The organism is Cognatiyoonia koreensis (genome assembly GCF_900109295.1).
In the GTDB taxonomy this organism is placed as follows: Bacteria; Pseudomonadota; Alphaproteobacteria; order Rhodobacterales; family Rhodobacteraceae; genus Cognatiyoonia; species Cognatiyoonia koreensis.
The window spans coordinates 224,330-280,831 of the sequence record NZ_FOIZ01000002.1; the positions used below are offsets into that span (position 1 = coordinate 224,330).

Genomic DNA, 56,502 nt, shown 5'->3' on the forward strand with positions numbered 1-56,502 from the left:
CACGCCTTCCCAGACACCGCCGATGAGTTTCGTTTTGGTCAGTTGCAGTCCAGCCATGTCCTGTCCTTACAATTCTGCTCTTGGATAGCGACAGAAGGTGATGTCTCTGATCATGATTTGGTTCATTTCTGGCCCCTCGAAAATGAGATCGACCCACATCTTCTCGACCCGCTTTTCATTGAGATCGGAGTAGGCAAGATCGAACTCAACGACGATTTCATCCTTGTCGACCGGGAGTTCGAGCACGATTTGTTCGGTATTCGGTCCATGCTTGATATTCAGTCTGGCAAAAACCTCGATTGCTTTTTCAGTTTCAAGGATCGTGCGCAACTGGATCAGGTGGCGTCGTTGCAAACCGTCGACCGCCTTCTTGGGCATTTCCAGAACAAGCGACAGGAAACTGCCGTCAAAGCGGAAAACGTCCATCTGCAGCCCAAAAGGCGCGAGGTCTTCTTCACGCAGGTTGCGCACTTGCCGCAATGTCAGTTCCGAGATCTTGCAATCATGATAAAGCACCACCTCTTCACCAAGCGGCGTCTTGCTGGCAGCCGCCGCCAAGCCGCGTTGCCCGAGCGGGCCACGCCACAACTGAGGACGCCACGACCACAGCGTTCCGCCAGGTCGCGAAAACGCGTTTGACCCAATCCGTGGCAAAGCCAGACGGCTGTCAGCGACATGGATCAGGTGTTCAAGTTTACCGCGCAACTGTCGTGCATGCTGTCGCTGCAAGCGGAGCGTTTCAAGCTCTGCATCATTGGCTTGCCGCGCGGCTTTGGACCAGCGTGCGATCTCGCGCCGGTGCAATAGCCGATCTAACATTCCAAACTTGCTGGACGCCATCTGTGCGTTCCATTTCCGAAAGACGTGGGGCAGATTTCCTATATCTGACAAATTGTTGCGGAAAAGGAAACAGTTCTAGAGGAAGATTGGCAATTATGCAGCGTTTGCGTTCATCATCGCTGCCACGACCTCGTTCAACAGGCCTTTTCCGGCCTCCGCAGCCAGCGGCGCGACCTGCAAACCCCGTGCAGAAATCGTCACGAGGCGGCCGTTGATATCAACGAACGCGCGCCATTCACGGTTCTGCGTACCAGGCACCGGTGTGCCTTCTTTGTCCTCGAAATAGACCGTTACCTTGTTAGCGGATGATCCGGTTTCAATGATTTCGACCGTCGCAGGGTCACCAGAGCGGCTTAGCAATGCGGCCCCTGCCGGTGTCTCAAGCAAACCTGCAAAAGCCGGTTCTGAACCGGTGATAGCTGCCGTGCCGATCCGACCCGCCTGAACGGTGATGACTGCAGGGCGTGATACGTTCACGGCACCCGACAGACCAAGGGTCGCGCAGGGTGCAAGGATTGCAAACCCCCGCACAAGACGACTGTCGTTGATATCGACGCAATATCCCTCCGGTCCTTGGACGCCCACGGCACCACCCAGCAAGGCCGCCCGTTTTACTGGCGCGGCCTGCCCGCCAAAGTCCAGCCCATCGCAACCGGCCAAGGCCATAGCAAGTGCAATTGAAAACACCAAACGCCCCATGAATTCAAAGGTCCATGTAGATGTGGCTTTCGTTTTTCGCACCGGGATGCGTCGTCGCGCCATAGCGCGTCGCACCGACAAGCTGCGCGTATTTCCAAAGCGCACCGGATGAATAGATCGTCGCCTTCGGGCCCTTCCAAGCTTCTTTGCGCTTTGCAAACTCTTCGTCGGACAGATCGACAGACAACTCGCCCGTCACGGCATTCATTGTGATCATGTCCCCATTCTCGATCAGCGCGATTGGACCGCAGTGTGCGGCCTCCGGTCCGACATGGCCCACACAGAAACCACGGGTTGCACCCGAGAAACGACCATCCGTGATGAGCGCGACTTTCTTACCCATGCCTTGCCCCGACAAAGCTGCGGTCGTGGCCAGCATTTCGCGCATACCGGGGCCGCCTGCGGGGCCTTCGTTGCGGATAACGATCACTTCGCCCTCTTCGTATTCGCGCGCCTTTACCGCCGCAAAGGCGTCTTCTTCACATTCGAATACGCGGGCGGGTCCAGTGAATTGCTGTTCCTGCGTCGCCATCCCGGCAACTTTTACGATGGCGCCTTCCGGTGCCAGATTACCCTTCAGGCCGACGACCCCACCAGTTGGCGTAAGCGGCGCATCGACAGGATAAATGACGCGGCCATCAGCCTCACCTGTGATCATGTCCAGCTTTTCGCCCATGGAGCGACCAGATGCAGTCATGCAATCCTCATGGATCAGGCCTGCCTTGCGCAATTCCTTCATTACAACAGGAACGCCGCCAGCTTCGTAAAGGTCTTTGGCCACATATTGACCGCCGGGTTTGAGATCAACGAAGTAAGGCGTATCGCGGAAGATTTCACAGACGTCGAACAGATCAAAATCGATCCCCGCTTCGTGCGCGATGGCGGGCAGGTGCAGACCGGCATTGGTGGATCCACCTGTGCAGGCCACGACACGCGCCGCATTTTCAAGCGACTTGCGGGTGACGATATCGCGGGCGCGGATATTCTTTTCCAATAGGTTCATCACCGCCTCGCCAGACGCGACACCATACTGGTCTCGGGACTCATACGGTGCAGGTGCGCCTGAAGAATTCATCAAAGCCAAACCGACAGCTTCGGACACACAGGCCATCGTGTTGGCCGTGAACTGACCACCACATGCACCCGCAGACGGGCATGCGACCCGCTCTAGGATTGCAAGTTCTTCATCTGACATATTGCCGGCCTGATGCTGACCGACGGCTTCAAATACATCTTGCACCGTCACGTCCTTGCCATGAAGGCGGCCCGGAAGGATCGACCCCCCATAGATGAAGACGGACGGTGTGTTCAGCCGCACCATGGCCATCATCATGCCCGGAAGGGATTTGTCGCAGCCCGCGAGCCCGACAATCGCGTCATAGCAGTGACCGCGCATCGTCAATTCAACGGTATCTGCAATCGCCTCGCGCGATGCGAGCGAGGAGCGCATACCTTCGTGACCCATCGCGATACCATCGGTAACAGTGATCGTTGTGAATTCACGGGGGGTTCCAAGGCCTTTTTTGACACCAAGCTTCACAGCCTGCGCCTGGCGGTTCAGCGAGATATTACAGGGTGCCGCCTCGTTCCAGCAGGTGGCGACACCGACCCACGGCTGGTCGATTGCCACTTCGTCCAGACCCATCGCATAAAAATAAGACCGGTGTGGCGCGCGTGATGGCCCTTCGGTGACGTGGCGGCTGGGAAGTTTCGACTTGTCTGCTTTGCCTTTGAGCATGGCGTGTCCCCTCTGAAATCTGTTGGATCGGGTCTAAATTGGCAAACGGGCCGACACAAGACGGAACTGACGGGCTTGCAGCGCGTCACGGCCCATGACAGCAAAGCGCCCATGATCATGCGCACAGAAAATTTTGAACGCTTTATCGCGCCGGCACATCCAAGTGCCGCCATTTGGCGACTGATCCTTGGAATTATCGTGATCGGGATCATCTATTTTATCATTGTATTCGCGACCGGGCTTGCTGCAATAGCAGCAGAACCAACGGGCGATCCCGACACAGCGATCAGGTCGTTGATGAGCGGCAATTCACGTCTGACCATGACACTGATCCTGCTGAGCTTTTCCGGTGCGGTTCTTGGTGTGATGATCGCGACAGTGCTGGTGCACCAACGCAGTCCAATCGGGCTTTTTGGACCGATCCGCCCGATGATACGGCATTTTGTGATCGCCGTTGGTGTGTTCGGTGCCCTGCAAGCCTGCATTCTCGGCATCTGGTCGTATTTCTACGATGGCATTGCCGTCAACTCTTTGACATCGGTTGTTGCCTTCCTGCCTGTGGCCGCAGGGCTGATCGCGCTTCAAACCGGTGCCGAAGAACTTCTATTTCGGGGCTATCTTTTGCAGCAACTCGGGGCACGGTTCAAAAGCTGGATCATCTGGTTCGCCCTGCCGGCCATGGCTTTTGGCCTGCTGCACTACAATCCGCAAATGATGGGGGATTTGACTTGGTTTGCAATTGCCGCAATCACCGTGACCGGTTTGCTATGGACAGATCTGACGCGCGTGACCGGAAATATCGGTGCCGCGTGGGGTTGGCATTTTGCCAATAACTTCATGTTGATGAACTTCCTTGGCAATAAGGGGGAATTGAACGGATTTGTCTGGATGACGACCCCGTATTCCGTCAAGGAACTGCCGCCATCGCTTTTTCTGATTGATATCGGGATTGCCGTGCTAACCTGGGCCATACTCAGGCGTGTTTTGCGCGACTGATTGCAATTCGACCGAAGCCGTCATATTTCGGTTTCGCAACGTTCAAAGGCGGCAATAATGAACTGGATCACCAACTACGTTCGTCCCACGATCAATTCGCTGTTCTCGCGTCGTGAAGTGCCGGACAATCTTTGGACGAAATGCGACGAATGCGGCACCATGCTGTTTCACCGCGAATTGGCCGACAATCTGAACGTCTGCACCAACTGCGACCATCACATGCCGATCAGAGCGCGCGAGCGGCTGTCTGCCCTTTTTGATGGCGGCGTCTTCGTCGAGGTGGCCGTGCCCGAACCGGTTGCTGACCCGCTCCACTTCAAAGATCAGAAGAAGTATACTGATCGGATCAAGGAAGCCCGCAAGAAGACAGGAGAGAAGGACGCGATGCTTGTCGCGGAAGGCTCGATCGGTCGCACCGGGATTGTTGCCGCCGTGCAGGATTTTTCCTTCATGGGTGGTTCGATGTCGATGTATGTCGGGAATGCAATTATCGCAGCGGCAGAGCGTGCGATTGCCCTCAAGCGTCCGTTGGTGCTGTTTTCCGCTGCTGGTGGGGCGCGGATGCAGGAAGGCATTCTTGGCCTGATGCAGATGCCACGCACAACAATCGCAATACAGATGCTGAAAGAGGCAGGCCTGCCCTACATCGTCGTATTGACCCATCCGACGACAGGCGGCGTGACCGCGTCTTATGCCATGCTAGGTGATGTACAGATTGCAGAACCGAATGCGCTGATCGGCTTCGCCGGTGCTCGCGTGATCGAGCAAACCATTGGTGAAAAACTGCCCGAAGGCTTTCAGCGTGCAGAATACTTGCTTGACCACGGAATGCTGGACCGCGTGACCAAGCGCACAGACATCAAGGAAGAGCTCGTCACGATTATCCGCATGCTGATGAACCAGCCACCAGCGGTCAAAGGCGACCTGCCCCCACCCGTCAAACCCGATAACGCCGTGGACAAGGCAGCCGCCGAGTGATCATCCTTGCGGCGCTGATCGGTGTCTGCTGTGGTCTTGGGCTGATCTGGGTGATGTATCGCGAAGGTATGTTCGCTGAACGATCAGGTGCGGCGATCCTTCTGGCCGCAATCGCGTCATTCTATCCCGTGTTCGCTGCAGCCGAGGGTGACGTTGGTGAAATCGCCGTCCACATCTTGATTTTCGCGGGTTTTGTTGCACTCTCATTTCGCGCCTATCGGCGGGGCCTCTTGCTTTTGGCTGGCGGCCTGATTGCGCACGGTCTTTTCGATGTCATGATCGGCCTCATCGGCGCACCTGGCCCCGATTGGTGGCCTGCGTTCTGCGCGGGCGTCGATATCGCGGCCGGTGTCCTTTTGTTGCAGTTGATCCAGACAGGCAAAGTACGCGATGAAATCTGACCAGATACTTGAACGGATGATGGCACTTCACCCCAAGGTCATCGACCTGACATTGGACAGGGTTTGGTCCTTGCTTGAAAAGGTTGGCAATCCACAAGACAAGCTGCCTCAGGTCATCCATATCGCGGGCACGAACGGCAAAGGATCTACCCAAGCGATGATCCGCGCTGGTTTGGAGGCAGGCGGCGCGAAAGTACACGCCTACACGTCGCCACATCTTGCCCGTTTTCACGAACGCATCCGTCTTGCCGGAGAGCTCATTTCAGAAGAAGCCCTGACCGAGGTGTTGGACGTCTGCTATGCAGCCAATGGGCCCGATTCAATCACCTATTTCGAGATCACCACAGTTGCCGCGCTCGTCGCATTTGCACACACGCAGGCGGACTATACGCTGCTGGAGGTGGGATTGGGCGGTCGACTGGACGCGACCAACGTTGTCGCCGATCCCAAGCTGACGATCATCACACCGGTTGACATGGATCACGAAGCATTTCTTGGTGACACGCTTGAAAAAATCGCCTTTGAAAAGGCGGGAATTCTGAAACGGGGAGTCACTTGTGTCGTGGGCCCGCAGCACGATGCCGCCCTCGAGGTGATAGAAGCGCAAGCCGCGCGCGTCGGCGCACCCCTTCTTGTTGCAGGGCAGCACTGGCATGTGACGCAGGAACGTGGCCGCCTCGTGTATCAGGATGAGACGGGACTGCTCGACCTGCCACTTCCGACCCTGCGCGGGCCGCATCAGATCATGAACGCGGGCGGCGCATTGGCAGCGCTCCGCTTTCTTGCCGCTGACGAAACGGCATGCGAGGCGGCAGTTACAAAAGCATATTGGCCAGCCCGCATGGAGAAGCTGCAAAGCGGGGCATTGTTCGACATGGCCCACCCTGCAGAGCTCTGGCTGGACGGCGGTCATAATCCTGCCGCCGGTCGGATGTTGGCTGCCACGCTCTCAGCGCAGTCTGACCGACCGACGCATCTGATTTGCGGCATGCTGAACACGAAGGACGTAGGCGGCTATCTCGCCCCACTGGCGGCAGTCGCGAATACACTGACCGCTGTTTCAATCCCCGGTGAAAAGAACACGATAAGTGCCGCGGACACCGCTTCCGCTGCGAGCGATGTGGGCCTGCCCGCCACTGTCGCGGAAAGTGTGGAGGACGCCATTTGCGCGATCACTGCTCAAGACCCAAGAGCCCGTATTGTGATCTGCGGATCGCTTTATCTGGCTGGCCATGTCATCCGCCTAAACGAAGCAACCTAGAGACACGATGCAGACGCTTTCTTTTCCCGCAGTTTTTGCCCTTCTTGCTGTCATGGCACAGCCTAGCGTAGCAGCCGACCTGAATTTCTGTTGGGTCGGTGGCGGGGGGTATACGTTGACCGGAACGATGAAAATACCGGACTCCAAGATGACAAAAACGCTCATCACCGAGGATGATGTCGCCGCCTTCGAGATCATAGGTTATTTGAACGGAAAACGGATTGGCTCCTGGAACATAGACGCGCGTACTGCAGACCAGACATGGCACTTGCGGTTCGATCCGGTCAGCATGACCTTCCTCACGGGTGGATGGTTCGCGTCAACCAATTCGCAAGGCTGGAACGCCGATGGGAGTGTAGACAACTGTGGCGCACCCGGTTTCGGCTTTAATTCAGGAAGCTACGCACAGGACATCTGCCTGAATGGTGCTTATATCCGAGGAAGCAGTATCCCGCCCGAAACACCCATTTTCGCCACGACGGCCAAGGTGATGCCAGACTGCAATCAGACAATTCCGATGGGAAAGCGTCATAAGACGAATCGCATGCTTGACGGCGAATCAGTGCTTCCTTAGGTTCCGGTCTAACCGCAATCGCAGATCAACATGCGCGTGAGGGACAGACTTGGCAGGGCGAGGGGGCAGGCAGTAGGCCTGTCTCTTTGTTTTTGAGACAGACTTAGAAAATTTCATGGTTTTTCGAATCACCCTTTGACCCTCGCGAATCACTTATCTAGATATAGCGCCAACGAGGCGGGTCTCGCTGCATATTGACCTCCTCGCAATATATTGACGCAATGATTGGGGGATATCATGGTGCGTGTTGTCATCGGGCTGTTTATCGGTGCTGTCGCACTCTGCGGCTATATTATCATTCAGCAGGAAAAACGTCCGATTGCGTCCAATACCCTGTTCGCAACACAGACCGACGTCGCCCGTGCGACGTCCCAGCCGCTTTTGGCCGAAGGGATCAGTGGGACCGAAGCTCTGCAGGTTGCACCACTGGAGGTGCCTACCAACCCGACCCCGACACCTGCCCCAATTGAACCATCTGTCGCGGCGCCAGAAGTACTACCGACCATTCAGACGGACGAGTCCACCGTCGCGATGGTGACGGCCAACATTCTAGCCGGTTTGGGGGTCAAGGTGGATGTCAGCGATCTTGCAGATCAACGCGACATGGAAACCAGCGACGTGCTGGCCAGCATCGGTGTGATTGCTAATGCACGCCCGTTCGAACCTGCACCGCGGTCGCCTCTGGAAATCATGGTTGTTGAATCGCTGCAGCTTGGCCTGTCCGATGCCGCCATCGACCGGCGCGTGAACGACGCCGCCTTGCTGCAACATCTTACGGTTCCCGAAATTCTTGTGACACCGCAAGGCAGCGTCGATACCGCCGCTTTGTTGAAATCCATCGTGACCACCGCGCAGACTGTCGCCAGTGGCAAGGCACCCGAAGTTCCCCAGGTCGCCACTGGTGATGGCACAGGCGTCGAAGTTCGCGTCGTTCAGCGCGCAACGGCGACACAGGAATACCGGTTCTACACTGTCGCGGGTGGTGACAGCCTTGGGGGGATCTCTGCCAAATTTTATGGCGATGTGAACAAATACACGATCATCTTCGAAGCCAATCGCGGCATTCTTTCAAGTCCAGACCAAATCCGCGTCGGCCAGCGTCTGACCATTCCCGACTTGCCTGAAGTCTAGCCACCCCAATCATCCGCCTGCATTTCGCGCAGGCGGCTGGCTGTCCTTTCGAATTCAAACGTGCCTTCGCCTTCGACGTAAAGCATTTCTGGCGGTGCAGCGGCGCTGCAGATCAATTGGACCTTTGCCTCGTACAGGGCATCAATCAGGGTGACGAACCGCTTCGCTTCGTTGAAATTCTGCCGGCCAAGTTGCGGAATATCTTCCAGCACCAGAACCCGCACCGCGTCGGCAAGCGCGAGGTAATCTGCGGCCCCCAGCGGTTTGCCGCAGACATCAAAGAACTTTGCCCGAGCGACACCGTTGTGGAATTGCGGAAAAACGACTTCGCGCCCTTTGACGCGCAACGTCAGCGGGGCGCAGTTGCCATGCGCCAGATCGTGCCAAACATCATCAATTGCGGCCCGTGATTCAGCGTTGATCGGTGTAAAATAGCGTTTGGTTCCAGACAGGCGGCCTTGCCGATAATCTTGTTCGCTGGTCAGGTGATGCACTACCAACTGGTCCTTGATCAACGCGATGAAGGGCAGAAACAAATCACGGTTCAGCCCGTCTTTATAAAGGTCGTCAGGCACGCGGTTCGACGTTGTAACAATAACGACACCAGCGGCAAAAAGCGCCTCGAAAAGGCGCCCGACTATCATTGCATCAGTGATATCCGTGATCTGCATTTCGTCGAAGGCAAGAAAGCGGATGTCCTTGACCAGCTTTGCCGCAACCGGGGCAATAGCATCATCGACATTGCGCTTGCGGGCTTCGTTCATTTCTGCGTGGACCCACTGCATGAATGCATGAAAATGCCAGCGCTGTTTTGGCACGTCGACATGACTGTAGAGCATATCCATCAACATGGATTTGCCGCGTCCGACCCCACCCCACATGTAGAGTCCTTTGATGGGTGGCGGAGCCTTCTGGAACAATCCGCGTTTGACGGGGCGTTCCAGTTCCGACTTTACACGGTCCAGTTCGCCCATAACGCCAAGCTGTGCCGGGTCTTCTGTCAGTTTTCCTGCTGCGACGGCATCTTTGTAGGCTTCTAGAACGGTCATGGTCACTCTCGGGATCGGTTGTGCATGAGTATGCAGACCACCCGATTTTGGCAACACGATGGACCATAGCGTTGACACGCCTGCGGCGGAAATGACAACTGGCGCAATGACTCAATCCACGCGCCTCATGTCCCCTGTCCTGATTGCAGGGTGTCTCATCATCATGACTGGTTTCGCAATTCGCGCATCGTTCGGAGTCTTCCAGATTCCGATCGCCGAGGATTTCGGCTGGCTGCGGTCTGATTTCAGTCTGGCCATTGCGATCCAGAACCTCGCCTGGGGCATTGGACAGCCACTGTTTGGTGCTGCGGCTGAAAAAATCGGTGATCGCAAGGCAATCATTATGGGTGCGCTTTTCTACGCGGCAGGCCTTTTGTTGTCAGCTGGCGCAACGACCCCCTTGGCGCACCAGTTTTACGAAGTCCTTGTCGGTTTAGGAATCGCGGGCACTGGCTTTGGTGTCATTCTTGCTGTCGTCGGCCGTGCCGCATCGGATGAAAACAGATCGATGGCCCTTGCCATCGCAACTGCAGCGGGATCCGCAGGGCAGGTTTTTGGCGCACCCCTGGCTGAATTCTTACTTGGTTTCATGACGTGGCAAATGGTATTTGTCACATTTGCCGGCATGATCCTTGCCGTGCTGTTCGTGCTGCCAATGATGCGTACCCAAACGGTCGCGTCAAAGGCCGAATTGGAAGAAAGCATGGGCACCATCCTGATCCGCGCATTCAAGGATCCCTCCTATACGCTGATCTTTCTCGGCTTCTTCTCTTGCGGCTATCAACTTTCATTCGTCACGGCCCACTTCCCCGCCTTCATTGCCGAAGTTTGCGGACCGATTTTGCCCGGCAGTACCTTGTCAAACCTTGGCATCACGACCACCAGCGCATTGGGCGCCGTCGCAATCTCACTGATTGGGTTGGCTAATATCGGTGGGACACTGCTGGCCGGCTGGGCTGGCAAGCGGTACTCCAAGAAATACCTGCTGGCTGGGATTTATGCCGGGCGCACCATAATTGGCGCAGCTTTTATCATGACCCCGATGACCCCTGAAACAGTGATCCTGTTTTCCGTGTCGATGGGAGCCTTGTGGCTAGCGACTGTACCGCTGACATCTGGGCTTGTCGCGCATCTCTACGGGCTGCGTTACATGGGGACGCTTTATGGGATTGTCTTCTTCTCCCACCAGCTTGGCTCGTTTCTCGGCGTCTGGCTTGGCGGACGGATGTATGACATCTACGGCAGCTACACTGCAGTCTGGTGGGTCGGCGTCGGAGTCGGAGCCTTCAGTGCGATCGTTCACCTGCCCATTCGGGAACGGCGACAGCCACAAGTGGCTTAATCAACCTCAATCAGGATCGCGCGTAGTTTTTCAATTACTGCGGTCGCATGGGTATAGGGCATGCCGTGCCCGGCCCCGGGTATCGTTTCCTGACGCGCATTCCGGTTCCATTGCGCTATGGTGCCCAGCGCCGAGATAGGTATGACATCATCGGCTTCGCCCCAGATTGCGATGACCGGCACATCTGCGCGGCCGATTGTCTGATGAGCCTCCTTTTGCGTTTCTGCCAACATGCCACGACGGCTGGACAGGACAGCAGGCAGAAAGCCGCGCCGCCCCAGTTGATCACGTTGCGCGCGCTTCACCCCATCGACTTCCGAAGCTTCGGCTTCGGCACTGATCGCGCGGCGCATGCGCGCTGCGCCAATCAGGTTATGCACCCAATCGCCGATGACCGGATAGCGCCTGCAAAAGCGTGAAAACCCGCTTTCGTTCATGTCCGCCCCAGCAGTCGCAAGCAATATCAGGCGTTTCACGCGATGGGACTGCGTTTCCGTAAATGCTGTCGCAATAGACCCGCCCATTGAATAGCCAAGCAGTGTCAGATCCTCATTCAGGTTCTGGTGTTCCAATAGGTCGTCGAGTTGCTGAAGTAAGAAATCGCGGTTTTGTTCGCCACCCGGCGCATCCGACAACCCACGACCGTAAAGATCATAGGTGAGGACGCGATAACCCATCGCCCCAAGTCCGCCAGCGATCACATCGAATACGATGGAGGGGGTCGTCAGCCCGTGGATTGCGACAAGTACCGGACCGCGCACGGGGCCGTGCCAGCGATAATAGGTGATGCCTTGTGACAATTCGGCGAATTTGCCGGGCGCGCCCTTGCGCTCTGCCTTGCCGATTGGATGACGTTGCCGTTCGAGCATGATCGACAGGATGACAAGTGCGGCGACGATGCCGATCAGAATCCAAACGATACCCATTACGCGTCCTTCCAGATGACGGGGAACCAGTCTTCGCGCAGGCGCTGACCTTGGGTCATATCGTGCCCCGGAAACGGTGGCGATGTTCGCCCAGGGCGTGCGACATAGCGCGCATCATCACCGACCCAGCGCAATGAAAGAGCACGCCTGCGACTGGTTGATGAATTGCCTCGCGCACCGTGCGCCGTCCGGAAATCGAACAGCACGGCATCGCCAGGTTCCATCGCCCATTCCCTGATCTGGTTTGCGTCAGGATCCGCATCTGGGTCCGGCACAGGGGTCCAATCGGCCTCGGCCTGATAAAAGTCGCTGTCATCAGCCCAACTGACAGGCCGCACGAGTTTGTCCCAACGATGTGAGCCTGCGATAAAGCGCAACGATGCTTCGCGAACCGGATCGAGCGGCAACCACATGCTGACGGTCTGTTTGCCTTCAACGAAATAGTAAGGCGAATCCTGATGCCAGGGGGTCGGCTTTGGCGTACCGGGTTCCTTTACAAGGACATGATCGTGAAAGAATTGCGCTGTCCGGCTTTGCATTGCCGCTGCTGCAAGGGCCGCGGCCGGACTGTTTCGAACCACATCCTCGAATGCTGCAATGCGGGTCCAGTTGCAATAGTCATCAAAAAAGCGCCCTTCCGATACGGCGTTTTCAGACGCGTATTCGCCCGGTTGCGCCATATTCTCGGCGACGCCAGTCACCATCCTATCAACCCAGTCAACGAATACGCCACGAACGACAACCACACCGTCGCGTTGAAAGGCGTCGATTTCGTCTGGGCTCATCATTTACTGTTCCATGCCTCCAGAATGTAGCGGCTTGTCATTAGATCAAGGTGTGCGCCCCCACCGTTCTTAAACAGTGTAATTTCGTCATCATTTTGGCGTTCGAACTGCGAAAGCGCGTAATAATCTGCAATAATGTCGCTTTTTTTGATTATACCTTCAGCAATTGGAGTCTTGAGTTCTCCGATGTGGTCTGCGGTCGTGTGCAAGTTATCAACAAATATCCGTGCGCGGCGCAGCGCCGTATCATCGGTTTCGCGCATATCAGGTCGGTAGGCCCCAATCAGGTCGATATGCTGACCAGGCTGCAGCCATTCGCCTTTGATCAAGGGGTCAGTCGACATTGTGGCCGAGGTCACAATGTCCGCCGATTTGACGGCCTGTTCCAGATCATTGCCAATCAGCACGTCGGGATAGTCCTTTTTGAAGGCCTTGGCCCCATCCGATGAACGGTTCCAGACTGTGAATGTCGCATCAGGGAACGCCGCGCCATAGGCTTGTCGCAGTGACCGCCCGACGGTTCCCGCCCCGACGATCAGGATGTTCTTGCTATTTTTCCGGGCCAGTCGGCGTGCGGCAAGCAGGCTGTCGCCTGCGGTTTTCCATTTTGTCACAAGATGAAAATCAAGGATCGCTTCAAGTGCTCCGTCAGCATCCGAAAACAGATTCACCACACCGCCGATCATCGGCTTTCCTGCTTCACGATTTTTCGGAAAGACGGTCGCGCATTTGACGGCGATACCCATTCCCTTGATCCATGCACTCCGGTTCAAAAGGGTGTTGTCGTCGCGGTAAAGGAAAACATCTTCCACCGTTGCCGGGGGTGCCGCATGGCCGGCAGCCAATGCATCTGTCAGCCCCAGCCAATCCAACCGCGCTTCTCCTTCGGTAAATGGAATCATCACAGTCATTGGGCTGCATCCTCTGTCAGAAGCCCCTCTTCGACCAGTCGCAGGGCAAAGCCTGCGGGTCCCTCAAAAAGATGCGTCTGCCAGCCACGAGCAGAGGCGGCATCGATATTGTCTTGGCGGTCGTCCGTGAACAAAAGCTGAGAGGGGAGAAGCCCGCAATCTTCTTCCACCATTTCGTAAATGCGGCTTTCCGGTTTGATGACGCCCATATGTCCCGAGACGTAGCGCCGGTCGAAAACCTTCAGGAAGGGATAGACAGGCTCTGCGATCTCGAACGTTTGCTTTCCGAAGTTCGTGAGCGCGAACACCGGCACACCAGTAGATTTAAGCGCATCCAGAAGTCGAACGGAATGATCAATGGCCGGTGTCGCCAGATCTAGCCAATTGTCATGCCACATGCGCACTTCCGCGGCCCATTCGGGGTTTGCTGCGGCCTCGGCGTAAACAACATCTTGAAAATGCGCCCCGCGATCGACCTTGTCGTTCATGGCGTGCAGATCAATGGCCGCGAACATGGCCTTGCGCCGCGTTGGTCCGATCACGCGGTCGTAATAGCGTTCGGGCTGCCATTCTATCAGAACGTTCCCGATATCGAAGATAACTGCTTTGGTCATGGAAGGACCCTAGCGAGAAGGATTTGCAGGTGCCAGAGCGACATGCCAGGCTTCTGCGTGGTTCTTAACCGGCAGCAGCTTTGCGCACCATGCGTTCCAATCCATCAAGGAACCTTGCGCGGTCTGCTTTGCTGAAAGGTTTCCCGCCACCTTGTCGGAATGGGTCTGCCGCACGCATGTCAGTCATGAGGTCACGTGTGGCCAGAACGTTCCCGATATTGGCCGATGTCAGCGCCTCGCCGTTGTGCTTGATAACCAGCGCCCCATTTTCGATGCACCTCGCCGCGAGCGGTATATCACCCGTGACGACGACATCGCCAATCGTCGCGCGATCTGCGATCCACATGTCCGCTATGTCCGGCCCGTCCGGCACGACCACAGTTTCAACGAACGGGTTCTGCGAAGGACGTATCCCGCCATTGCTAACGACAAACATCTTCAGCTTATGCCGCGTTCCGACGCGTTCAATCTCGGCCTTGACCGGGCAAGCATCGGCATCGACATAGATCATGCGTAAAGCGCCTCTGCATGGAAGGCGACGTGGTCTTCCATGAATGTCGAGATGAAGAAATAGCTGTGATCATAGCCCTTTTGCAGGCGCAACTGTCCTTCCTGCCGCTGCGCTGCCATCGCGGCTGCAAACGCCTCTGTTCCCAGAAGGTCACCAAATTGATCGTCAGTCCCCGTATCGATGAGGATCGGGCCACTGAACCCGTTGCCTTGCATGAGTAGCGTCGCGTCATGCGGGCCCCAGCTTTGTTCATCGCCCCAATAGGCTGCAAACTGTTTGCGCCCCCAATCACTTTGTGTCGGATTGCAGATCGGCGCAAAGGCCGACACCGACCGGAACCGCCCTTCCAGCGCCATCGCCATCGTCAGCGCGCCGTGTCCGCCCATCGAATGGCCGGTAATCGCCTGCCGTTCCATGTTGATTGCAAAATTCGCACCGATGATCTTTGGCAGTTCTTCGGCGACATAAGTCCACATTTTGAAATGCTTGGCCCAGGGATCCTCTATCGCGTCGATATAGAAACCCGCCCCCTGGCCAAGATCGTAGGCCTCGTCATCCGGAACGTCCTTGCCCCTTGGCGATGTGTCGGGAAAGACAAGTGCGATGCCATGTTCTGCCGCCCAGACCTGCGCGCCGGCCTTTGTCATAGCGTTCTCATGGGTGCACGTCAGGCCCGATAGAAACCACAAGACCGGAACCGGTGCGAATTCGGCTTCTTCGGGCAGAAAGACCGCAAAGGTCATATCGCAATTGCAGGCGTCAGAGCTGTGTTTGTAGACGCCCTGCGTCCCACCAAAGCATTTGTTTTCTGAAATCGTTTCCATGGGCCAGCCCTCCGTTTGGTGAAAGGGCTAGCGCAGGATCAGAGCGTTGTCACCCATGCGATGACGCTTGAAACAGTCAAAACGCTCAGCGCGGTCGAAATCAGGATCGTCGCCGAAACCCGCGATGGTGCGACCCCGTAATGCTGCGCAAGGATGTATACGTTGCCCGCCACAGGCAAGGCAGCTGCTGCAATCATCACACCGGCTGCGTACGGATCGATCGGAAAGACGAAGAGCGCGAATACCGCGACAGCCGCAGGATGCAACGCGAGCTTGCAAACGCTGAGCCAGACTGCGACGCGCATTCTTTCCGCCGATTTGGTGGCCAAAGATGCCCCAATCGCGAAAAGGGCCCCCGGCGTCGCAGCACCGCCCAAAAGTGACAAGAATTCATTCACCGGTCCGGGGATCGGAAGCGCGAGGGCGGAGACAAGCAAGCCAAGAGAGATCGAAACAATCATCGGATTCTTGATCAGACCAACACCGACTGTTCGAAAAACCTGAAAGGTCATTCGGCCATCGCGCGATCCTGTGATCAGGATCACGATGAGGCTGCCAAAGACAATCAGATCGACAGCCAGGACCATCATTACTGGCCCAACCGCCCCCTCGCCCAGCAACAAGACCAGCATGGGAATTCCCAGAAACCCAACATTGCCGATGACAGCGGTCTGTGCTTCTACCGCAGCTTCCGCGACAGACAGCTTGCGCACCAGCGCGACAAGCGTCGCAACGACATAGATTGCCATTGTCCCTGACAGATAGGCAAACACGAATGGCCAATCGAGGATGTCGCCCAACGTCAGGTTTGCGGAAAACCGGAACAGCATGGCCGAAAGCGCAAAGTAGAACACGAACTTGGTAAGGTACGCCGTCGCCTCGGGCGAAAAGAACTTTGTCCGCCCGGCATGGTAGCCCAGACCGATCAGCGCAAAGAACGGCAAAGTTTTGAGGAATATTTCGAGCAACTAGTCGAAGGCCCCGGTCACGCGGCCCAGCAGCATGAATGCACGGGCGGTTCGCGTTTCGGACAGCGCAATAAGATCTTCATCGCTGGCTTCCGGTTCAAAGCTCAGCAACATGTTGTCGAATTTCCGCAGGAAATGGTGCGCCGAATCCCGAAAAATCGTATCTTCGCGCATCCGCCCTGCGGTCAGCGCCAGCGAAGAGCGATCTCGCACGCCGCCGAGTGCCGCCATCGTGCGGCCACGTTCGCCTTGGGCAAAGCGCCGCCAGATTTCGGGGCGGGCGCGGTCGGGGCGCAAATCATCCATGTAAATGCCATCCTGCGAAAGCAGAGTCAGCATATCCTGGCTGGCCTGTACAAGTTGACGCGCGTTGCGGTCTTTCAAGGCACGACGCAAAGCAGCAAAACCTTCTGCGTCCTGATCGGTATCAGGGAAATTCAAGGCACGGACCAAATCGCGGCGCGGCAATGGCGGTGTCATGTCTTCTGCAGTGGTGCCCAGCGCAAGAGCGGGCTGATCATCTGCACCACCACCCGATTTTATTTGACGCATGACGCCACGAGCATCTCGGGTCGATGCAAATGTTGCCAGCGGCGCGGGTTCCGTTTTTTGAGAGGCTTGGGCGATTTCCTGCAATTTCGCACCAACGCTGGGTGTTTCCTTGACGCTGGCTGGGCTGTGCAGTTTTTCGGTGCGGTCTTGGAGATAGGTTTCGCGCAGACCGTCGATCGCAAGCTGAAGACGACGTGATTCTTCGCGCATAACACGGGCGGACCGCGATGCGGCAGCCGCGACCCAGATAATCGCAACGGGCAGAAAGATGGCCATTATGACAAGCACGGCACGCAGGCTGTCAAAGGGAACATCCGGACTTGTGCGCGGTGGCACCAGCAAGAAGAAAATGCCGACGCCAGCCATCCAAAGGACGGATAGGATCAACGCAACGACCTCGGTGGTACTGACACCGGTATCATTCACGAAGATCGGCTTGATGCGCCCTTGTGCCATGCTGGCCCCGTCTACTTGTAAATGATCGACAAGATCTCGTATGACCGCACACCGCCGGGGGTGCGCACTTCGACACTGTCACCCTCGTCCTTGCCGATCAAGGCGCGGGCGAGCGGAGATTTGATGTTCAGACGACCCGCTTCAATATCGGCTTCGTATTCGCCAACGATTTGATAGGTCTTCTCCTCGTCAGTATCCTCGTCCGCTAACGCGACGGTTGCGCCAAATTTCACGGAACCCGACAACTTTGCAGGGTCAATGACATCGGCCAACGAGATCGCGCCTTCGAGTTCCTTGACCCGACCTTCGATGAAAGACTGCTTTTCCTTCGCAGAGTGATATTCCGCGTTCTCAGACAGGTCTCCATGCTCTCGCGCCTCTGCAATTGCGCGGATAATGGCGGGGCGTTCAACAGACTTCAGCAGTTTCAATTCATCATTCAGCTTGTCAAAGCCTGCCTGTGTCAAAGGTATCTTTTCCATCTTCGACCCCCTTCCCTGGGGTAAAATTCTTCAATCGGTCGTTCATAGCCTATTTGGGCAGATCAAAGTCAAGTGCAAGCGCGTTTTGCTGTCGCGCATTGGCGGTTTCACGTCGCGTTGTCATTGCTCCCTTATTTCCTTTGCGCTAACCCATCGGGGATGTTTGTGCGGGTTTATCCCGACCGAGAAAGAGGACCGACAAATGGCCGTGATTGAACGCGAAGAAATGGACGTGGATGTCGTGATCGTCGGCGCAGGCCCTGCTGGTCTGTCAGCTGCGATCCGCCTGAAGCAACTGGATGCAGATCTGAACGTCGTCGTTCTCGAAAAAGGGTCCGAAGTTGGGGCGCATATTCTTTCCGGGGCCGTGCTTGATCCGTCCGGTCTGAACCGCCTGATTCCAGACTGGAAAGAAAAAGGTGCGCCACTGAACGTCCCGGTCAAGGAAGACAACTTCTACGTTCTGGGTGAAGCTGGCCAGATCCGTCTGCCGAATTTCATCATGCCGCCGCTGATGAACAACCATGGCAACTATATCGTGTCGATGGGGAACGTTTGCCGCTGGATGGCGGAACAAGCCGAAGCCATGGGCGTGGAAATCTTCCCCGGCATGGCCTGTTCTGAACTGGTTTACGGCGCCAATGGCGAAGTCAAAGGGGTGGTCGCAGGTGAATTTGGAAAGAATCCCGATGGCACGCCGGGTCCTTCCTATGAACCTGGCATGGTGCTGAACGGAAAGTACGTGTTCCTTTCAGAAGGCGTTCGCGGCTCACTGTCCAAGGAAGTCATCGAAAAATATGATCTGGCCGCGCATAGCGACGTCCCAAAATTCGGCATCGGAATGAAGGAAATCTGGGAAGTCGATCCTGAAAAGCACAACGAAGGCGAAGTCACCCACACGCTGGGCTGGCCGCTGGGCTTCAAGAATTCGGGCGGCTCGTTCATTTATCACTTGGACAATAATCAGGTCTATGTCGGCTATATAGTCGATCTGAACTACAAGAACCCGCACCTGTTCCCTTACATGGAGTTCCAAAAGTTCAAGCATCATCCGAAAATTGCAGAGCTTCTGAAAGGCGGCAAACGGGTCGCATATGGCGCGCGGGCTGTTACAAAGGGCGGTTTTCAGTCGATCCCCGAAGTTGCATTCCCTGGCGGTGCACTGCTTGGTTGCTCTGCCGGGCTGGTGAACCTGCCGCGTATCAAGGGCAACCACAACGCAATGCACTCTGGCATCGAAGCTGCCGAATCCGCCTATGCCGCGATCTCTGCTGGCCGATCGGGCGATACGTTGGAAGACTACAGCAAGGCGTTGAAGAATGGTCCTGTCGGCAAAGATCTGAACGTCGTGCGCAACGTGGCCCCTTTGAACGCCAAGTTCGGCCCGCTGGGCGGCATGGCATTGGGCGGCTTTGACATGTGGTTCCAGACGATCTTCAAATCATCGCTTTTTGGGACGCTCAAGCACGGCAAGACCGACGCAGAAAGCACCGAACCGGCGGACAAGCACGAACCGATCAACTATCCAAAACCTGATGGCGTGCTGTCTTTTGACCGCCTTACCAATGTGGCGTTCAGCTTTACCAACCACGAGGAAAGCCAGCCCGCCCACTTGAAGCTGAAGGATGCAAGCATCCCGGTTGCCGTAAACTTGCCGAAATACGCTGGACCTTCTGCACGGTATTGCCCAGCCGGCGTTTACGAATTCATCGAGGAAGATGGCAAGGAGCCGCGTTTCCAGATCAACTTCCAGAATTGCGTGCACTGCAAGACCTGCGATATCAAGGACCCAAGCCAGAATATCGTTTGGACAGTGCCGCAAGGCGGCGACGGACCGAATTACCCGAACATGTAACCGGTCAAAGGGCATCCTGATGGGTGCCCTTTGTCACAACCGCGGGATTCTGCCGCATCTGCAGGCCACCGTTTGCTTTCGTGCCGTCCCTTCCCTAACGTGGCCCGCAAGAACAACACATGAAACAAGGGCAGACAGTGTTCAGACTTACCGTGAAGGCCGTAGTTCTAGCGGCAACTTGTTCGTTTTCCTTGCCCGCTGTGGCCCAAGAGAACGCAGGCTCTTATCTCGCGGCACGCCATGCAGCGATCGGAAACGACTTTGCTGCGGCTGCTCTGTACTATGAAAAATCGCTGCGCGAAGATCCCGGCAACCCTGCGTTGCTGGACAATCTACTGTCGGCGCAAATCTCGTTAGGCAGGATCGAAGCCGCCGCGATGACCGCGCAAAGCATGCTCGATAGCGGTATCGAAAGTCAGATCGGCAACCTGGTCCTGAGCGCCGTCGCCACAAAGACCGGCAACTGGGCCGAGATCATGGACAGGTTCGAAGCAGGGCAAACGATCAGCCCGCTGGTGGACGGGCTGACGCAGGCCTGGACTGCGCTGGGCCGTGGTGAAATGAGCGCCGCGATTGAAAGCTTCGATGCCGTTATCGAAACTGAAGGCATGGGCGTTTATGGGCGTTATCACAAGGCCTTGGCGCTAGCTGTCGTCGGAGATTACGAAGGGGCTGACGCAATCCTGAGTGCACCGACCCGCGGTGGCGCGGCCTACAGCGCACGCGCTGCCATCGCACATGCAAAGATACTCAGCCAGCTGGGTCGCAACGAAGACGCGCTTGCCAATCTCGACGCCGTCTTTGGTGAGGTGCGCGATCCGACCATCATCGAATTGCGCAACAGGTTGGAAGCTGGCGAGATTCTCCCCTATGACGTTATCAACACCGCACAACAGGGCATTGGCGAAATCAGCTTTATGGTCGCAGGACTTCTGCGTGGCGAAACACCAGATTCATATACTTTGCTCTACGCAAGGGTTGCTGAATATCTCGATCCTGCAAACACCTCAGCGTTGATCACATCCGCCGATCTTCTTGAAAGGCTGGAACGCTATGAACTGGCGGACGAGGCATTTGCGCGGATCGCACCATCTGACCCCGCATTTTCCGCCGCAGAGCTTGGCCGCGTGGACGTCCTGCGCAAGGCCGGCAAGAACGACACAGCAGTCGAAGTTGCCCAGTCACTGGCCCGCAGCCACGCGGACTTGCCACATGTGCACGCCAAGTTGGGCGACATGCTACGCTTTGTCGAACGCTTTGACGAAGCCATCACCGCGTATGACACAGCTTTGTCGCTTTATCCCAAAACCGATACTTCGCGTTGGTTCGTCTATTACACGCGCGCGATCACACATCATCATATCGATCAATGGACACAAGCCGAAGCCGACTTTCGCGCCGCGCTTGAATTGAACCCGAACCAGCCGCAGGTGTTGAATTATCTTGGTTATTCCTTGGTCGAACGTAATGAAAAGCTCGATGAAGCGCTTGAAATGATCGAAAAGGCTGTCGAGACGGAACCCGAGAACGGGGCGATCGTGGACAGTCTCGGCTGGGTCTATTTCCAACTTGGTCGTTACGATGACGCGGTGGAACCGATGGAAAAGGCTGCGTCCCTCGAAGCGACAGACCCCATCATCAACGACCACCTTGGGGATGTTTATTGGGCCGTTGGCCGAGAGGTCGAGGCAACATTCCAATGGAATCGTGCGCTGTCCTTTGATCCTGACGAAGAACTCGCCGATCGCATTCGCTTGAAACTGGAAATCGGTCTGGATTCTGTTCTGGAACGTGAAGGCACGGAACTGATTAAACTCGCCAATGACGACGGCTAGAATCAACGCTCCGGCAAAGGTCAACCTGACCTTGCACGTGGTCGGAAAACGCAAAGACGGCTATCACGAACTCGACAGTTTGGTGGTGTTCGCAGATGTGGCGGATCAACTTGCCGCCACCATCGCGCCTGATTTGCGGCTCAGTGTGAGCGGCCCGTTTGCACAAGGCGTTCCGGTAGACAGCAGCAATCTTGTCCTGCGGGCAGCAGAAGCGCTACGTCGCGCGCGCGGCGTACAGGATGGTGCGCATATCACCTTGGAAAAACACCTGCCCAATCAAGCAGGTATCGGCGGCGGCTCTGCCGATGCGGCAGCGGCCTTCGCCCTGTTGGCAGAGCTTTGGCAGGTTGCACCCCTACCCGCCGATGCGCCAGAGGTTGTCACACTCGGCGCTGACGTCCCTGTCTGTATGCGTACGCCAGAACCAACGCGGATGATGGGGATCGGTGAACGTCTCTTGCCTGCAGCGCCTTTGCCGCAATGTGCGCTCGTACTCGTCAAAGCTCCGACAACGGTGCCAACTGGCGGCGTTTTTCAGGGCCTCGCGAGCGCAACTAACCCACAGATGGACCCGCTGCCGCCGGGACTCGACTTTGAGGGATTTGCAAACTGGCTGAATAGGCAACGCAATGATTTGCTGCCACCGGCCCGCCTCGTCGCCCCCGACATTGATCTGTCTCTTCAAAAACTGAAGGCAATGCCAGCAGTCAAAGCTGTGGGGATGTCAGGGTCCGGCGCAACCTGTTACGGGCTGGTCGCCAACATGGCAGAAGCGCGCCAGGTTGCCCGCGCCATTCAAGTCTCGGAAATGTCGTGGTGGGTCGCCCCGGCAGCCGTTCTTTAAACGACACGCGCCACAACGTAATCAGCCAGATCAATCAACATTGTCTTGATCTCGTGATCAGGCAAGTCATGCAACGATCGTTTCGCTTTTTCAGCCCATTCCAATGCGTCTTGGCGGGTGGACTCCATCGTTGCGTGCTTTGCGAGAAGGGAAAGGGCAGTATCCAGATCACCATCGGCTTGCTTGCCTTTAGAAATCGTGCGTTTCCAGAACGCCATTTCCTCAACGTCGGCTTTGGCAATCGCACGGATAACCGGGAGCGTCAGTTTCCGCTCTCTGAAATCGTCCCCGATGTTCTTGCCCGTCGCCGCTGTCCCGCCATAATCCAGTAAGTCATCAACGATCTGGAAGGAAATGCCCAATGCATCGCCGTAATCGAAAAGCGACTGAACCTGGGTGTCCGACATTTCTGCGATGACGCCACCAACTTCCATCGCTGCGCTGAACAACGCAGCCGTCTTTCCGCGCACAACTTTTAGGTAGATGTCTTCAGTGGTGGCAAGATCGGCCGCAGCGGTCAGTTGCAGCACCTCACCTTCGGCAATCGTTGCTGCAGCGTTCGACAGAATGCGCAAGACGCGCATGTTGTTTGTCTCTGTCATCAACTGGAAGGATCGCGCGAACAGATAATCGCCGACCAACACGCTAGATGAATTGTCCCAAAGCAGATTTGCCGTCGGACGACCACGGCGCTTGTCGCTTTCATCAACAACATCATCATGGAGCAGAGTCGCGGTATGGATAAATTCCACAGTCGCAGCCAAATGCACGTGATAAGGGCCGCCATAGCCGCACATACGCGCCGCTGCGAGCGTCAGCATCGGGCGTAAACGCTTGCCACCTGCTTCGACAAGGTGGGCAGTAACTTCTGGAATACGCGGCGCATGTTCGGACGCCATGCGTTCGCGGATCATGTCGTTCACCAGCGCCAGATCGTCCGCCAGTGCGGCCGCCAGCCGTTCGTGGGGTTTGGTTGCGGCGTGGTCGAGGCTCATCAAACTGCTTCCAAGTGCTTGAATGGACAAAGACGTGCCCACGTCTTACGTCAGTGATATGAAAGAGCTTTTGCGTACCAACGACCCGACGGTCATCGCCTTTGCCAGCGCCCTTCTGGACAGCGAGGGTATAACCTTCTTTGAATTCGACGTAAACATGAGCGTCCTCGAAGGAAGCATAGGCATAATGCCGCGCCGCTTGATGGTCGCGGACCGTGATCTTTTCATGGCAGAAGCGGTCATGCGGGACGCCGAAATTGATCTTGGACGCTGATCTCACGCACGACGCATTTCTTGGCGGGTTGGTTCATATATGGCAGCCCAAGAAGGGGTATCGCGCCGGCACTGACCCCGTGATGCTGGCAGCCAGCGTGCCTGCGCAATCGGGCCAATCAGTACTGGAACTTGGCTGCGGTGCCGGAACCGCAGCGCTTTGCCTTCATACGCGTGTTGCCGGGTTGCGGCTTGTCGGGGTCGAGGTGCAAAGCCTTTATGCCACCCTTGCTGCGCGTAACGCAGCAGGCACAAGCGCCGATATGCGCGTTATCACTTCAGACCTGCGCGATCTTCCTGCCGACCTACGGCAAGAACGGTTTGATCATGTGATCATGAATCCACCCTATTTTGATCGTGCGAAAGGTGATGCCTCTGCAGATCAGGGGCGTGATCTTGCCCTTGGCGGCGACACGCCGTTGGCGGACTGGCTTGGTGTCGGTATCAGGCGGGTCGGACCAAAAGGTTATTTGACTGTGATCCAAAAAATAGACCGACTACCGGATGTGATGGCAGCGATAAGGGGCCGACTTGGCAGTTTTGTGCTGCGTCCTATCGCTTCTACGCCGACATCTGCGGCCAATCTGTTTCTGTTGCGCGCACGACAGGAAGGGCACGCACCGATGCGAATTTGCCCGCCGCTTATTATGCATGATGGCAACCGGTATACGCCTGAGGTCGAAGCCATTTTGCGCAATGCCGCAGAACTGAGCATGGACCATTAATAGTTTGGCAAGAAATACGCTCCATCGTGAATCGTACATATTTTGCTGCAGTGCGTCGTGACTTCGAAACCAAGATGTGCTGCACTCAGTTACACACACTCACAGGAGGACGACCATGAACTTGAGTTCGCGTTTGCAGGAACTGAAGAAGAAACATGCACATCTATCTACTTCTGTTGAACAACTTCAACGTAGCCCCGCGACCGACGACCTCGAGATCGCCAAGCTGAAAAAGCAGAAACTGGCGATCAAAGAAGAAATCAATCGGCTCAGCGTCTCCGCATAATGCCGAATATGGCACTGGCCAGTGGCCAGTGCCTCACACGATATCGGCAGCGTGGACCATTTTGCGTTCCGCGCGAAATTTGCCTGACTGACTGATTTCCTGCAGTACCCAGTCATGGAATGCTGCGATCTTTGGTAAGGTTTCGTTCCCTTTTGGACAAACGAAGCGAAATTTGGGTGACACGATGATCCCGAGCTCAAACGGAGCGACGAGGCGCCCTGCCTCCATCGCACGCGCAGCAAGCGAAACCCGCCCCAAAACAACACCAGCCCCTGACATCGCCGCATCAAGCGCGTGATCGGCTTGCGAAAAGCGTGGGCCATGGCTCGTGTCAATATCGATTCCCTGCACTTTCGTCCAGTTTGCCCAACTACCTTCGTCACTGACCGATGACATCGACTCGTCGTGTACAAGGATCGCATCTTTCAAGTCAGCGGGTTCTTTAATGTGTTCGGCCATTTGCGGCGTCATCATCGGTGTGACCCACTCTTCGATCAGCGGCTCTGCATGGAGGCTGTCATCCGCTTCAAGGCCAAATCGGATCGCGACATCAACCTCGTCGCGATCAAAATCCGCAAGACGCAAACCTGCGACAAAGCGCAGTTCAATTTCAGGATGAGCCTGTGCAAAATCATACATCCGTGGCGCAAGCCATTTCGCAGTAAAGGCAGGTCCTGCCGTTACGGTAAGGATACCAGTGTCTTGTAAACGACGCACGTCGCGCCACGCTGACATCAATTTACCAAAAGCATCCCGTGTAGCAGGCGCAAGCATGCGTCCGGCTTCTGTAAGTTCCACAGCACGGTTCAGGCGTCGAAACAGCGGATGCCCCAATTCCGACTCTAAAGATTTGATTTGATAGGACAAAGCTGCTGGCGTCACAAACAACTCATCAGCTGCTTTCGCGAAAGACATATGCCGTGCAGCGGCCTCGAACGCGCGCAATGACGTCAGGGAAGGGAGGCGATCAGGCATAATCAATTAAATACAGCTTAACTGAAGCGGCAACAAGTCTCGTTTGTAGAATGACCGTGCAGAGAACATATGAAGTTCATCAAGCAAACATCGAACTGTCCAAAAAGGAACCCTCCCATGTTCGAACATACTACCGATGCCAGAATGCGCTACATGCTCCAACACGCACGCTCTGAAAGAGCCAAGGCCCTACGTGGAGCTTGGAACTGGATCAAAGGTCGCAAATAAACGCTCCGGTGGCACCTCCCGGTCACCGAACGTAAAAAGGGCCGCGCCTGATCAGCGCGGCCCTTTCTTTTTGTCCAAACTGCGTTCTTAAACGAAGAATTGGGCACCATTTGCGGAAATCGTAGACCCGTTGATAAATCCGGCGTCATCGCCAGCAAGGAAAGACACGCATTTCGCGATTTCCTCCGGCTCACCCAGACGACCTGCAGGAATACCTGCAATGATCTTCTGACGGACCTCTTCGGGGATCGCCATAACCATTTCGGTTGCGATGTAGCCGGGGCAGACGGCGTTCGCTGTAATTCCCGCGCGCGCACCTTCTTGGGCCAACGACTTTACGATGCCCAGATCGCCCGCTTTTGTCGCGGCGTAGTTGACCTGACCGAATTGGCCCTTCTGACCGTTGATCGAGGAGATGACGATTACGCGACCAAATTTGCGCTCACGCATGCCAGGCCAAACCGGATGAACGGTGTTAAAAACGCCCGTCAGGTTGGTGTCGATGACTTCTTTCCACTGTTGTGGCGTCATCTTGTGAAAAGGCGCATCGCGTGTGATGCCAGCATTGGCCACAACGACATCGATCGGGCCGAGGTCGGCTTCGACCTGTGCGATACCGGCCTTGGATTCATCGTAGTCGCCGACATTCCACTTGTAGGTCTTGATTCCAGTCGCTTCGGTGAATTTAGCCGCAGCTTCATCATTGCCTGCGTATGTTGCGGCGACGGTCATCCCGTCGGCCTGCAATTTCTTTGAAATGGCTTCGCCGATTCCACGGCTTCCCCCGGTCACAAGTGCGACACGTCCCATAGTCTATCCTCCAGAATTATTCAGGTATTGCATAGGCGACCCCGGTCGGGGTCACCTTGATTAAGATCAGTCACGCTCGACGCAAAGTGCGACACCCATACCGCCGCCGATACACAAAGTAGCAAGGCCCTTTTTCGCGTCGCGACGAACCATTTCGAACAGCAGCGTGTTCAAAACCCGGCAACCGGATGCTCCGATTGGGTGACCAATGGCGATAGCACCACCGTTGACGTTCACGATGGCCGGATCCCAGCCCATGTCTTTGTTGACGGCACAGGCCTGTGCAGCAAAGGCTTCGTTGGCTTCGATCAAATCAAGATCTTCGACCTTCCAACCTGCTTTATCGAGCGCTTTGCGCGATGCCATGACCGGACCAACACCCATGATTGCCGGATCAAGTCCTGCAGTTGCATAGGATGCAATGCGGGCCAAAGGCTGAATGCCGCGCTTTTCAGCATTTTCAGAGGACATCAGGAGCGTTGCGGCGGCACCGTCGTTCAGACCAGACGCATTCGCAGCTGTGACGGAACCGTCCTTGGCGAAAGCAGGGCGCAGTTTCTGCATAGCTTCCATTGTCGCGCCGTGGCGGATGTATTCATCCTTGTCGACAATGATATCCCCCTTACGGGTCTTAACAGTGTAGGCGACGATCTCATCATCGAACTTCCCGGCCTTCTGAGCAGCTTCGGCCTTGTTCTGCGAAGCGACGGCAAATTCATCCTGTTGGTCACGGCTGATTTGCCACTTTTCAGCGACGTTCTCAGCGGTCTGACCCATATGATAGCCGTTGAATGCGTCCCAGAGTCCATCACGGATCATCGTGTCGATGTAGGTCATATCGCCCATCTTCTGACCGGCACGCAGGTGCGCAGCGTGAGGGGACAGCGTCATGTTTTCCTGACCGCCAGCGATCACGACGTCGGCATCGCCAAGCTGAATGTGCTGCGCGCCCAGCGCGACAGCCCGCAGACCAGACCCGCAAACCTGGTTGATGCCCCAAGCGGCACTTTCGATTGGCAGGCCGGCATTCACGTGGGCCTGACGGGCCGGGTTTTGGCCCTGTGCCGCGGTCAGCACCTGACCAAGGATTGTTTCACTCACTTCACCCTTTTCGATACCGGCACGTGCGACGACTTCTTCAAGAACGGCAGCGCCAAGGTCGTGGGCAGGTGTGTTGGCAAATGAACCACCAAAGCTGCCAACGGCAGTCCGGGCGGCAGAAGCGATTACAACGTTTGTCATGTGGAACTCCTCCAGGTGCGTTTTTCATCACGGGGCCAGAGGGCAAATAAACATATGGACATCGGCCCCGGCAGGTCGTGTTGCACATGTCTTTAGGGGGTCGGTGCCCTTGGGGCAATGTGATTCCTTGACTTGCATCGCGGATATGCAGCGATTGCATTCCAATCTGTCGGGTCAGCTAATCCGGAAACTCGGAATCCCAAAATGGTAGCCCTGCAGACAGTCAACACCGAGTGTCGCAAGATACGTCGCGTCTTCGGCTGTCTCCACACCATCGGCAACCGTGAACATCTCGAACTGCTGTGCCACGGTAATCAACGCCTCTGCCAGAACCTGGTTATCGGGATCGTTTGCGATACCGCGCACAAAGGATTTGTCGATCTTTACCAGATCAAAAAAGAACTCTTTGAGATGGCGAAATGCTGTCATCCCTGCTCCGAAACCATCCAGCGCAAACGCGACCCCGCGCGGCTGCATTTCCTCCATGAATTGCGCCACGATTTCATGCAGCAGCATCACGGAAGTCTCGCTCATCTCAAAGATAAGCCTGTCGCCAAGCGATGCACGTTCGTTCAATGCCGCATCAAGCACCCGTCGCCAGCGCCCGTCCCCCAGCGAACGCGCCGACACATTGACGGATAGCCGGATTCCCGGATGGTGGCGCAGTGTCTTGAGCGCCAGTTCAAGCGTGACGACGTCGACCTGCCGCCCCAGATCCATGTCTTCAATCACGGGCATAAAATGCGCAGCGGGAATGACCCGTCCTGCAGAATCCTTTACCCTGATCAACCCTTCATGAAATGCGGTCTTGCTATGATCCAGCGTGATTACAACCGGTTGAAACGCCAGTTGCGCCCGTCCCGCAGCCAACGCATCCTGTACGAGCGAGAGCACATCGGCATCGCGGCTGGCCATGGCGAAATACAAAGGATCAAGCATTGGCTGTTCAGCCACGACGTCCTTTGCCACACTCAGCCGATCTGATCGCAATGCTTTTATCATATCGCCAATTTGCGCCGCGCACATTAACGCCCCATGAAGGCGCGGCAGAGAAGAAGGACGGAATTTATGAAAACCCGCTGCAGTTGGGCTGGCCCGGATCCGATTTATCTTGATTATCACGACACTGATTGGGGCGTTCCGGAATACGACAGCCGCGCACTTTGGGAGAAACTGATACTTGACGGATTTCAGGCAGGGCTGTCGTGGATCACGATCCTGAAGAAACGGGAGAATTTTCGCGTCGCTTTTGAAGGGTTCGATCCGAACGTGATCGCCGAATGGGGCGAGGCAGAGGTGACAAGGCTGTTACAGAACCCCGGCATTATCCGACATCGCGGAAAGATCGAAGCAACCATTGGAAATGCCCGCGCATGGCAAGTTGTCGAGCAGCGCGAAGGGTTCGATCGATTTCTCTGGAACTATGTTGACGGCAAACCCTTACAACCAAACCGAAAGACCATGGCAGACGTCCCAGCCGAAACTGAGTTGTCGAAGCAGATATCAAATGACCTCAAGAAAGCGGGGTTCAAATTTTGCGGACCGACGATTGTCTATGCGTTCATGCAGGCCGTTGGAATGGTGAACGATCACATCGTCGATTGCCACTGCCATGCAGGACTTACCAGCGCGACAGGGCATCCTCGTCTTCGTCCTTAGCTGCAACCCAGCTTTCGCCGGATTTCGTGATTTCTTTCTTCCAGAAAGGTGCACGGGATTTGAGGTAATCCATCAGAAAATCCGCCGCTGCAAACGCGTCGGCCCGGTGTGCGGACGCGGTGACAACCATCATGATGGGGTCTTCCGGTCTTAATGGACCAAACCGGTGGATCACCAGCAGGTCAATCAGCGCCCAGCGCGCCTGAGCATCTTGCGCAATCGCTTCAATCGCCTGTGACGTCATGCCTGGGTAATGCTCAATCTCCATCTGCAGTAACCCGTCTGTGACGTCGCGAACGATGCCGGTAAAGCTGACAACGGCACCGGCATTTGCAAGCGAAGCCGTAAAGCGGTTCAGCTCTGCCCCGGCATCAAACGGATCTGCCTGCACCCGAACTTGCATCATCCGCCCGTCATGGGTGGAAAAAACGCGACCTCACGCACGCCCGCCAAGGGCGCATCGAAATTGGTCAGCTCCTGATCGACGGCAACCCGAAGTGCGGAAACATCTTCGAACGCAAGCGCATAGCGTTCTTCCCGCTCCCTAAGCTCAGCCACAAGATCATTCACGGTCACAGCACGCGTCTGCACCGTTTCCTTCGGTATCCCGATGCGTTCGCGCACCCATGCGAAATAGAGCACATCCATCACGTATCCTCGCGCAGATAGGGCTTGGATTTCTGGAAGTAATCCCAACCCGTGATCAACGTCAGAATGGCGGCGATCCAGAGCACGATGATCCCGCCCCACCAGCTGATGTCCCAGCCAAGCTGTTTCCAACGCAGTCCAACCTCATCCGAAATTTCACCCGACAGAATGCCATCGATAATAGTCGGATCCATCCCGATTGTCTGTTCGATCATATAGTGTTCGAAAGCACCCTTTGCGAACAGCAGCGAGATAGCGACCATCTGAACAGTGGTTTTCCACTTGGCGAGGTTTGTCACCTTCAAAAGGCCGGCCGTTTCGCCAAGAAATTCCCGCAAGCCACTTACAAAGACTTCACGGAAGACGATCAGCGTCGCTGGCAGCAGTATCCAAGGGTTCATGCCGGAGAACCCGGTGATGATCAGCAAAGCAATGACGACCATCGCCTTGTCCGCAATCGGGTCAAGCATCGCACCCAGCTTGCTTTCCTGCTTCCACGCTCGCGCCAGATATCCATCCACGAAATCCGTGATTGCAGCGCTGATAAACAGGACCAATGCGAACCAGTCGGCCCAGGGGCGCGTGAAATAGAGAAACATCACGGCAAGTCCGGGAGCGGCGATCAGACGAAGGATCGTCAGGATATTGGGGAGGTTGAAATTCATACACATGTCCTATCGCGTCACCTGCACATGCACCATACCCTTCGCATCAGGGAAGCTGCGCATCCAGATAGATCGCTTCCTCAAGATGTGCGTCAGACACGATGATGACCGTTCGGCTGACGCGGGGATTTTTTGCGCGGCAGAACAAATATGCCGACTTTTGCATCGGCTGGCACGGTGAAAACGTTCGGGCTTCCCGCTATAGGGGGAACCAACTCTGCATTCCCAAGCGCTGGCGCAATTTGAAGTCGTTCCGTAGATATTCCCACCAAGACACGCGTGTTCTGCGTTACAACACTTCCGCTTGGTGCAGTGTAGATTTCAACTGTCAGTGTCGACGGACCAATTGGAAATAGACTGCGGGCCAGCGCAGCCGCCAGTAAAGTGCGAAAATGGCCAAGGCCAACTTCGGCGTGTATCGTCGCTGCACAATACCGTCACGCGCCTGCCTAATTTTCCAAGGCGGTACAATTTCCCACCTCTGTAATCGCCATGCACAGCGCGATATCCCCACCGGGTTCAAGTGATACTGTCTGCGTCGTGCCGAATGTCAGGTCCATCAGTGGAAGGCAACACTCTGAATGACATTGTAGTTGGACGTATAAAATACCAGATCGGCGCCGCAACGATGACAAGCGCCAGAGCAGCAAGCAGGAGTTTGCGCATGTGATACGTCCGTTTGTTAGCCGTTTTCGTGGAAATAGTCGTAGATCGTTTGCGCCATGTTGTCGGACACGCCTTCCACGGCCTTTAGATCCGCAAGGTTCGCCCGCGCAACTGCCTTGGCTGACCCGAAATGCGCCAGCAAGGCACGTTTACGGGTAGCCCCGACGCCTGGCACATCATCAAGAGGCGTCGCGCCGATCGCTTTCGTCCGTTTTGCCCGATGTGTACCAATAGCAAAGCGATGCGCTTCATCGCGCATCCGCTGGATGAAGTAGAGGACAGGATCGTTGTGGCGTAACGCCATGACCGACTTGCCGGTGCGATGGAATTCTTCCTTGCCAGCGTCGCGGTCTTCACCTTTGGCGACACCGACCATCGGCACGTCATCGACACCCAGTTCCGTCATGATCTGGCGAACGGCGCTGACCTGCCCAGCACCACCGTCGATCAGCAAAAGATCGGGCCACACACCCGACTTGCGGTCAGGGTCTTCCTTAAGCAGGCGTTTGAAACGGCGGGTCAGCACTTCTTTCATCATTCCGAAGTCATCGCCCGGTGTCAGGTCATCACCGCGAATATTGAATTTACGATACTGGTTCTTTTCGAAACCTTCAGGCCCTGCGACGATCATGGCACCGACGGCATGAGCACCTTGAATGTGGCTGTTGTCATAGACTTCAATGCGGGTAGGTGGTGCATCCAGATCAAAGGCCTGAGCAAGGCCTTTAAGCAACCGGCCTTGTGTCGCAGACTCCGACATCTTTCGGGCCAGGCTTTCGCGCGCGTTGCGCAACGCCCCGTTGACCAATTCCGCCTTTTCCCCACGCTGGGGCACAGTGATCTCGACCTTGCGACCTGCTTTCTCGCTCAATGCATCCGCCATGAGTTCGGGATCATCCAACCCATGACTGAGGATAATCGCGCGGGGCGGTTCGCGGTTTGCATAAAACTGCCCGACGAAGGCTTCCATCACCTCTGACCGGTCTTCGTCGCCACTGATCCTCGGGTAATAGTCATGGTTTCCCCAGTTTTGGTTGGCGCGGATAAAGAACACCTGCACGCACGCCTGCCCGCCATCAATATGCAAGGCGATAATGTCACCTTCAGCAACGGTCTGCGGGTTGATACCTTGGGCCGATTGAACCTGTGTCAGCGCCTTGATCCGATCACGCAGTGCGGCCGCCCGTTCAAATTCCATCGCTGCCGACGCGTCCGACATCTGGGCTGCGAGGGCTTCCTGAATACCTTTGGTGCGCCCTGACAAGAACTTTTCCGCGTCAGCAACCGACTTGGCGTAGTCAGCTTCCGAAACCAAGCCAACACAGGGACCTGAACAGCGTTTGATCTGGTATTGTAGGCAAGGTCTGGTGCGGGTCTCGAAGTCGGAGTCAGAACAGTTGCGCAACAGGAAGATGCGCTGCAACTGGTTCAAAGTGCGATTCACCGCGCCCGCACTTGCAAATGGGCCGTAATATCTGCCCGTTTCTTTTTTCGCACCACGATGCTTCTTGATTTGCGGAAAGGCATGCGACTGCGAAACAAGTATGTTTGGAAAAGATTTGTCGTCGCGCAAAAGTACATTGTAGCGCGGTTTCAACTGCTTGATGAGGTTTTGCTCCAGCAGCAGCGCCTCCGTTTCTGTCTTCGTTGTCAGGAACATCATCGCGGCCGTTTCCTGAATCATCCGCGTAATTCGTGGCGAATGATTGCCGGGGCGGGCATAGTTACTGACGCGGTTCTTGAGATTGCGCGCCTTACCGACGTAAAGCACGCGGCTTTCTGCATCCAGCATGCGGTAAACGCCCGGTGAACTGTCGAGCGTCCGCAAATAGCTTTGTATGCAGTCATACCCGCGCAAAGCGGTGTCCTGTTTTGACGATGGTGTCACGTCGGTCGCGCCTGTTATTCGATTCTGTTCTTGCTCTGCACGATAACGCACAGGCGACAAGAGAAAAGGCATCCACGGAACTTGTGGATAACTTCGTGGGCAATTGCGCGCAACTCGCATTTTTCCGTTGTTTTTGAAGCCACTCATTACAGTGCCTAATTTTTAGGCACTTACTTAATGCTCTGAAAAATATAGAGAATTTTTTTACCAAATGGCAAGTAACTGAAATCGTTAAGCTTTTGTAAACGGAAAGTGAACGCGCGTAAAAGCAGTGCACAAGTTGCCGTTTGGTCAATCAACTCCGACCACGTCGGGCGTCTCCCAAGCCAGGTGCTGACCGCCATCAATGGCCAACATCTGTCCCGTAACTGCCGGTGCATCAAGGAAGTAACCAAGTGCAGCCGTGATATCTTCCGGATTGGCCCCGCGTTTCAGAATTGTCGCTGCACGTTGGCTTGCGAACTGTTCTTCCGTCTGACTGGCCCCTTGCAGCGTTGGACCCGGACCGATGCCATTAACGCGGATCACTGGTGCGAGCGCCTGCGCCATTGTCTGCGTCATCGCCCAAAGGCCCATTTTTGCGATCGTGTAGCTGGTGTAGTCAGGGGTCAACTTGTGAATGCGCTGGTCGAGCATATTGACGATAAGACCGGATGCAACGGGCTCGCCTTGCGCATCTACGATTGGCTGCAAGCCTTGCGCCGCCATCGCTTGCGTCAAAACGAATGGCGCGCGCAGGTTGCTTTCCAGATGCCGGTCCCAGCTTTCGCGCGTTGCGGTGTCGAGCGTATCGCGCTCAAAGATAGACGCGTTATTCACGAGACAAGTGATCGGGCCACCCAGTCGGTCTGCGGCCGCCACAAACAGATCGTGCGCCGCGCTTTCCATCAAGAGGTCTGCCTGCAACGTCACGGCCTTACGGCCAAGTCCCTGCAATTCGTTGACGACCTCCTGCGCACCGGTTCCGGATGACGCGTAATGGACAGCAACGTCAAATCCACGTGACCCAAGGTATAGCGCCATCGCACGACCCAATCGGGCCCCGCCACCTGTTACAAGCGCGCGGGTCATGTCAGCACGATCACGAGGTAGGCGACGTAACCGACTGACAGGACAACACCCCAGAAGCGTGTGATATCCATCTTGAAAAACACGAAGGGGATCAACAGCAGCGAAGAGGCCAACATGATCCACAGATCGAAACGCAACAGCCCCGGATCAACAGGAATCGTGCCGACAAGGCTTGCAACACCCATTATTCCAAGAAGGTTGAACATGTTCGAACCAATGACATTGCCCAGCGCAACATCAGCCTGCTTGCGCAGTGCGGCCATCACAGTTGTGGCCAGTTCTGGCAACGACGTTCCGATCGCAACCAGTGTAAGCCCGATCACTGTCTCGCTGATGCCAAAGTCACGCGCGATGTTGGTCGACCCATCAACAAGCAACTTCGCACCAAGTGGCAGGCCGATCAGGCCGATTACTAGAAAAAAGATGATCTGGCCCCAACCAAGACCGGGATCTGCACCTTCGATTTCCGCTTCATCCTCGTTAGCCTTGCGATGACGACGCGCCTCAATAAAGGCCCAGCCGAGCATGGCAGCCAGCGCCGACAGCAAGATGAGGCCGGACATCCAGTTCAGCACTCCGGTGAAACAAAGAGCCATGAACAGTACGGACGCCGCAATCATCTGCAGGTAGCTTTTATGGGTATTGCATTCGCTGGTGTGCATCGTCGCCAGCAGCGCCGGAACGCCAAGCACCAGTAGAACGTTTGCCGTGTTCGACCCGACAACATTACCAATCGCCAGCCCCGGAAATCCGTCGAGAATAGCTTGCACAGAAATCAAAAGTTCTGGCGCCGATGTCCCGAAAGCCACGATCGTCAGGGAAACGATCAAAGCGGGCACGCCAAGTCGCAATGACATGTTCACCGCGCCGCGCACCAGAGAGTCACCTGCAAAAAGCAACATAACAAGGCCAAGCCCCGTCAAGAACCAATCCCAGAGCAAACCCTATCCCCTTTCGCAGCGACAAGGACCGTTTCCGATCCTGTAGCGTCCACATCGTTTGCACTTGGCTGCCGCCAGCCGATCCTGCCCGGGAAACCGAAACTTCCCAAAAATCGCAAGGACCGCGATGAAAGCGAAAAAGAGACTGATGATCTTGATGAGCATATCAGAGGCCGAACCGCGCGAATGCCGCCCGGTCCTCGACAGCGCTCATAGCGTCTGCGGCAAAGCGCGCACCGAACCTTTGGAGCAATGACTTGCGCTGACCGAACTTGCGGAACCGCACCTTGTCCCCGAACCGCGCTTTCATATGCGGAACAAGATGGTCGATGCCATCAGTCAGACCCTGCTCCAATGCCTTGCGTCCGACGAAAATCTCGCCGGTGAATAGGTCCGGATTGTCGACCAACTTGTCGGCGCGCCGTGACTTGACATAGTCGATAAAGATCACGTGCAGGTCTTCGAGCCAGCCTTTCAGCCGCTTCACGTCCGCAGGATTTTCCTTTTTGAACGGGTCCAACATAGACTTGGATTTACCGGCGGTGTGCACCCGACGTTCGACCCCGATCTTGGAAATAGCCTCCTGCAGACCAAACCCTGCAGAGATGACCCCGATCGAACCGACAATCGATCCCTGATCCGTAAAGATTTCATCTGCTGCACATGCCAGCCAGTAACCGCCCGATGCCGCGACATCTTCGACGAAGGCGACGACGGGAACGTCCTTTTCCTCGGCCAGACGGCGAATGCGCGCGGCGATCAACGATGATTGGACTGCCGACCCGCCCGGACAATTGATTTGAAGCGCGACCGCTGCAGGTTTCCCCCGCGAAAATGCCTTTTCAAGAACGGGCGCAAGGCCAACGTCATCAAGTCCGTTCCCGCTATTGCTGATGCCGCCTTGTAGCCGCACGATATTGACCAGCGGTTCCGATTTTACGAATGGAATGAGATGTTTCATCGGTATGATCTAGGCCCCGCGTGGCATTGCGACAAGGTTGCTTAGGCGCGAATACGCCAACCTGTGCGGAATATCCACCAGATGACCGTCATGCAAAGCAACGTGAAGAGTGAGATCGCACCGAGGGACAGCGCAATCGGCACATCAGCTGTGCCAAAGAATGACCAGCGGAACCCTGAAATCAGATAGACCACGGGATTGAACAACGTGATGTTTTGCCAGATCGGAGGCAGCATCGAGATCGAATAGAAACTGCCGCCCAGAAAGACCAAAGGCGTGATCACCAGCAGCGGGATCAGCTGAAGCTGTTCAAAATTCCCCGCCCAGATGCCGATGATGAAGCCCAGCAAGGCGAAGCTGAGGCAGGTCAGGAACAAGAAAGCAAACATCGCGAGCGGGTGAGCGATGGTGATATCCACAAAGAAGAACGACGTGATCAGAATGATCAATCCGATGAACATTGCCTTCGTGGCCGCCGCGCCGACATAGCCAATGGTGATTTCGAGAAAGTTCACCGGGGCTGACAGCAATTCGTAGATTGTTCCAATGAATTTCGGAAAGTAGATTCCGAAAGAAGCGTTTGATGTGGCCTGCGTCATTACGGTCAACATGATCAAGCCCGGAACGATAAAAGCGCCGTAGCTGACTCCGTCAATCTCTTCGATCCGGCTGCCAATCGCCGTGCCGAACACGACAAAGTAAAGCGAAGTCGACAAGACGGGTGACACAAGGCTTTGCGTGATGGTGCGAAAAAACCGGGCCATCTCGAACCGGTAGATTGCGCCGACAGCGGTGAAATTCATGCGTCTTCCCTCACAAGTCCAACAAATATCTCTTCGAGACTGCTTTGCTGCGTTTCCATATCGACCATTTTCAACCCAGCCCCCTGCAGGTCGTTCAGTAATGTCGTGATGCCGGTGCGTTCACCCTTCGTATCGTAGGTGTAGACCAGCGCAGCGCCATCATCCGCAATTTCAAGCTGGTAAGATGCAAGAGCCGCCGGAATACTTGTGACCGGTGCATCCAGCTCGATGCGCAAGCGCTTTTGGCCCATTTGCACCATCAAGTCCGCCTTGTCCTGTATCAAAAGGATTTCGCCCTTGTTGATGACGCCAACACGGTCAGCAATCGCTTCGGCCTCTTCTATGTAGTGCGTGGTCAAGATGATCGTCACACCCTGCTCTTTCAGCCGGGCGACAACGTTCCACATATCTTTGCGCAGTTCGACATCAACGCCGGCAGTCGGTTCGTCGAGGAACAGCACGCGAGGCTCATGGGACAGCGCCTTTGCAATCAGCACACGGCGCTTCATGCCCCCCGATAGGGTCATGATGCGGTTGTCCTTTTTGTCATAAAGCGACAAATCTTTCAGGATCTGGTCAAGCAGGGCATCATTACGTGGCTTGCCAAATAGGCCGCGCGAAAACTGCACCGTGCGCTTGACCGTCTCGAAAGGTTCAAGATTGATTTCCTGCGGGACAAGGCCAATCAAAGCGCGCGCTTCCCGAAATTCAGAACGCGTATCGTACCCGCCGACCGTAATCTTGCCAGAAGTCGCAACTGTGATCCCGCAAATCGTTGAAATCAATGTGGTCTTGCCCGCACCGTTTGGCCCTAACAGCGCAAGGATTTCACCCTCTTCGATTTCAAGATTGACGTTCTTGAGCGCTTCAAACCCGTCAGCATATGATTTGCGCAGATCTTGAACGGATACGATGGATGACATGGGAACCCTCAGACTTCTGCGCGGACCCTACTGCGCTGTTGCGGGAAGTAAAAGACACGGCCTCAAGCTGGACATCGTCACTTGACGCCTGCCGCCTGACTGACGAATGTGTCCGCACTGATTTCAGAACGAAATTCCGACGGACGCCATTGATGACGCCAAGTGATGCAGACGACCCTGCCGAAGACGAAAAGACCCGGCCGCCGGTCGTCACCACCCGTTACGAGACAGTGCGCGATCTATATGTCGCCATTCCGCAGATCGCAGAGCTGACGCAACAGCGCCCCCGCGAAGGGGAAGTAGCGCTGGAATACCTCTGGCGCTTGCGGTCATCGACGACCCCCGAAGAGGCCATTACCTTCACCGCCTTCGCAATCCAGCCGAAACTTGCCATCTGGTGGGGGCATGAATGTCTGCGCGCTATGCCGGACGCGCTGTCACAGCTGGACCGCCAGATGATGGAGCTGGTGGCGAACTGGATCGGACGTCCGGCAACCGATTTACGCCACGATGTTATGCGACAAGCTCTATATGCGCCTGCGCGCACACCAGGCGTGCACTTGGCGCTTGCAGTCGGTTGGTCTGGCGGATCAATTGCACCGAATGATACTGCAAGCGTGCCTCTGCACCGCGCACCCCGCGCAATTAACACCGGCATCCTGTCCTGCCTCGCCCGCGCCGACCTGTCGCGGCGCCCTGTATTCCTTGCCAAGTTTATCGACATGGCGGAATCGCTTTTCAAAGTTTATTAATGTCAGGCGCTTAGCCTTTTCGCGGATTCTGCCTGAATGACACTTACACTTCGGATCGAAAATTTTGACAGCTTGCCTGACGGTGGGCCGCTTTCGGTGACGTCGGATGGAAATGACCTGCAAGTGGGGCGATCTGCCTCTATGGACTGGTCGCTGCCTGATCCACAGCGTCACATTTCTGGTCATCATTTCGATGTGAGCTTTCGCAACGGAAAATACTTCCTGACGGATGTCTCGACAAACGGTGTCTTCCTGGAAGGGCAGCGTCACCGAATAGAGGGTGCACATGAACTGAAATCAGGTGAGCGGTTTCAGGTCGGCCATTATTTCATCACCGTCAGTCTGGGTGACGCAGCCGTCGCAGCCGCCGCGCCACCCCCGCAACAGGTTGAACCGCCGCAGCCGACACCGCCCGTCGTCGACGATAACAGCGACCCCTGGGCTATCGGAGGATCGCCTGCAGCGCCGATTGATCCGAACCCTCGGTCTGACCGGTCAGGTTTTGACGACTTCGCCAGTGACTTTATTAGCACGCCAACCGCACCGCAGCCTCAAGCCGCCCCAGCGACCGCTGCGCCGCAACCAGCCGCGGCACCCTCTCCCTTCGGCGGTTCAGGCTCGCCCTTTGACGGCGCGCCTGCGCCGGGGGCAGGTCCGGTATTGTCGCGAACACCGCCGACGGCACCTACCGCGTTGCCAATTGCAACACCTCCACAAACGCCGGCACAGCCTGCAGGCGGTGACGCAGTGCTTAAGGCGTTCTGTGAAGGCGCAGGCCTCAGGATGCCGGCCGGTGCCACGACCGACCCCGAAGCATTTGCGCGTGAACTTGGCCGCACGTTGCGCGGTGCCAGCACTGAAGTCATGGCAATGTTGCAAGATCGCGCCGCAGCCAAGAAGTTCACAAAAGGGGGCGACCGTACCATGATGGGCGCTGCCCAGAACAACCCGCTGAAATTCCTGCCCGACGTGGATCAAGCGCTCGAAGTGATGTTCCTGCACCCCCGAGATGGCTTTATGTCCGGCGGTGATGGCCTGACTGACGCGCTGGCTGATGTACGCCAACATCAGGTGGCCGTGTTCGCTGCGATCCAGCCCGCCCTGATTAAGCTCATGTCGAAACTTGCACCCGAAGACATCGAAGAAGCGCTGGATGGCGGGCTTCTGTCTGGCGGCAAGCGTAAGGCATGGGACGAATTCGTGCGTCGGTGGGACAAAATGACGACAAGCCATGAAAATGGAATGCTTGACGTATTCCTGTCGCATTTTGCTGAAAGTTACTCAAAAGCGACGAAAGGCAGCGGGCTCTAGGTCACAAGGTCATGAATACCATGCTTGACCAAAAAGGCTCTGCCTTGCAGGCTCACAACTTGAAATTGACAACAGGTGTGGGCGCGCCACCGGTAAATAATGCGTCGAAAGGATCATTGGATGAGCTTTGACTGGCTAAAGGACCCCATTTCAGAAGACGCCCCCTGTGGCCCTGATCTGGAAGCCACCGATGATGCACCGTTCGTTGATTATTACTTCGAAGCTGAATCCCGGATGCCCGAGCGATACTTCACGCCCGGCATCAAAGGCCCCGATGACGACTTCATGCCCGGCGTGTCTTTCGATCCGGCAACGATCAAGCACGCCACCGAAAAAAAGACGATCACTGAACTTCTGAAGAAAAGCCGCGATCTGCGGCTGGTCTCTCTTCTGGCGCGCATGATGGTCCTTGCTGCACGCCTGCAGGATTTCGCGGATGCTGTGACAGCAATGGCTGATCTGCTGGAAACCTTCCCCGACAGGGTTCACCCGACCGACCAATCGGACCGGCGGTCGGCTATTGATGAACTTGGCAATAACGCTATCGTCGCAATCCCATTGCAGCACATCAACATCGCGGGTGCAGCCGAGGTGACCTATCGCAAATACCTTGCCGCGACAGGACAATCCGAACCACGTCAAGGCGAAGTCGGGCTCAACCCCGGCACAATGACATCAGAGCTGTCGTCACCAGGCAACAGCAAGGCCGTCGAAGCGGCGCATGCAGCGCTGAACCAGACAGCCAGCGCATTGAAGCGGATCAAGTCCGCCTGCATGCGGCTCGACAATCCGTTTACGCCAACACTTGGGCCAACGGAAAAGGCGATCGCCGACATTCAACGCTTGATCGCAGAATCCCGTACTGATCTGAAACCATGGAGTGATGACAGCCCCTCGGCCGAGGCAGAGGATGATGAGGTCGGCAGTCACGCATCTAACACTTCGCCAATTGACGAAGCAGATAGCGCGAAACCAGCGGCGACTGCGCCAACTCCCGCGGCCGAACCGTTGGCCGGAGCCATTCCGAACCGTGCAGCAGCATTGCAGGCCTTAAATACCATCGAGGCGTTCATGGCGACACATGAACCATCCTCGCCATCTTTATTGCTGATCACACAGGCCCGCCTGTTGGTCGGGAAACCGCTGGTCGAAGCGATTGAGACACTACTGCCCGAACACGCAAACAAGACGAAAATCACTCTCGGCGAGGGGACCGGGTTCGTGCTCTACATGGACCGGCTCAAGATGCTTGCTGGAGAGGCGGGGGGGCGCGCGCAATCGTTGGAATCAGAAGACGCCGGAGCACCCCCAGAGATTACATCGCGTGTTAATATTGCACCAGTTTTGACGTCGATCGAGAGCTTCTTCCGCTCAAAGGAGCCAGCCAGCCCAATCCCGGTATTATTGTTTCGCGCGAGAACCCTTTTAGACAAGGACTTTACGTCGACTGTTTCCGATCTCATTCCGCCGGCGAATAATGAATGACAACCAGAGGTATTGATGAATGATGGGAAACAACCGCATTAACGTTGACTTGCACCATATTTCCCGCTTCATTTACGTCGAGTTAAGGAGAATTTAGATGGCTTCAGATTCCGCAACAGGTTTTATCAAGCGCAACCGTCCACCGCGCGTGAACATCTCCTATGAAGACCCATATGACAGCGAAAAAATGGTGGAACTGCCATTTGTTATGGGCGTTCTTTCGGATCTGTCGGGCAACGCGTCCGAAGTGGATAAGCCACCTCTGGCGGAACGTGATTTCACCGATGTGACAGCCGGGACACTCGACAGCTACTTGGCTAGCGTCGCGCCCGGTCTGTCGTTCACAGCCGAAAACAAGCTTGATCCTGACTCTGGGTCGAAACTTGGCGTGAACTTGAAATTTGAATCGATGGACGACTTTGGTCCGGCCCAGGTGGCCCGCCAGGTCCCGGCACTCGCCAAGCTACTTGAGGCCCGTGAACAGCTGGCAAACCTGTCCCGCTACATGAACGGCAAGTCGAAAGCACAGGACCACTTGCGGGCCTTGCTTGACGATCCAGAACTGATGGCAGCACTTGCTGCGCGCAGCGCTGACGAGGACGAGGACGACGATTAATTCGCAAGCTGGCACACAATCCGTGCGCCTCAACTTGATGGAAGAAAGAAACGCACATGGCAAATGAAGCACAAACCGAAAGTCAGGTCTCAGAGGGGCTGAACGAGCTTGACGAATTCTCGGACATGCTCAAACAGACGATCAAGCCGCGCACGGAAGAGGCTGCAAAAGAAGTCGACTCTGCCGTTGTTGCGCTGGTCAAGGAAGCGATGAATGATCAGTCTGTCATTGCTGAAGACATCCTTGATACAATTGGCGCGATGCTCGCCAAAATCGACAAGAAACTGACCGATCAGGTCAACGCGATCATCCACGCGCCCGAATTCCAGCAACTTGAAAGCAGCTGGCGCGGCCTTGCGTACACAGTGAATAATTCCGAAACAGACAGTTCTCTGCGCGTCAACGTCATGAACGTCTCCAAGGACGAACTGAAAAGCGAATTGCGCCGCTACCCCGGTGCCAAATGGGACAAGAGCCCGTTGTTCCAGAAAGTCTACGAACAGGAATTCGGCACAATGGGCGGCAAACCGTTTGGTGCCCTGATTGGCGACTATTACTTCGATCAGTCTACCGGAGATGTCGGTCTGTTGCGCGACATGGCGAAAATCGCTGCCGCCGCACATGCACCGTTTTTGTCATCCGCGGCACCAGCCCTTTTGGGCATGGACAGCTGGAACGAGATGGGCAACCCGGATGATCTGTCCGAAATCTTTGATACGCCTGACTATGCCGCATGGAATTCGCTGCGTGACTCCGAAAACTCGCGTTATGTCGGTCTGACCCTGCCGCGCGTGTTGTCGCGTGAACCCTACAGCCAGAATTCAAACTCTGTCGTTGAAGAGTTCAACTTCGAAGAAGAAACCGATGGGCACGACGGCGAGATGTATGCATGGATGAACGCCGCACACGCAATGGCGGTAAATATCAACCGCGCCCACAAGGAGCACGGCTGGACAGTACGGATCCGTGGTGTGCAATCAGGTGGCGAGGTGATGAACCTGCCAACGCATACGTTCGACTCCGGTGATGGCAGTCAGGAAATGAAAATTCCGACGGAGGTTTCAATCACCGACCGTCGCGAGGGCGAGTTAAGCAAAGCCGGTCTGATCGGCCTGATACACCGCAAGCACACGGACAAGGCCGCATTCATCGGTGCCCAGTCCCTGTATCGCCCCAAAAAATACGTTGATGATTTGGCAACCGCCTCTGACAACATGTCGTCGCGCCTGCCCTACATCTTCGCTGTTTCCCGCTTCAGCCACTATTTGAAGTGCATGGTGCGTGACAAAATCGGGCAAAGCCCCGATCGCGTCCAGTTGGAGAAAGACCTGCAATCGTGGGTTAACAAGTATGTCTCTGCAAACCCAGAAAGCGCGTCCGAAAAAGAGAAGGCCAAAAAGCCTTTGGCCGCGGCAAGTGTGCAGGTCATCGAAGACGAGGAGAACCCAGGCTATTACATGGGTAAGTTCTTCCTCAAACCGCACTTCCAAATGGAGGGCATGGATATTGGGATGAGCCTCGTATCCAAGCTGCCTAACGGCAAATAGATAATTAACCTAACCATCACGACCGGACCCCTCCCATAGTTTATTAATCCCGGTCACCCAAGGAGAAGCAAATGGCTGTCGATATTTTTCTGAAACTTTCAAACGGCATCAAAGGTGAGTCCCAAGACGAGACACACACCGATGAAATCGATGTGCTGGCATGGAACTGGGGCCTGACCCAGTCCGGGACGACACACATCGGCGCTGGTGGTGGTGGCGGCAAAGTCAACGTTCAGGATATTTCCCTGACAAAGTACGTTGACCTGGCCTCCAACGACCTGATCAAGCGCTGTACAAACGGTGAGCACATCGAAAACGGTGAATTGATCGTGCGCAAGTCTGGTGGTGCAGCACCCGTCGAGTATTTCCGGATCAAGATGGAAAACATCATGATCTCGTCCTACTCGACAGGCGGTTCCAAGGACGGTCTTGACCGCATCCAGGAGAACCTGACGCTGAACTTCCGCAAGTTCGAAATCACATACACACTGCAGGAAGCTTCCGGTGCAGCTGGTGCAGAAGCACTGGTCGGCTGGGACATCGCTCAGAACGCAGAGTGGAGCGCCTAATTCGCAACCGCGAATTTCAGCTTTTACGCATTTGTTCGGGGCCCTCTGTGGCCCCGAACGTCCTTACAGTGCCACATTAGGGCATCGCACGACGAAATAGCTCGTACTGACAGGTAGCATGGCCGGACCTTCACACAGGCAGGGATCAAAACGAAGCGATCCGAAACAGGATCGCAAGCAGGTCTCGCTTATGCATGTGTTCCGCGCGGCCCGCCTTAAGAAAGACGCCACTTCAGACACGCAGAAACTGCAGGATGGTTCGCGCGAGGTGACGGAGCGCAGCAAAGAACGCCGGGTGGGAACAGACGAACAGACCCTGCGCCGCCACCTGACAGCCGACCTTGCCAGCCTGATGAACACAATCAATCTGGATGCGGTCGTCGACCTTGAAGACACGCCTTACGTTGCCAAATCCATTATCAACTTTGGCTTTGGCGACATGAGCGAGGCCAACGATTCACTCTACGCCCGCCAGCAAATTTCCAAGCTCATCCGCGACACCTTGATCCAACATGAACCGCGCTTGATTCCGGACTCCATCGAAATCACTGTCGAGGTAGATGGGACAGATAAGGATCAGCGGATGTCATTCGAAATTCAGGCCGAAATGGTCGCGACACCCGTCGATTTGCCACTCAGCTTTGTCGCTGAGGTTGATATGGGAGCAGGTAAATTGCAAATGACGCAGCTGCGGGTGCAGACATGAAACGCGCCTTCCGCGAGGCTTACAACCGCGAACTCGCATTGCTCTACGAACGCTCGCGCGAGTTTGCGCAGGACTATCCCGGTATCGCAGACCGACTTGGTGGCTTGGTTAAAGACAATCTTGACCCTGCGGTCGCAGGCTTACTTGAAGGCACTGCCTTCATGGCGGCCCGAGTCCAGCTCAAGATGGAAGAAGAGTTTCGGACCTTCTCGACAGAACTGCTCAACCAGATCTTTCCAGATGCACTCGCCCCCACCCCCAGCGTCATGCTGGTACAGGCCAACCCACCCTATGAAAACAAGGACCTCGTAGACGGTCTGCACTTTAAAAAGGGGGCGTATCTCGATGCCCGTTTTTCAGATGCAGACCAGCGTGTTTCTTGCCGCTTCAGGCTTTGCGCACCGCTTTCGATCTGGCCGTTGAAAATTTCTGATGCCAAATACCATGCGAGCCCCGCGCCATTTCTGGCGGCTGGCGAAACCGAAGTCGCCGAAGGCACAAAGGGCGGGCTTCATTTGACGATCATGCGACCCGATCTGACAGGTTCCGACAAACCGGGCGGGCCGCTGAAGGATGTACAGGTAGACACCCTGCCGATCCACATGACTGGCGACATAATGGATGCTGTCGCGATCTACGAACAGGTGTTCTGCAGCCTCAAACGCGCATCCTTGCGTTACATCGACAAGAACGGCGATCCTGTCTTCATCCGGCTCGATCCCAAGTCCATCGAGCAAGTCGGTTTCGACGAAGGAAACCATCTCTTTCCTCACGATGGTCGGCTTTTCGACGGTTTCGCCCGCCTTCGGGAGGTCTTCGTCTTCCCCCGAAAGATCCTTGGCTTCCGCTTGACCGGTATGCGCAAGCACCTCGCGCGGATCGATAAGGGCGAAATGCAGCTATTTCTTGAATTTGGCGATGCGCCGTCCACACTGGCTTCTCGTGTGGGCAAGAAGGACTTTGGCCTTCATTGCGTGCCCGCGGTCAACCTGTTTGAAGAAAGCGCAAGCCAAATTCGGCTTGATGAAAAGCGTCACGAGTTTGTAGTCACGCCTGACAGCAGTCCGATGACGCACTATGAAATCTACCAGATCACGAATGTGCAAGCGCACTATGCCGGTGGGCAGACGACAGTGCCGGTCAATCCGCTTTACGCCATGCCGAACGGAACCGTAAAGCCGCGTCAGTCGCTTTACTACACCACGCGGCGCAAGCCACGTCGGGCGACTCAGAAGGAACGCCGCTTTGGCACCACCAATCGCTACACCGGAACGGAAACCTACATTTCGCTATTCGAACCGCTGAACGAGGAAAACGCAGAACCCGCGCAGCGTTTGCAGGTACGGACGTTGTGTTCCAATCGGCATCTGCCCGAATACTTGCCCATCGCGCAATCACGTGATGATTTCCACATGTGTGATGACATCAGCGTCAGCCTTGCTTGTGCCGCCGGTCCGACCCGCCCGCGCGAGGCGATGACGGAACTTGAAGTCAATGCAGCCCATCGCACCACCGCGGGAGACAATTACTGGCGGTTGATCAGTTATCTTTCACTCAGCCACTTCAGTCTTGATGGCAAGGATCCGGTCGGCGCGGCAAATACGTTGCGCGAACTGCTATCACTTTTTGCTGACTTGTCAGATACCGTGACCGAAACACAGTTGCAGGGGATCAAGACCGTTGAAACCCGCCCGATCGTCCGTTCTATCCAGCGTGGAGACGGTTTCCACTCTGCACGCGGACTTGAAGTGCGCGTCACCATGGACGAAGCGGCATTCGAAGGGTCCGGAATAATCGTCATCGGTGCGGTTCTCGACCGCTTCCTTGCCGAATACGCCAGCGTGAACACATTCACACAGACAATTGTCGCATCGACGACGCGCGGCGACATTGTCCGTTGGCCACCGCGCACCGGTACGGGGCCGCTTTTATGAGTGAGAGACAACCCACGATTGGCGTCGGTTTTTTGGCGCGGATGCGCAAACTTGAACGGAAAGCGCAGACCAAGCCGCGCATTGGCAAGAACGTCTCGCTCAAAGAAGAAGTGCTCCGACTTGGCCAAGATCCATTCCTAGCGTTCCCCGAAACCGACTTTTCGCATATTGGCACCGATAAGGACGGCAAACCCGAACTACGAAACCAATTAATTGGTTTTTTTGGACCTCATGGCGCGCTCCCGCTGAACACGACAGAGGAGGTTGCACGGTGGGTCAATGCTGGTGATCAGGCCTTTGTCCGCTTTACCGATATTTTCGCAACACGTTTTCAGGCGCTGTTCTTCCGGGCCTGGTCGGACGCACGCGCGATTACCCAGTTTGACCACAACGACGGCGACCGTTTTTCGCGATACATCGGCGCGATCATCGGCAAGGGTACACCTGCTTGGCAGAAACGGACGAAGGCCGTCGATGATACCAAGAGCCTTGCGATGGCTTCACTGGCAATGGGGCGGGTCAAAAGCCCGATGCGTCTGCAACAGATGCTGCGCTATGACCTTGCAAGCGACGTGCACGTCGAAGAACACGTGCCAACATGGATCAGTTTTGAAAGCGACAGTCTGAACCGTCTCGGGTTGCGGGGCAGTACCCTGGGCCGAGACTGTATCGTCGGCAGTCGTGTTCAATCGGTGAATGAAAAGATTGCGATTCACATTCGCACGAAATCGCTGGCAGAATACCGGACCTACCTTCCGGGTGGCAGCGCGTACCTACGCCTGCGCGACATCGTGATCGAGTATCTGAACCAGTCCTTCGAAGTAGACGTCAAGCTGTCGTTGCCTGCCAACCAGATGGCCCCAGCGGTCATCGGCAAGTCTGCGGAACTTGGCTGGATGGCCAGCCTTACGCCCAACGATGCCGCCAATGATCCCGAACTTGCCAAGAAATATCTTCCTGCTGCCAGTTACCAATTGACCGACGCAGCCTGACACCTTCGCATTCACTAACCGAAAGACATCTCAATGGCCGAAATCAATATCGAGAAATACGCCGGAAAAATGAATCGTGCCGGGTATGACGCGTTCCTGCAGGCCATGCGTTATGCGCGCGGAGAGAAGAACCGCAATGTCGAGATATCGCACTGGCTGTTTCACATCTTGTCCAACAAGAACTCTGATGTGTCCTGCACACTGAATGCACTTGGGATTGATCGCGGCAAGGCTCTGAAGGACGCAGATCAGGCCATGGCGCGGCTCGATAAAAACGTTACAGAAAGCCCCGGCATTTCCGAGGGGCTGAGCGCGACCCTGAACCACGCTTGGACCTATGCCACCCTGTTTTTTGGTGAAGCTCAGATCAGATCGGGCCACGCACTTCTGGCAATGCTCAATGATAAAAATCTCAAGCGCGAAGTAACGCGCATCAGTGTGGAAATCGGCAGCATATCACCTGACCAACTAGGAAACGAAGCCCGCACGCTTTGGACCGAAAGCGAAGAAGAAGACATGCGTCCGATGGACGGCTCCGGCCTGTTTACAGGTGGCGGCAGTGGTCCGGCTGGTGAACCCTCCGCCTCTGCTTCGACCGCGTTGGGGCGGTTCTGCAAGGACATGACAGCAGCCGCACCGACGATGGACCGTATTGTTGGTCGTGACGATGAAATTCGCCAGATCGTTGATGTGTTGCTTCGCCGTCGCCAGAACAACCCCATCCTTACCGGTGAGGCTGGCGTCGGCAAGACAGCCGTGGTCGAAGGTTTTGCCCAGCGTCTTGCCGCAGGTGACGTGCCACCGACACTGAAGGGCACAAAGCTCTACGAAATGGACATTCAGGCCATGCAGGCCGGCGCGTCCATGAAAGGTGAATTCGAACAGCGCCTGAAATCCCTGATTGACGAAGTGCAAGCCAGCCCGACGCCAATCATTCTTTTCATCGACGAGGCGCACACACTTATCGGTGCAGGCGGTGCGCAAGGTACTGGCGATGCGGCAAATCTGCTGAAACCGGCCCTGGCGCGCGGCACCCTTCGAACCATCGGCGCGACGACACAATCTGAATACGCCAAATATTTCGAAAAAGACCCAGCCCTGACCCGCCGCTTCCAGCCTGTCATGGTAGACGAACCCGATGTCGAACGCTGCTGCTACATGCTGCGCGGAATTCTCGACCCAATGGAAGAACATCACAAAGTGCGCATCAGTGACGAGGCGATCGTGGCCGCCGTATCGTTGTCGCACCGTTATATCCCGGCGCGCCAATTGCCTGACAAGGCGGTCAGCCTGCTCGATACGGCCTGCGCCCGCGTCGCAATCAGCCAGTCAAGTATTCCGGCACGGCTGGCTGACCTAAAAGAAACGATCGCCGCACTCGAAGTCGAAATCGCATCGAAGACCGCTCAGCGCGACCTCGGTGAAGAAAACGAGGACCGGCTCGCAGAAGCCGAAGTCGAACTTGCCAAGACGCGCGAGGAACTGGTCGCATACGAAGAAAAATACGCAGCCGAGAAAGTAATCGTCGACCGCATACTCGAATTGCGCAAAACGCTCGCCAAGGCCGAAGGGGAAGACGACGGTGCGGCTACTGAAATCGAAGAAAAGACCGCGGGAAGAGATACGGACGGGGCCGCAGAGGCCGAGAACGCGCCACCACCGCCTGCCCCCGAAGCCACCCAGAACATCCCAACCGAACCGGACGCAATCCGCTCCGAAATGCTGGCTGAAATGGCCAAGTTGGAAGCCACCAGCCCCGACGATCGCATGGTTTATTCGCATGTGGACGAACAGGCCGTCGCCTCAATCATCTCCGATTGGACAGGCATTCCTGCCGGGCGGATGATGACAGACGAACTTGAAGCGATTCTGACCCTGGCGGACCGCTTGAAAGAGCGCGTGATTGGTCAGGACCACGGTCTCAAGATGATTGCCAAGCGTATTGAAACCTCGCGCGCGGGACTATCCAACCCGAACAAGCCGATTGGTGTATTCATGCTGGCAGGTCCATCCGGTGTGGGAAAAACCGAAACCGCGCTGGCCCTCGCGAACGAACTATATGGTGGCGAACAAAATATCATCACAATCAACATGTCCGAATTTCAGGAAGCCCATAGTGTCAGCCTGCTCAAAGGCGCACCTCCTGGGTACGTCGGTTATGGAGAAGGCGGGCGTCTGACCGAAGCGGTGCGACGCAAGCCCTACTCGGTCGTTTTGCTGGATGAGGTCGAAAAAGCGCATCCAGACATCCACGAAATTTTCTTTCAGGTCTTTGACAAAGGGATCATGGAAGATGGAAACGGCCGCCCGATCAACTTCAAGAACTGCCTGATCCTGCTGACCTCTAACGTCGGCACGGACGTCATCATGGAAATGGCAGAAAACGGTGACAAGGTTCCAGATATGGAAGAACTTGAAACCGCTATGAAGCCATTCCTGCAAGACGTCTTTCCGCCAGCTCTGTTGGGCCGGATCGTGACTATCCCATATTTCCCACTTGGCACCGAAGTGTTGGGCGGCATCACCAAGCTAAAAATCGGTTCCGTCGCCAAACGCTTGAAAGACGCGCATGGTGCCACGTTGACCTATGGCGACGACGTATTGAACCACATCGTCGAACAATGCCGCGATCCTGACAGCGGTGGTCGCATGATCGACAATATCATCACCAATTCGATTCTGCCTGACCTTTCACGCGAGGTGCTGGTCCGCATGGTCAAAGGCGATGAAATGCGCAAAGTCGAGATCGTCATCAAGGACGGAACGATCGCTTACGAATTTAGCTGAACCCCTTTTAGCTAGAGGAATTCTTCGCCAAGAATGGCTTCGAGAATGCCGTCAAGGGCGCGTTTAAAATGGTGGTGCATCGCTAACCCAACTCTGCCAGAATTTCATCTACAGAGGCAATGAAACTACGCACTGTCGCCGTCATTGGCGGCGGGCGCGGTGCACTCGGTGCCCCCCCCGGTACGAAACCCGCTCCGCGCATTTTGCGCTGCGCCCACGCTTCGAGGTCCGAAATCCTATAGTTGCGTAGGAACGGGTTGGCGTTCACGACGTTCGCGCCCATCACGCTCAGCACAGTGGCATTGTCATCTGCGGACAGTGCTGTGCTGGCACCCGCCGGTCCAAGGAAGTGCGCAAGATACAATCGACCAGCATCGACATGATGGCCACGGGCCCGCAGGAAATTCTCATTTTCGCGGGCCAGATTCATGACCATCTGTCGCGACAAGGTCGGATCAGTGCGCAACGCCAGCAGATCGGTCCGGGACATCGTACTATGCAAGTCAGGTCGATAATCGCGCATCATACGCAACCATGTGCTTTCAATAAACTGACCCAGACCGGTGGCCGTGGAAAGCGGGTTCTTCGCGTTGGCATTGCCGGCACTTTCAACCTGGATAATCTGGTTGGTCAAAGCCTCGACCGCGGCTGATGCCGTCAGACCGCCACCAGATGCGATCGTGACGACACCACCGTGACCGAGCAAGAACGGATCAATCGGTTCGCCATTTCTGCGAATTTCAAAGTGCAGATGCGGCCCAGTCGAACGCCCCGTCGTACCGACATATCCGATCACTTCGCCCGCGCGTACTGGTTTGCCGACTCGAGCCGCGTCAGCGAATTTGCTCATATGGGCATAACGCGACTGAAGTCCGTTGGCATGGTTGATGTAGATGACATTACCATAACCGCCGCCATCCCCGATCACGGCGTATTTTCCATCAAGCGCCGCGACGATCGGCGTGCCCGTGGGTGCGGCCCAGTCAACACCCGCATGCAAACGCACCTGCCGCAAGATCGGATGGTGGCGCGGACCAAATGGTGATGAGAGCGTGCCCGCAACAGGCGTCGTAAAGCCGCCACCGGTGCTTGCCGAATGCCCCTGAGGGCCAGTGGCCGAATAACAGCCGTAGTCAATGATATCGCCGACCTGTTCGGTACGTGGCGCGACATAGCACGGCATATTGCCCGACGGTCCCTTGATGCCCGTAAACACAATCTGAGACGGCCCAGCCTTTGCATCTGGCGCATAAATGATTGTGACCTTATCGCCGGGCGCGGCAACAGCTTCGAGATCATAGGCCTGCGAAAGCATGACGATCATCTCGCCCACCAGCGTTGTCGGTATATCGTTGCGAATTGCAGCGCTATAGACGGCATCCAGCAGACGGAAATCCTGCGATTGGACGGCGTCCGGTACACTGGCAGATGCAAGTCGCGGCAGATCTGCTTCGATCCACGGATCGGAGGATACGGAAAACTGCGATACCCCGCTTTTTGCGACGCTTCCAACGTAGGCGTCAGGACCGTAGACCGAGATCTGCAAAAGCTCGCGCCGCGCTTCGGGGCCACGAAAACGCGCAGCAACGATGGTACGCGCCTTCAGCTTGTCCTCGGTCTGGATATCCGCAAGGGCTGGCATGGCTTTGGCAATCCTCGCGGGTAACGTTTCATCCGGAAGACCGTTCGATGCGAGTACATCCGCAAGAGTGCGATCAGTCTCTAGGCGGACAACGACGTCTTCATAAATTGTCGTTCGGCTGGCTTCACTGCGGATAAGTGCGACAGAGGTGTTATTTTCGACCTTCGTTTCACGATATGTGGTGATCCCACCGTCGCTATCCGCGCCCAGCGCTTCGCCAAGGGAATTATCCATGTCGTCAACAACAACGGTGTTGAGATCGGCGTCGGCATCGACATCTGTCAGGCGAGGTGTGGAGGGTACCGCTTCTATCGCTGCCGTGCGCTGTGCCTGAAAAAATGCGAAATCTTCGCGGCTTGATGGCAGCGCCGTAATTAATTGGCTTTCTTGGACAACCAGATCTTCACGCAGAATGGCAAGACGCGTGCTTGTCGGCGGGCCGAACCGCGCCGGATCAAGGTTCGCGGGTCCGGTGATCTTCTGGACTTCGTCCGTTTCCTTTGACGCAAAGCGGAGGATCATTGGATCACCCGGAATATCGACGAACGGCGTGGCAAGTCGCACCGCAGGCACGTCCTGCCCGGTCTCCACCTGAACGATCTGCTCATCCGCGCTTTCAACAGGGACAAGATCATTATCTGTCGAGAGGGTCGCGATGTCTTCGCCGCTGTTTCGGCCGTCCGGCCGCAGAAAAATCACACCCACAATGAATAGCAAGACAAGACATCCACCCGCAGCAGCGGCGATCTGCACGACCATGCGCTTTTGCTTGCGCTTTCTCGCGCGGTCTCTTGCGGCTTTGAATTGGGGATCAACCTGCATTGCAGGGCTTACCGGAAGACGCCTGTCGCGGTGCTACGGTTGATCGTACGCGACGGCGCGGGTGCAGCAGGTGCGGGCGCTGCTGGTGCTGGCGCTGACTGACGGCGCGGTGCTGCGGTTGTCGTCGTCGTGCGGCGCGGGGCTGCCGTCGAGTTTGTCTGACGCGGTGCCGGGGCAGCCACGACAACTGGCGGACAGACGATATCATCGCGCTGGAGAATTTGGCGGAAAGCAACAATCGTCGGCTCGAGGTTCGGCGGGGTTTCGTCGATTTCGTCATAATATCGACCCAACGCGCTGGACGATCCACCACCCCAACTACCGTCAATTCCGGCCGTATAACATTCCATACGTGCCAGCTCGGTTTGCAACGCGATTACAAGCTCGGATGGTTGCGGATCGAAAGCCCCCGTTTCGATCAGACTTGCGAACAACGTCGGATCTTCGTCACGCATCGCGCGGCGCGCTTCGATATTTGTAAAGTCCAACTCCGAACCGGACAACGCCCCGCCGTCTTCTGTCACTGTGCCAAACGCGGCCTCAGTCGCGATTAGCCCCACGATGATGGATGGCGTCGGCAACCCGCCTACACCTGGGACGGCGCGATTTTCCACGCTGCGAACCGGATCGGCTGCAATCAGGGACACACCGTCCTGAACCTGTGTTGCATTGCTTGAAACTCGCGGAGCTACGACAGCCGCTGCCGCACGCACTGGCTGAACCGGGGCGGAAATGACGATTGTATCCTGCACCACCATCTGCGGAGAGGCCGCTAATGCATTACCACCATCCCGATCGACCGCGATCCCAGCCTGCGTCCAAAGGGCGATCATCTGTGCTTGCGCATCGGGCGATAGCGTATCAAGCATCGCATAATGTTCGGCCGTCAGCCGCATTTCGCTGGACGGTCTACGAAAGACGACCGTTTCAGCAAGTGTCGTACGAGTCCAAAGTGGTGCTGCATCTGGATCATCTTGCGCAAATGCCAGATCAAGAGCGAGTCCCGGAACGTCAAGCGCCCGAATGACATGGGATGCGATCGGCTCGACTGCAGTCGTGCAGGGCTCACCAGGCGAAATAGAGGCCGCGAGGTAAGTTGAAGGCGGAATGCTGTCCGGCATTTCCCATGCGGCAGGCAGTGCCGATTCCGGATCACCCAATGCCGGAGAAGCCGTACGGCAAAGGTCGAGAAAAACAAAACTTTTGCTGCCAGAGGCCGCTTCAAATCTCGTTTCCAGTTCAACGACAGTGCCGCCTGTGCTCGCGTAATAGACCACAAGAGGTGCATCGACCGCGCGAGAAAGCGCAGAACTTACGACATCCGCAGGCGGGTTTTCAAGACGGCGCACATTATACCCCAGGCCAAACAGAGCTTCCGAAACGGCAAGTGCGTCTTCACGAACATCACGGGTCGCCCGCGCCGTCAGATCATCGAACGCACTGATAACCAATGCCTCTTTACGCTCGGCAGTCTGGGCCGCAGCGAAGCCGGGCCAGTAAAGCGAGGCAAAAGCTGCCATGGCAGCCGTCAATATGAGCGGCAAGAAATTCATTATGGTCATCTTATAAATCTACCAAGCAAATGTAGCAAAACTTCGACACTCTGGCTACTGCGGTGCCTTCAAAAAGAGCGTCCACCGTTCCGTCTTGAGTGTGTCCACTTCTAGATAACTGGCCGTCAGGTGCCCGCGCGAAAGACAATTGGTTTCGCCCCGGATTTCAAATCTTGACGTTGCGATGCACATAGGCGTGGCCCCTTGCAAGATCTCCTTTCCGAAAACGTCTTGTGCAAAGACATAGACATAGCGGGCAGACAACACTTCCTTGATGACGTTTGCGCATTGGTTTGGACCGATTGTCCACCAGCCGCGGGTAATGAACGTACCGCCTTCTGATTGTCCAACAGCCACGTTCACGACGTCAAACGTCTGATTACAGACAGCGAATTCTGCGCTGGCCCGTTGCGGACCTAAAAAAGCCAGCAAGAACAACGACGTGCGAAATAGATTCTGGATACGAAACGCAAACATGGGGCATTTTTGACGATAGATGATGGAAAACGCACCCCTTCTTGGTAGAAATTGCTGACTTATTTCAGCCACAAATGGTAATATCAGGCTACTTAATGGATTGAATAATTGGGGCTGGCAGGATGAACACGCAAATTCAGTTTGTACTTCAACGACTTGGTCTTATTGTGTTGACCGCGCTTCCGATGCAGGTCGCAGGTGAAGACCTGTCAGGATTTGGACAACCTTCTTTGGTTCTGTCCGATCAGTCGGGCCTTCCATTCTATCCGACGGACACGCACGTTTTTACCCCGAACGCCACAGACGCAAGCGTGATGTCGTTCGGACGCATTATGACAGTGACAGCAGACACAACCACCGCCGCACCGGTCCATTCATTGTCGCAATCCCGAAGCAAACCGGAAGCTGCAGTTGCGCTGCGGGCAACTGTGCTGCGCCGGTCCGAGCTTCTGGTGCAGCAACGTGCGCCGCTGCGCGCTCGCGCAGTTCAGTCTGTTCCGCGGGCCGTCCCTTCTTCCGATATCGGTGATAGCTGGTCGGTTGGTGTTTTCCGCTAAGCGCACAGGTTGACACACTGCCGGCGTTTCTGCCCAATGCCCCTTGCAGGGTGCGGCTTCGTGCTGCAACCTCAGATGCGGGGCACGGGAAGGAAAGACCGATGATGAACGTATCACGAATGACAGGTTTTGCAGCCGCATTGGCAATGTCGATGGCGGGCGTGACCACGGCAAGTGCGCAAGACGCAGCAGCCGAATTTTCACTTGAATTGAACAACGCAGCTGAAACGTCTGCCGGCGATTGCCGCCTGACTTTTGTTGCGTCCAATGGGTTAGGGCAGGATCTCGGCGATATCGCCTATGAAGTTGCCGTCTTCGACGGCTCCGGTATCGTTTCACGGATTCTCGTGCTTGAACTCGGGTCGCTGACCGAAGGAAAGACCAAAGTCCTGCAATTCGATCTGGCAGGCCAACCCTGCAG

Annotated in this window: 57 protein-coding genes (2 of these 57 only partly in view); 26 read left to right on the forward strand and 31 right to left on the reverse strand. The window is 56.0% G+C overall.

Features of this window, described 5'->3' with window-relative positions; genetic code table 11:
* The 4 genes from BMY44_RS12850 to ilvD form a co-directional block, all read right to left on the reverse strand.
* Positions 1-57: the 5' portion of a hypothetical protein gene (locus BMY44_RS12850; protein WP_089995512.1), read on the reverse strand. 312 nt of this gene lie to the left of the window's left edge; the window shows 57 of its 369 coding nt (coding positions 1-57); it begins with the start codon at positions 55-57; the stop codon falls past the left edge of the window.
* Positions 58-66: 9 nt separating this feature from the next.
* Positions 67-840 (reverse strand): DUF6478 family protein, encoded by a 774-nt coding sequence (locus BMY44_RS12855; protein WP_089995515.1) that lies wholly within the window; start codon positions 838-840, stop codon positions 67-69.
* 93 nt (positions 841-933) lie between these two features.
* Complete coding sequence (locus tag BMY44_RS12860; RefSeq protein ID WP_242650560.1) at positions 934-1,527, reverse strand: dihydroxy-acid dehydratase; 594 nt, start codon at positions 1,525-1,527, stop codon at positions 934-936.
* Positions 1,528-1,543: 16 nt separating this feature from the next.
* Positions 1,544-3,277, reverse strand: a complete 1,734-nt coding sequence (gene ilvD / locus BMY44_RS12865; protein ID WP_089995520.1) for a dihydroxy-acid dehydratase — start codon at positions 3,275-3,277, stop codon at positions 1,544-1,546.
* Between the two features lie 117 nt (positions 3,278-3,394).
* On the opposite strand from ilvD, the gene BMY44_RS12870 reads away from it, so the two are divergent.
* From BMY44_RS12870 to BMY44_RS18295, 6 genes are all read left to right on the forward strand, one after another.
* Positions 3,395-4,273: a CPBP family intramembrane glutamic endopeptidase gene (locus BMY44_RS12870; RefSeq protein WP_165611843.1), complete on the forward strand. Its 879-nt coding sequence runs from the start codon at positions 3,395-3,397 to the stop codon at positions 4,271-4,273.
* A gap of 57 nt (positions 4,274-4,330) precedes the next feature.
* Positions 4,331-5,251, forward strand: a complete 921-nt coding sequence (accD, locus tag BMY44_RS12875) for an acetyl-CoA carboxylase, carboxyltransferase subunit beta (RefSeq protein ID WP_089995524.1) — start codon at positions 4,331-4,333, stop codon at positions 5,249-5,251.
* Positions 5,248-5,652 carry a hypothetical protein gene (locus tag BMY44_RS12880; RefSeq protein WP_089995527.1) on the forward strand — a complete coding sequence of 135 codons (405 nt, stop codon included), beginning with the start codon at positions 5,248-5,250 and terminating at the stop codon, positions 5,650-5,652. Before accD ends, BMY44_RS12880 begins: the two co-directional genes overlap by 4 nt.
* A complete protein-coding gene (locus tag BMY44_RS12885; protein WP_242650561.1) occupies positions 5,642-6,913 on the forward strand; it encodes a bifunctional folylpolyglutamate synthase/dihydrofolate synthase in 1,272 nt (423 codons plus the stop codon). Before BMY44_RS12880 ends, BMY44_RS12885 begins: the two co-directional genes overlap by 11 nt.
* Positions 6,914-7,061: 148 nt before the next feature.
* Positions 7,062-7,487 carry a hypothetical protein gene (locus tag BMY44_RS12890; RefSeq protein ID WP_207510547.1) on the forward strand — a complete coding sequence of 142 codons (426 nt, stop codon included), beginning with the start codon at positions 7,062-7,064 and terminating at the stop codon, positions 7,485-7,487.
* A 237-nt stretch (positions 7,488-7,724) separates the two neighbouring features.
* Complete coding sequence (locus BMY44_RS18295) at positions 7,725-8,618, forward strand: LysM peptidoglycan-binding domain-containing protein (RefSeq protein WP_207510548.1); 894 nt, start codon at positions 7,725-7,727, stop codon at positions 8,616-8,618.
* On the opposite strand, the gene zapE is transcribed toward BMY44_RS18295, so the two are convergent.
* Positions 8,615-9,667, reverse strand: coding sequence for a cell division protein ZapE (gene zapE, locus BMY44_RS12900; RefSeq protein ID WP_089995530.1), 1,053 nt, complete (start codon positions 9,665-9,667; stop codon positions 8,615-8,617). The two genes, BMY44_RS18295 and zapE, sit on opposite strands and share 4 nt — an antisense overlap.
* Before the next feature lie 106 nt (positions 9,668-9,773).
* On the opposite strand from zapE, the gene BMY44_RS12905 reads away from it, so the two are divergent.
* Positions 9,774-11,009 (forward strand): MFS transporter, encoded by a 1,236-nt coding sequence (locus tag BMY44_RS12905; protein WP_089997161.1) that lies wholly within the window; start codon positions 9,774-9,776, stop codon positions 11,007-11,009.
* Here BMY44_RS12905 and BMY44_RS12910 read toward each other — a convergent pair.
* The 9 genes from BMY44_RS12910 to greA all read right to left on the reverse strand — a co-directional run bounded on the left by BMY44_RS12910 (position 11,006) and on the right by greA (position 18,038).
* On the reverse strand, positions 11,006-11,935 hold the full coding sequence (locus BMY44_RS12910) for an alpha/beta fold hydrolase (protein ID WP_089995533.1): 930 nt from the start codon (positions 11,933-11,935) through the stop codon (positions 11,006-11,008). The two genes, BMY44_RS12905 and BMY44_RS12910, sit on opposite strands and share 4 nt — an antisense overlap.
* The gene (locus BMY44_RS12915; protein WP_089995536.1) at positions 11,935-12,723 is read right to left on the reverse strand and encodes a phytanoyl-CoA dioxygenase family protein; all 789 of its coding nucleotides are present in this window, start codon (positions 12,721-12,723) and stop codon (positions 11,935-11,937) included. The genes BMY44_RS12910 and BMY44_RS12915 overlap by 1 nt, the downstream gene beginning before the upstream one ends.
* Positions 12,720-13,631: an ornithine cyclodeaminase family protein gene (locus BMY44_RS12920; RefSeq protein ID WP_089995539.1), complete on the reverse strand. Its 912-nt coding sequence runs from the start codon at positions 13,629-13,631 to the stop codon at positions 12,720-12,722. The genes BMY44_RS12915 and BMY44_RS12920 overlap by 4 nt, the downstream gene beginning before the upstream one ends.
* Positions 13,628-14,245 (reverse strand): HAD family hydrolase, encoded by a 618-nt coding sequence (locus BMY44_RS12925; RefSeq protein WP_089995541.1) that lies wholly within the window; start codon positions 14,243-14,245, stop codon positions 13,628-13,630. The genes BMY44_RS12920 and BMY44_RS12925 overlap by 4 nt, the downstream gene beginning before the upstream one ends.
* A 64-nt stretch (positions 14,246-14,309) precedes the next feature.
* Positions 14,310-14,756: a YaiI/YqxD family protein gene (locus BMY44_RS12930; protein ID WP_089995544.1), complete on the reverse strand. Its 447-nt coding sequence runs from the start codon at positions 14,754-14,756 to the stop codon at positions 14,310-14,312.
* Positions 14,753-15,580: an S-formylglutathione hydrolase gene (gene fghA / locus BMY44_RS12935; RefSeq protein ID WP_089995547.1), complete on the reverse strand. Its 828-nt coding sequence runs from the start codon at positions 15,578-15,580 to the stop codon at positions 14,753-14,755. Before fghA ends, BMY44_RS12930 begins: the two co-directional genes overlap by 4 nt.
* Positions 15,581-15,618: 38 nt before the next feature.
* Positions 15,619-16,548 carry an AEC family transporter gene (locus tag BMY44_RS12940; RefSeq protein ID WP_089995550.1) on the reverse strand — a complete coding sequence of 310 codons (930 nt, stop codon included), beginning with the start codon at positions 16,546-16,548 and terminating at the stop codon, positions 15,619-15,621.
* The gene (locus BMY44_RS12945) at positions 16,549-17,556 is read right to left on the reverse strand and encodes a hypothetical protein (protein WP_089995554.1); all 1,008 of its coding nucleotides are present in this window, start codon (positions 17,554-17,556) and stop codon (positions 16,549-16,551) included.
* A gap of 11 nt (positions 17,557-17,567) precedes the next feature.
* Positions 17,568-18,038, reverse strand: a complete 471-nt coding sequence (gene greA / locus BMY44_RS12950) for a transcription elongation factor GreA (protein WP_089995557.1) — start codon at positions 18,036-18,038, stop codon at positions 17,568-17,570.
* Positions 18,039-18,240: 202 nt separating this feature from the next.
* Here greA and BMY44_RS12955 point away from each other — a divergent pair, with 202 nt between their 5' ends.
* From BMY44_RS12955 to BMY44_RS12965, 3 genes are all read left to right on the forward strand, one after another.
* The gene (locus BMY44_RS12955) at positions 18,241-19,893 is read left to right on the forward strand and encodes an electron transfer flavoprotein-ubiquinone oxidoreductase (protein WP_089995560.1); all 1,653 of its coding nucleotides are present in this window, start codon (positions 18,241-18,243) and stop codon (positions 19,891-19,893) included.
* Between the two features lie 119 nt (positions 19,894-20,012).
* A complete protein-coding gene (locus BMY44_RS12960; RefSeq protein ID WP_089995563.1) occupies positions 20,013-21,728 on the forward strand; it encodes a tetratricopeptide repeat protein in 1,716 nt (571 codons plus the stop codon).
* Positions 21,715-22,572, forward strand: a complete 858-nt coding sequence (locus tag BMY44_RS12965) for a 4-(cytidine 5'-diphospho)-2-C-methyl-D-erythritol kinase (protein WP_089995565.1) — start codon at positions 21,715-21,717, stop codon at positions 22,570-22,572. The genes BMY44_RS12960 and BMY44_RS12965 overlap by 14 nt, the downstream gene beginning before the upstream one ends.
* Here the strand turns inward: BMY44_RS12965 and BMY44_RS12970 are convergent.
* Complete coding sequence (locus BMY44_RS12970) at positions 22,569-23,567, reverse strand: polyprenyl synthetase family protein (RefSeq protein WP_089995568.1); 999 nt, start codon at positions 23,565-23,567, stop codon at positions 22,569-22,571. The two genes, BMY44_RS12965 and BMY44_RS12970, sit on opposite strands and share 4 nt — an antisense overlap.
* Before the next feature lie 58 nt (positions 23,568-23,625).
* On the opposite strand from BMY44_RS12970, the gene BMY44_RS12975 reads away from it, so the two are divergent.
* The 3 genes from BMY44_RS12975 (at position 23,626) to BMY44_RS12985 (ending at position 24,851) form a co-directional block, all read left to right on the forward strand.
* Positions 23,626-23,841 (forward strand): putative signal transducing protein, encoded by a 216-nt coding sequence (locus BMY44_RS12975; RefSeq protein WP_089995571.1) that lies wholly within the window; start codon positions 23,626-23,628, stop codon positions 23,839-23,841.
* Positions 23,831-24,565: a tRNA1(Val) (adenine(37)-N6)-methyltransferase gene (locus tag BMY44_RS12980; protein ID WP_242650562.1), complete on the forward strand. Its 735-nt coding sequence runs from the start codon at positions 23,831-23,833 to the stop codon at positions 24,563-24,565. Before BMY44_RS12975 ends, BMY44_RS12980 begins: the two co-directional genes overlap by 11 nt.
* A gap of 115 nt (positions 24,566-24,680) precedes the next feature.
* Positions 24,681-24,851: a YdcH family protein gene (locus BMY44_RS12985; RefSeq protein ID WP_089995573.1), complete on the forward strand. Its 171-nt coding sequence runs from the start codon at positions 24,681-24,683 to the stop codon at positions 24,849-24,851.
* 33 nt (positions 24,852-24,884) lie between these two features.
* On the opposite strand, the gene gcvA is transcribed toward BMY44_RS12985, so the two are convergent.
* From gcvA to BMY44_RS13005, 4 genes are all read right to left on the reverse strand, one after another.
* Complete coding sequence (gene gcvA, locus BMY44_RS12990) at positions 24,885-25,826, reverse strand: transcriptional regulator GcvA (RefSeq protein WP_089995576.1); 942 nt, start codon at positions 25,824-25,826, stop codon at positions 24,885-24,887.
* Between the two features lie 315 nt (positions 25,827-26,141).
* The gene (gene phbB / locus BMY44_RS12995) at positions 26,142-26,864 is read right to left on the reverse strand and encodes an acetoacetyl-CoA reductase (protein ID WP_089995578.1); all 723 of its coding nucleotides are present in this window, start codon (positions 26,862-26,864) and stop codon (positions 26,142-26,144) included.
* Between the two features lie 66 nt (positions 26,865-26,930).
* Positions 26,931-28,106, reverse strand: coding sequence for an acetyl-CoA C-acetyltransferase (locus BMY44_RS13000; protein WP_089995581.1), 1,176 nt, complete (start codon positions 28,104-28,106; stop codon positions 26,931-26,933).
* Between the two features lie 174 nt (positions 28,107-28,280).
* On the reverse strand, positions 28,281-29,108 hold the full coding sequence (locus tag BMY44_RS13005) for an EAL domain-containing protein (RefSeq protein WP_089995583.1): 828 nt from the start codon (positions 29,106-29,108) through the stop codon (positions 28,281-28,283).
* A gap of 66 nt (positions 29,109-29,174) precedes the next feature.
* Here BMY44_RS13005 and BMY44_RS13010 point away from each other — a divergent pair, with 66 nt between their 5' ends.
* Positions 29,175-29,765, forward strand: coding sequence for a DNA-3-methyladenine glycosylase I (locus BMY44_RS13010; RefSeq protein WP_089995586.1), 591 nt, complete (start codon positions 29,175-29,177; stop codon positions 29,763-29,765).
* On the opposite strand, the gene BMY44_RS13015 is transcribed toward BMY44_RS13010, so the two are convergent.
* The 9 genes from BMY44_RS13015 to BMY44_RS13055 form a co-directional block, all read right to left on the reverse strand.
* Entirely contained in the window at positions 29,728-30,168 is a 441-nt protein-coding gene (locus BMY44_RS13015; RefSeq protein WP_089997163.1) for a molybdenum cofactor biosynthesis protein MoaE, read from the reverse strand. The two genes, BMY44_RS13010 and BMY44_RS13015, sit on opposite strands and share 38 nt — an antisense overlap.
* Positions 30,168-30,413, reverse strand: coding sequence for a molybdopterin converting factor subunit 1 (gene moaD / locus BMY44_RS13020; protein ID WP_089995588.1), 246 nt, complete (start codon positions 30,411-30,413; stop codon positions 30,168-30,170). Before moaD ends, BMY44_RS13015 begins: the two co-directional genes overlap by 1 nt.
* Positions 30,413-31,078, reverse strand: a complete 666-nt coding sequence (pgsA, locus tag BMY44_RS13025) for a CDP-diacylglycerol--glycerol-3-phosphate 3-phosphatidyltransferase (RefSeq protein WP_089995591.1) — start codon at positions 31,076-31,078, stop codon at positions 30,413-30,415. The genes moaD and pgsA overlap by 1 nt, the downstream gene beginning before the upstream one ends.
* A gap of 682 nt (positions 31,079-31,760) precedes the next feature.
* A complete protein-coding gene (gene uvrC, locus BMY44_RS13030) occupies positions 31,761-33,632 on the reverse strand; it encodes an excinuclease ABC subunit UvrC (protein ID WP_242650563.1) in 1,872 nt (623 codons plus the stop codon).
* Positions 33,633-33,923: 291 nt separating this feature from the next.
* Positions 33,924-34,703 carry an SDR family oxidoreductase gene (locus BMY44_RS13035; RefSeq protein ID WP_089995597.1) on the reverse strand — a complete coding sequence of 260 codons (780 nt, stop codon included), beginning with the start codon at positions 34,701-34,703 and terminating at the stop codon, positions 33,924-33,926.
* Positions 34,700-35,605 carry a calcium/sodium antiporter gene (locus BMY44_RS13040; RefSeq protein WP_242650593.1) on the reverse strand — a complete coding sequence of 302 codons (906 nt, stop codon included), beginning with the start codon at positions 35,603-35,605 and terminating at the stop codon, positions 34,700-34,702. The genes BMY44_RS13035 and BMY44_RS13040 overlap by 4 nt, the downstream gene beginning before the upstream one ends.
* A 205-nt stretch (positions 35,606-35,810) precedes the next feature.
* Complete coding sequence (locus BMY44_RS13045; protein ID WP_089995602.1) at positions 35,811-36,605, reverse strand: S49 family peptidase; 795 nt, start codon at positions 36,603-36,605, stop codon at positions 35,811-35,813.
* 41 nt (positions 36,606-36,646) lie between these two features.
* Positions 36,647-37,408 (reverse strand): ABC transporter permease, encoded by a 762-nt coding sequence (locus BMY44_RS13050; protein ID WP_089995605.1) that lies wholly within the window; start codon positions 37,406-37,408, stop codon positions 36,647-36,649.
* The gene (locus BMY44_RS13055; RefSeq protein WP_089995607.1) at positions 37,405-38,331 is read right to left on the reverse strand and encodes an ABC transporter ATP-binding protein; all 927 of its coding nucleotides are present in this window, start codon (positions 38,329-38,331) and stop codon (positions 37,405-37,407) included. Before BMY44_RS13055 ends, BMY44_RS13050 begins: the two co-directional genes overlap by 4 nt.
* Before the next feature lie 152 nt (positions 38,332-38,483).
* On the opposite strand from BMY44_RS13055, the gene BMY44_RS13060 reads away from it, so the two are divergent.
* From BMY44_RS13060 to tssH, 10 genes are all read left to right on the forward strand, one after another.
* Complete coding sequence (locus BMY44_RS13060; RefSeq protein ID WP_089995610.1) at positions 38,484-39,083, forward strand: DUF6931 family protein; 600 nt, start codon at positions 38,484-38,486, stop codon at positions 39,081-39,083.
* A gap of 36 nt (positions 39,084-39,119) precedes the next feature.
* Complete coding sequence (gene tagH / locus BMY44_RS13065) at positions 39,120-40,394, forward strand: type VI secretion system-associated FHA domain protein TagH (protein ID WP_089995612.1); 1,275 nt, start codon at positions 39,120-39,122, stop codon at positions 40,392-40,394.
* 120 nt (positions 40,395-40,514) lie between these two features.
* Positions 40,515-41,879, forward strand: coding sequence for a type VI secretion system protein TssA (locus BMY44_RS13070; protein WP_165611844.1), 1,365 nt, complete (start codon positions 40,515-40,517; stop codon positions 41,877-41,879).
* A gap of 97 nt (positions 41,880-41,976) precedes the next feature.
* A complete protein-coding gene (gene tssB, locus BMY44_RS13075; RefSeq protein WP_089995617.1) occupies positions 41,977-42,495 on the forward strand; it encodes a type VI secretion system contractile sheath small subunit in 519 nt (172 codons plus the stop codon).
* 56 nt (positions 42,496-42,551) lie between these two features.
* Positions 42,552-44,042 carry a type VI secretion system contractile sheath large subunit gene (gene tssC, locus BMY44_RS13080; RefSeq protein ID WP_089995620.1) on the forward strand — a complete coding sequence of 497 codons (1,491 nt, stop codon included), beginning with the start codon at positions 42,552-42,554 and terminating at the stop codon, positions 44,040-44,042.
* Between the two features lie 71 nt (positions 44,043-44,113).
* Positions 44,114-44,611 carry an Hcp family type VI secretion system effector gene (locus tag BMY44_RS13085; RefSeq protein ID WP_089995623.1) on the forward strand — a complete coding sequence of 166 codons (498 nt, stop codon included), beginning with the start codon at positions 44,114-44,116 and terminating at the stop codon, positions 44,609-44,611.
* A gap of 118 nt (positions 44,612-44,729) precedes the next feature.
* Entirely contained in the window at positions 44,730-45,317 is a 588-nt protein-coding gene (gene tssE, locus BMY44_RS13090) for a type VI secretion system baseplate subunit TssE (RefSeq protein ID WP_089995626.1), read from the forward strand.
* Positions 45,314-47,251, forward strand: a complete 1,938-nt coding sequence (gene tssF / locus BMY44_RS13095; protein ID WP_089995629.1) for a type VI secretion system baseplate subunit TssF — start codon at positions 45,314-45,316, stop codon at positions 47,249-47,251. Before tssE ends, tssF begins: the two co-directional genes overlap by 4 nt.
* On the forward strand, positions 47,248-48,243 hold the full coding sequence (gene tssG, locus BMY44_RS13100; protein WP_089995631.1) for a type VI secretion system baseplate subunit TssG: 996 nt from the start codon (positions 47,248-47,250) through the stop codon (positions 48,241-48,243). Before tssF ends, tssG begins: the two co-directional genes overlap by 4 nt.
* A 33-nt stretch (positions 48,244-48,276) precedes the next feature.
* A complete protein-coding gene (gene tssH / locus BMY44_RS13105; RefSeq protein ID WP_089995635.1) occupies positions 48,277-51,030 on the forward strand; it encodes a type VI secretion system ATPase TssH in 2,754 nt (917 codons plus the stop codon).
* A gap of 82 nt (positions 51,031-51,112) precedes the next feature.
* Here the strand turns inward: tssH and BMY44_RS13110 are convergent, their stop codons facing one another.
* The 3 genes from BMY44_RS13110 to BMY44_RS13120 all read right to left on the reverse strand — a co-directional run bounded on the left by BMY44_RS13110 (position 51,113) and on the right by BMY44_RS13120 (position 55,524).
* Complete coding sequence (locus tag BMY44_RS13110; RefSeq protein WP_165611845.1) at positions 51,113-53,431, reverse strand: peptidoglycan DD-metalloendopeptidase family protein; 2,319 nt, start codon at positions 53,429-53,431, stop codon at positions 51,113-51,115.
* A gap of 71 nt (positions 53,432-53,502) precedes the next feature.
* Positions 53,503-55,056 carry a caspase family protein gene (locus BMY44_RS13115; protein WP_131801608.1) on the reverse strand — a complete coding sequence of 518 codons (1,554 nt, stop codon included), beginning with the start codon at positions 55,054-55,056 and terminating at the stop codon, positions 53,503-53,505.
* A 45-nt stretch (positions 55,057-55,101) separates the two neighbouring features.
* Entirely contained in the window at positions 55,102-55,524 is a 423-nt protein-coding gene (locus tag BMY44_RS13120) for a DUF1036 domain-containing protein (protein WP_089995644.1), read from the reverse strand.
* Between the two features lie 122 nt (positions 55,525-55,646).
* Here BMY44_RS13120 and BMY44_RS13125 point away from each other — a divergent pair, with 122 nt between their 5' ends.
* Positions 55,647-56,081 carry a hypothetical protein gene (locus BMY44_RS13125; RefSeq protein WP_089995646.1) on the forward strand — a complete coding sequence of 145 codons (435 nt, stop codon included), beginning with the start codon at positions 55,647-55,649 and terminating at the stop codon, positions 56,079-56,081.
* Positions 56,082-56,182: 101 nt separating this feature from the next.
* On the forward strand, positions 56,183-56,502 hold the 5' portion of the coding sequence (locus tag BMY44_RS13130) for a hypothetical protein (protein WP_242650564.1). 127 nt of this gene lie beyond the right edge of the window; the window shows 320 of its 447 coding nt (coding positions 1-320); the start codon lies at positions 56,183-56,185; its stop codon lies beyond the right edge, outside the window.

What these genes read in the sequence shown, in the direction of transcription:
- BMY44_RS12925 (WP_089995541.1), bottom strand. Translation starts at nt 14,245, where the DNA reads ATGACCAAAGCAGTTATCTTCGATATCGGGAACGTTCTGATAGAATGG.
- BMY44_RS12910 (WP_089995533.1), bottom strand. Translation starts at nt 11,935, where the DNA reads ATGGGTATCGTTTGGATTCTGATCGGCATCGTCGCCGCACTTGTCATC.
- accD (WP_089995524.1), top strand. Translation starts at nt 4,331, where the DNA reads ATGAACTGGATCACCAACTACGTTCGTCCCACGATCAATTCGCTGTTC.
- BMY44_RS13070 (WP_165611844.1), top strand. Translation starts at nt 40,515, where the DNA reads ATGAGCTTTGACTGGCTAAAGGACCCCATTTCAGAAGACGCCCCCTGT.
- BMY44_RS13110 (WP_165611845.1), bottom strand. Translation starts at nt 53,431, where the DNA reads ATGGTCGTGCAGATCGCCGCTGCTGCGGGTGGATGTCTTGTCTTGCTA.
- tssG (WP_089995631.1), top strand. Translation starts at nt 47,248, where the DNA reads ATGAGTGAGAGACAACCCACGATTGGCGTCGGTTTTTTGGCGCGGATG.
- BMY44_RS13010 (WP_089995586.1), top strand. Translation starts at nt 29,175, where the DNA reads ATGAAAACCCGCTGCAGTTGGGCTGGCCCGGATCCGATTTATCTTGAT.
- BMY44_RS12855 (WP_089995515.1), bottom strand. Translation starts at nt 840, where the DNA reads ATGGCGTCCAGCAAGTTTGGAATGTTAGATCGGCTATTGCACCGGCGC.
- BMY44_RS13120 (WP_089995644.1), bottom strand. Translation starts at nt 55,524, where the DNA reads ATGTTTGCGTTTCGTATCCAGAATCTATTTCGCACGTCGTTGTTCTTG.
- BMY44_RS13060 (WP_089995610.1), top strand. Translation starts at nt 38,484, where the DNA reads ATGACGCCAAGTGATGCAGACGACCCTGCCGAAGACGAAAAGACCCGG.
- tssF (WP_089995629.1), top strand. Translation starts at nt 45,314, where the DNA reads ATGAAACGCGCCTTCCGCGAGGCTTACAACCGCGAACTCGCATTGCTC.
- tagH (WP_089995612.1), top strand. Translation starts at nt 39,120, where the DNA reads ATGACACTTACACTTCGGATCGAAAATTTTGACAGCTTGCCTGACGGT.
- BMY44_RS13040 (WP_242650593.1), bottom strand. Translation starts at nt 35,605, where the DNA reads ATGTTGCTTTTTGCAGGTGACTCTCTGGTGCGCGGCGCGGTGAACATG.
- BMY44_RS12920 (WP_089995539.1), bottom strand. Translation starts at nt 13,631, where the DNA reads ATGACTGTGATGATTCCATTTACCGAAGGAGAAGCGCGGTTGGATTGG.
- ilvD (WP_089995520.1), bottom strand. Translation starts at nt 3,277, where the DNA reads ATGCTCAAAGGCAAAGCAGACAAGTCGAAACTTCCCAGCCGCCACGTC.
- BMY44_RS12955 (WP_089995560.1), top strand. Translation starts at nt 18,241, where the DNA reads ATGGCCGTGATTGAACGCGAAGAAATGGACGTGGATGTCGTGATCGTC.
- BMY44_RS13005 (WP_089995583.1), bottom strand. Translation starts at nt 29,108, where the DNA reads ATGATAAAAGCATTGCGATCAGATCGGCTGAGTGTGGCAAAGGACGTC.
- BMY44_RS12965 (WP_089995565.1), top strand. Translation starts at nt 21,715, where the DNA reads ATGACGACGGCTAGAATCAACGCTCCGGCAAAGGTCAACCTGACCTTG.
- tssC (WP_089995620.1), top strand. Translation starts at nt 42,552, where the DNA reads ATGGCAAATGAAGCACAAACCGAAAGTCAGGTCTCAGAGGGGCTGAAC.
- moaD (WP_089995588.1), bottom strand. Translation starts at nt 30,413, where the DNA reads ATGGATGTGCTCTATTTCGCATGGGTGCGCGAACGCATCGGGATACCG.
- BMY44_RS12985 (WP_089995573.1), top strand. Translation starts at nt 24,681, where the DNA reads ATGAACTTGAGTTCGCGTTTGCAGGAACTGAAGAAGAAACATGCACAT.
- BMY44_RS12890 (WP_207510547.1), top strand. Translation starts at nt 7,062, where the DNA reads ATGACAAAAACGCTCATCACCGAGGATGATGTCGCCGCCTTCGAGATC.
- gcvA (WP_089995576.1), bottom strand. Translation starts at nt 25,826, where the DNA reads ATGCCTGATCGCCTCCCTTCCCTGACGTCATTGCGCGCGTTCGAGGCC.
- BMY44_RS13045 (WP_089995602.1), bottom strand. Translation starts at nt 36,605, where the DNA reads ATGAAACATCTCATTCCATTCGTAAAATCGGAACCGCTGGTCAATATC.
- BMY44_RS12945 (WP_089995554.1), bottom strand. Translation starts at nt 17,556, where the DNA reads ATGGCACAAGGGCGCATCAAGCCGATCTTCGTGAATGATACCGGTGTC.
- fghA (WP_089995547.1), bottom strand. Translation starts at nt 15,580, where the DNA reads ATGGAAACGATTTCAGAAAACAAATGCTTTGGTGGGACGCAGGGCGTC.
- BMY44_RS12885 (WP_242650561.1), top strand. Translation starts at nt 5,642, where the DNA reads ATGAAATCTGACCAGATACTTGAACGGATGATGGCACTTCACCCCAAG.
- BMY44_RS12975 (WP_089995571.1), top strand. Translation starts at nt 23,626, where the DNA reads ATGAAAGAGCTTTTGCGTACCAACGACCCGACGGTCATCGCCTTTGCC.
- phbB (WP_089995578.1), bottom strand. Translation starts at nt 26,864, where the DNA reads ATGGGACGTGTCGCACTTGTGACCGGGGGAAGCCGTGGAATCGGCGAA.
- BMY44_RS13000 (WP_089995581.1), bottom strand. Translation starts at nt 28,106, where the DNA reads ATGACAAACGTTGTAATCGCTTCTGCCGCCCGGACTGCCGTTGGCAGC.
- pgsA (WP_089995591.1), bottom strand. Translation starts at nt 31,078, where the DNA reads ATGAATTTCAACCTCCCCAATATCCTGACGATCCTTCGTCTGATCGCC.
- tssE (WP_089995626.1), top strand. Translation starts at nt 44,730, where the DNA reads ATGGCCGGACCTTCACACAGGCAGGGATCAAAACGAAGCGATCCGAAA.
- BMY44_RS13035 (WP_089995597.1), bottom strand. Translation starts at nt 34,703, where the DNA reads ATGACCCGCGCGCTTGTAACAGGTGGCGGGGCCCGATTGGGTCGTGCG.
- BMY44_RS12905 (WP_089997161.1), top strand. Translation starts at nt 9,774, where the DNA reads ATGACTCAATCCACGCGCCTCATGTCCCCTGTCCTGATTGCAGGGTGT.
- BMY44_RS13115 (WP_131801608.1), bottom strand. Translation starts at nt 55,056, where the DNA reads ATGACCATAATGAATTTCTTGCCGCTCATATTGACGGCTGCCATGGCA.
- BMY44_RS12930 (WP_089995544.1), bottom strand. Translation starts at nt 14,756, where the DNA reads ATGATCTATGTCGATGCCGATGCTTGCCCGGTCAAGGCCGAGATTGAA.
- BMY44_RS13055 (WP_089995607.1), bottom strand. Translation starts at nt 38,331, where the DNA reads ATGTCATCCATCGTATCCGTTCAAGATCTGCGCAAATCATATGCTGAC.
- BMY44_RS13085 (WP_089995623.1), top strand. Translation starts at nt 44,114, where the DNA reads ATGGCTGTCGATATTTTTCTGAAACTTTCAAACGGCATCAAAGGTGAG.
- BMY44_RS12915 (WP_089995536.1), bottom strand. Translation starts at nt 12,723, where the DNA reads ATGATGAGCCCAGACGAAATCGACGCCTTTCAACGCGACGGTGTGGTT.
- zapE (WP_089995530.1), bottom strand. Translation starts at nt 9,667, where the DNA reads ATGACCGTTCTAGAAGCCTACAAAGATGCCGTCGCAGCAGGAAAACTG.
- tssH (WP_089995635.1), top strand. Translation starts at nt 48,277, where the DNA reads ATGGCCGAAATCAATATCGAGAAATACGCCGGAAAAATGAATCGTGCC.
- BMY44_RS18295 (WP_207510548.1), top strand. Translation starts at nt 7,725, where the DNA reads ATGGTGCGTGTTGTCATCGGGCTGTTTATCGGTGCTGTCGCACTCTGC.
- BMY44_RS12870 (WP_165611843.1), top strand. Translation starts at nt 3,395, where the DNA reads ATGCGCACAGAAAATTTTGAACGCTTTATCGCGCCGGCACATCCAAGT.
- BMY44_RS12970 (WP_089995568.1), bottom strand. Translation starts at nt 23,567, where the DNA reads ATGAGCCTCGACCACGCCGCAACCAAACCCCACGAACGGCTGGCGGCC.
- greA (WP_089995557.1), bottom strand. Translation starts at nt 18,038, where the DNA reads ATGGAAAAGATACCTTTGACACAGGCAGGCTTTGACAAGCTGAATGAT.
- BMY44_RS13050 (WP_089995605.1), bottom strand. Translation starts at nt 37,408, where the DNA reads ATGAATTTCACCGCTGTCGGCGCAATCTACCGGTTCGAGATGGCCCGG.
- tssB (WP_089995617.1), top strand. Translation starts at nt 41,977, where the DNA reads ATGGCTTCAGATTCCGCAACAGGTTTTATCAAGCGCAACCGTCCACCG.
- BMY44_RS12960 (WP_089995563.1), top strand. Translation starts at nt 20,013, where the DNA reads ATGAAACAAGGGCAGACAGTGTTCAGACTTACCGTGAAGGCCGTAGTT.
- BMY44_RS13015 (WP_089997163.1), bottom strand. Translation starts at nt 30,168, where the DNA reads ATGCAAGTTCGGGTGCAGGCAGATCCGTTTGATGCCGGGGCAGAGCTG.
- BMY44_RS13125 (WP_089995646.1), top strand. Translation starts at nt 55,647, where the DNA reads ATGAACACGCAAATTCAGTTTGTACTTCAACGACTTGGTCTTATTGTG.